The following is a 42,174-nucleotide window of genomic DNA, read 5'->3' as shown; positions in this document are numbered from 1 at the left end:
CCACGCAACCTGCACCGTCGATCCGGCCTCGGCTGTGGCAGGCGCGTCCAGTGTTGCACCGACGGCGGTGACCTGGATCGGCTGGCGGGCGATGATCGTGCGATCCTGGTTGACGTAATAGCGCAACTCATACTCGCCCGGTTCGGTCGGCATCTGCACCGCCGCCGGACTGCCATCGCGGGTGTAGGTGTAGTTCTCGTATCCGGTCGGATCGTCGGTGGCGGAGACGGCGACAAAGTCGTTCCGGTAATCCGGCCCGGTCCACGCAACCTGCACCGTCGATCCGGCCTCGGCTGTGGCAGGCGCGTCCAAGGTCGCGCCCAATTCTGTAACCTCGATCAGGCGCCGCCCGATGATGGTGCGATCCTGGTTGACGTAATAGCGGATCTCATAGGTGCCCGGTTCGGTCGGCATGGTCAGGCTGAGCGGCGTTCCCTCGCGCGTATAGGTGTAGTTCTCATAGCCGGTCGGATCGTCGCTGCCGGAGACAGCGATGAAGTCGTTCCGGTAGTCGGGTCCGGTCCAGCTGACCTGGATGTCCGACCCCGCGACGGCGCTGTCGGGGGCATCCAGAACCGCCTCGATATCGCTGATCTCGATGGGCCGCGTGGCGATGACGACACGGTCCTGCTGCATCACATAGCGCAGCTCGTAGCTGCCCGGATCGACCGGCATGGCGAGCCGTGCGGGGCTGCCCTCGCGGGTCAGCGCATAGGCGGTATAGGAGGTCTCGCCCGGCAGGCCCACGGCGATGAAGTCCGGCGCATAGCCGGGGCCGGTCCAGGCGATGTCGATGGTCTCACCGGCCAGGGCCGTTTCGGGCGCGTCCAGCGTGGCCGTTGCGGGCGTCACGGTCAGAGGATGCGTGGCCAGAACTTCGCGCCCGGTGCCGAGCGTGTAGCGCAGCTCGTAGCTTCCGGGCAGCGACGGCACGCGCAACTGGGCGGGATTGCCGTCTCGGGTCAGTGAATAGGTGGCGTAGGTTGCCTCCCCCACGGGCCCTGCGGCGATGAAGTCGCTTTGCGCGTCGGGGCCGGTCCAGCCCACCTCGATGGTCGAGCCTGCGACCGCGGTTTGCGGGGCCTCAAGCGTTGCGGGGATCGGCGTGACAGTGATCGGCTGTTCGGCCAGCACCTGCCGCAACCCGGCATGATAATACTGCACCAGGTAGTCGCCGGGGTCTGTCGGCAGGGTGATCTGTGTCGGATTGCCCTGCGAGGTGGCGATGCGCGCAGCGGTCGGCTGGCCGTCGGGACGGGCTATGACGATGGCGTCATTTGCCGCATCCGGCCCGGTCCAGTCGACCGGAATCGTGGTGCCGATCGGCGCGGTATCGGGGGCTGACACCGTTGCCTCGGGCACGATTTCGGGCAGCACGAGCGTGACCACCTGATCCTGGCCCGCGACGACGGTAAAGACGCCCTCATGCGTGGTTTCCTGCGCCATGCGGTAAAGCTGGATGCGGTAGTCCCCGGCGGGCAGGGGGGCGCTGATCGCGGGGGCCTGCACGGCCTCGATGATCTGCTGGCCGGCGGTGGTGAAAACCTCCCACATCAGAGGCGACACGGGCGCGGTGTTGTCGGGCGCGACAACGGCCTGCATGGTGATGGTGGCGGGCGGCGGCGGTGTCGGGGCCACGACCACCTGCTCCAGCGCATCGGCCAGTTCCGCCGCGTTCGAGGCGGTCAGGAATTGGCCTCCGGTGTTTTCCGCAAGGCACTGCAATTGCGCGCGATCTTCCTGTTCGGACACGTCAAATCCGATCACATGCGCGGTAAAGTCGATGCCTGCCTCCTCCAGCGCCAGACCGACGGCGCAGGGGTCGGCGTTGCAGGTCTCGCGCCCGTCCGAGACCAGGATCACGGTCGCGGGGTTCTCCGTGTAGCGCAGCTGTTCGGCGGCCTGGATGACCGCATCCGAGAGCGGTGTGCGCCCGCGCGGGTTCACCTCGTTCACGATCTGGGCGATCTGGTCGCGATTGCCGATACCGGGCTGCACCATGGTCTCGATATCCGAGCAATCGCCGCGGCGGTTATGGCCATACATCGTCAGTCCCAGCGCCATATCCGCGGGGATCCGCGTCAGCAAATCGCCGATCACCTCGCGCGCGATGACGATCTTGTTGACCCCGTCGATCTGGCCCCACATCGAGCCCGAGGCATCCAGCACGAGGATCGTGGCGGCCTGGTCGCGGTCCTGGGCCGAGACGGGCAGGGCGGCGAGGAATGGCAGAAGAAGGGCGGAGAGCAAGCGGCGCATCGGACTAAAACCTGTTTCAAAAAATGGAATGGACCCATGCTACGTCCGATTCGGGGTTTTTGTGAAGCGTTGTGACGCGGGGCCTTGACCTTCGGCGGGTGCAGGATCATCGCCCTGACCATGGATGATGAAACGCATTGGGGGCAGGTCTGGCTGCTGTTCGGGGTGGGCCTGGCCGCGGCGGCGCAGTTTGCCAAGCTGTCGCTGACCTTCGCAGCCCTGGCCGCGCTCTATGACCGATCCGCCCCGATGCTGGCCCTGTCGCTGACGGCGGTCAGCGGGGCGGGCATCGTGCTTGGCGCGCTGGCGGGGTTCGGCGTGGCGCGCTACGGCCCGCGAAAGGTGCTGATCGGGGCGCTGATCTTGGGCGGTATCCTGTCGCTTCTGCAATCGCTGGTGCTGCCTTTCCCGCTCTTCATCGTCAGCCGCATTGTTGAAGGCATGGCGCATCTCTCCATCGTGGTCGCGGCCCCCGTCCTGATGATCCGCGTCTCGGCGCGCAAGGATTACCCGATGGTCATGGCCCTCTGGGCGGGGTATTTCGGCGTCGGGTTTGCAATGGTCGGCGCGGCCCTGCCGCTGCTGTTGGACCGGATCGGCCTGCAAGGCATCTGGGCATTGCACGGCGTGCTGATGCTGGCGCTTGCGGGCGCGGTGGCCTCGCGGCTCTCCTCGGGGCCGCGCGGGCGCGAGGTCTGGCCGGGTTTCCTGACCTATCACCGCCGCCTCTACAGCCACCCCAACCGCGTGGCGCCGGGGCTTGGCTTCTTCGCGCATACGCTTGTCTTCATGGCGTTTCTCACCTTCCTGCCGCCCTTCATCGCGGGGCCGCTGCCGGTGGTGCTGGTGGCAGGCCTCCTGCCGCTGATCGCGCTTGTCGGGATTTTCCTCTCCGGCATCCTCGCCGCCCGCATCCCGCCCGTGTGCCTGATGATGCTGTCCTATGTCATGACGGTGGGAATGCTGGCGCTGCTGGCCCTCGCGCCCGCGGCTTTCGCGCCCTGGCTCGCGTTTCTCGCCTTCATCATCATCGGCATCGCGCCGGGGGCCGCCTTCGCCGCCATCCCCGCGTTGAACCACGACGCCACCGGCCAGGCCGAGGCCAACGGGGCCGTGGCGCAGCTTGGCAACCTGGGCACCGGCCTTGGCAGCCCGCTTTTTGCGCTGGCGCTCGGGGCGGGGGGCTTTCCCGGCCTTCTGGTCCTCGCGGCGCTGATCTCGATCGCGGGCATCGTGGCGCTTGGCTGGATATCGCACCGGATCGTGCGGCAATGAGGGGAAAGCCGGTTTGTTCTATCTCTGTTCCGCTTTTTCGGTTGGAGACTCGGCCCGCGTCCCCTATCTCTTAACCAAACCTATCCGGGGGCAGGCATGGCCGAGCTGAAAAACATCGAGGTGCGCGGCGCGCGCGAGCATAATCTCAAGAATATCGACGTGGACATTCCGCGCGATCAGCTTGTGGTCATCACCGGGCTCAGCGGCTCGGGCAAGTCCAGCCTGGCGTTTGACACGATCTATGCCGAGGGCCAGCGCCGTTATGTGGAATCGCTCAGCGCCTATGCGCGGCAGTTCCTCGACATGATGGAAAAGCCCGATGTCGACCACATCTCGGGCCTTTCGCCTGCGATCTCCATCGAGCAGAAGACCACGTCGAAGAATCCCCGCTCCACCGTCGGCACGGTGACCGAGATCTACGACTACATGCGGCTTCTCTTCGCCCGCGTCGGCACGCCCTATTCGCCCGCCACCGGCCAGCCGATCGAGGCGCAACAGGTGCAGGACATGGTCGATCGCGTCATGGCGATGGAGGAGGGGACGCGCGGCTACCTGCTGGCCCCGATCGTGCGCGACCGCAAGGGCGAATACCGCAAGGAAATGCTGGATCTGCGCAAACAGGGCTTCCAGCGGGTCAAGGTCGATGGCGCGTTCCACGAGCTGGACGAGCCGCCCACGCTGGACAAGAAATTCCGCCATGACATCGACGTTGTGGTCGACCGGATCGTAGTCCGTGAAGGCGTCGAGACGCGGCTGGCCGACAGCTTCCGCACCGCGCTGGACCTCGCTGATGGCATCACCATCCTTGAGACTGCCCCCAAGGAAGGCGACCCCGAACGCATCACCTTCTCGGAAAAATTCGCCTGTCCGGTCTCGGGCTTTACCATCCCCGAGATCGAGCCGCGGCTCTTTTCCTTCAACGCGCCCTTCGGGGCCTGCCCGGCCTGCGACGGCCTCGGCGTCGAGCTCTTTTTCGACGAGCGCCTCGTCGTCCCGGACATCACCCTGACGCTGGAAAACGGTGCGCTGGCCCCGTGGCGCAAGGGCAAATCGCCCTATTTCATCCAGACCATCGAGGCCATCGCGCGCCATTACGGGTTCGACCCGAAAACACCCTGGAAATCGCTGCCCGAGGATGTGCAGCAGGTCTTCCTGCGTGGCTCGGGCGAGGCCGAGATCCCGTTCCGCTATGACGATGGCGGCCGCGTCTACGAGGTCACGCGCAGCTTTGAAGGCGTGATCCCCAACATGCAGCGCCGCTACCGCGAGACCGATTCCGCCTGGATCCGCGAGGAATTCGAGCGCTACCAGAACAACCGCCCCTGCGGCGCCTGCGGCGGCTACCGCCTGCGCGAGGAGGCGCTTGCCGTGCGGATCGGGCCGCGCGACGATCTGCGCCATATCGGCCAGGTCGTGCAGATGAGCATACGTGAGGCCGCCGACTGGTGCGCCACCGTGCCCGACCACCTGACCGCGCAAAAGAACGAGATCGCCCGCGCCATCCTCAAGGAGATTCGCGAGAGGCTGGGATTCCTGAACAATGTCGGCCTGGAATACCTGACACTGTCCCGCAATGCCGGCACGCTTAGCGGTGGTGAAAGCCAGCGCATCCGGCTGGCGTCGCAAATCGGCTCGGGCCTGACCGGCGTGCTCTACGTGCTGGATGAGCCCTCCATCGGGCTGCACCAGCGCGACAATGACCGCTTGCTCACGACGCTGAAGAACCTGCGCGACCAGGGCAATACGGTGATCGTGGTGGAACATGACGAGGAGGCGATCCGCGAGGCCGATTACGTCTTCGATATCGGCCCCGGTGCGGGCGTACATGGCGGGCAGGTGGTGTCAAAGGGCACCCCCGCCGACATCATCGCCGACAGCGCCTCGATCACCGGGCAGTATCTGTCCGGCGCGCGCGAGATCAGCGTACCCGCCACCCGGCGCGAGGGCAACGGCAGGGCGGTCACCGTGGTGGGCGCGACCGGCAACAACCTTCAGGATGTCACCGCCGACTTTCCCCTGGGCAAATTCGTCTGCGTCACCGGCGTCTCGGGCGGTGGCAAATCCACCCTGACCATCGAGACCCTGTTCAAGACCGCCTCGATGAAGCTGAACGGCGCCCGCCAGACACCCGCGCCCTGCGAGACCATCAAGGGGCTGGAGCATCTCGACAAGGTCATCGACATCGACCAGCGCCCCATCGGCCGCACCCCGCGCAGTAACCCCGCCACCTATACCGGCGCCTTCACGCCCATCCGAGACTGGTTCGCGGGCCTGCCCGAATCCAAGGCGCGCGGCTACAAGCCGGGGCGGTTTTCGTTCAACGTCAAGGGCGGGCGCTGCGAGGCCTGCCAGGGCGATGGCGTGATCAAGATCGAGATGCACTTCCTGCCCGATGTCTACGTCACCTGCGAGACCTGCAAGGGCGCGCGGTACAACCGCGAGACATTGGAAATAAAATTCAAGAACAAGAGCATAGCCGACGTTCTTGACATGACGGTTGAAGAAGCGCGTGCCTTCTTCAAGGCGGTGCCGAGCATCCGCGACAAGATGGAGGCGCTGTCCCGCGTGGGCCTCGACTATATCAAGGTCGGCCAGCAGGCGACGACATTGTCAGGCGGCGAGGCGCAGCGGGTGAAGCTCTCCAAGGAGCTTGCCAAACGCTCCACGGGCCGCACACTCTATATCCTGGACGAACCCACCACCGGCCTGCATTTCGAGGATGTGCGCAAGCTGCTGGAGGTGCTGCACGAGTTGGTCGACCAGGGCAATTCGGTCGTGGTGATCGAGCATAATCTCGACGTGATCAAGACCGCCGATCACATCATAGATATCGGCCCCGAAGGCGGCGATGGCGGCGGTCGCATCGTGGCCACCGGCACGCCCGAGGAGGTCGCGCGCATCGCAGCCTCGCATACCGGGCACTACCTCGCGCCGATGCTGGAGCGCCAACTGGCCGCCGAATAGTCCGATTGCTTGCGGAGTGGCGGAGCGCGCCAGGTGCGGTTCTCAGAGGCCCCGCGCCTTGGCCCGGTCCCAGAGCGCGTCCATCTCCTCCAGGTCGCTCTCGTCGCAGGAGCGGCCCTGCCGCGCCAGTTCCGCCTCGATAGACGCGAAGCGGCGGCTGAACTTGGCGTTCGCACCGCGCAGGGCTACCTCCGGATCGACCTTCAGGTGCCGCGCAAGGTTGGCCATGACGAAAAGCAGATCGCCCATTTCCTCGGCGATCCTGTCTTGCGGCAGGGTGTCCCGCGCCTCGGCCAGTTCGCCCGCTTCCTCGGCGATCTTGGCCAGGACCTGGCCGATCTCGGGCCAGTCGAAGCCGACCCTTGCGGCGCGCTTTTGCAGTTTCTCGGCCCGCATCAGGGCTGGCAGGTTCAACGCCACATCCTCCAACACACCGGTCTGTGCACGGCCCGCGCGTTCGGCGGCCTTCACAGCCTCCCAATCGCGGCTCTGCTGTTCGGCGGATTTCTCGCGGCTCTCATCGCCGAACACATGCGGGTGGCGGGCGACCATCTTGTCGGCGACGCCGCGCACGATATCGTCGAAGCTGAACGCGCCCGCCTCCTCGGCCATCGCGCCGTGATAGACCACCTGCAACAGCAGGTCGCCCAACTCGCCGCGCAAATCCTCCATCGAGCCGCGCTCGATCGCGTCGGCGACCTCGTAGGCTTCCTCGATCGTGTAGGGCGCGATGGTCTCGAAGCTCTGTTCGATATCCCAGGGGCAGCCCGTTTCGGGATCGCGCAAGCGGCGCATGATTTCCAGAAGGCGCGGCATGCCGCCTGCGGTGTCGTGAATCAGGGCGTCTTTCATAACCCCTTTCATAGGCCGGATGCGCGCAATGAAAAAGGCCCGGCGGGGGGCCGGACCTTTCCATGTCAGCAGGTCTCGCGGGATCAGAACCGGAACGCGGCGCGCAGCGAGACCGAGTTGTGGTTCATGTCGATCTCCTGACCGGCCACGGCGGGGTTGTCGCCCTCCAGCTCGCGGCCCGTGTATTGCAGGCCGACCGAGAACTGGTCCGAGACCAGGTATTCGACGCCGAGGCCATAGTTCCAGCCATCGAGGTCTTCATCGGCCCCGCCTTGCGAGAACTCGCCCATCGAATACCCGGCCAGTGCGTAGAATTGCACGTTGTCGATGGCATAGCCGACACGGCCGCTCAGATCGAGGACGTTGTCCATGCTTGCGCCCGCGACGCCTTCCACGTTCTGGTCGCCGGTGTCGTAATAGGCCAGCTCACCGCCGTAGACGATATTGCCGGACTGGAAGAGGTAGCCGCCGAAGATGTTGGCGCCATTGCTGTCATCCAGGTCGAACGACCCGCCACCGGGGTTCGAGTAGTCGAGATCGCCGGAATACATGGAATAGCCGAGGCCGACATAGCCGCCGGTCCAGTCGGTGAACTGGGGCGTGGGCGCGGTGTAGACGGGGGCGGGCTCCTGCACGGTCTCACCTGCGCCGCCTGCGAATGCGGTCGCGCCGGTCAGGGCCAGGATCGAGGTAGAGAGAATAAGGGTCTTCATCGGATTTCTCCTGTGTTTGCTTGCGTGCTCGATGCGCTCGATAACCAAGCGCTCGGTGCCACAACCCGACAGGTGGGCGGTTGGGTCCGTGATTGAAGAAATCCCGCCCGGATCGGGCGTGAGGCTGTTGCATTCCTGCACTTGGGACAATCTGGCGCGGTAGCGGCGGTGCAGCGATTCCTGCTGGAAAATCAGTGCTTTTCGGCCCTGAGATAGCTGCGCATCCCGTAAAGCAGGGGCGATCCCTGGCTGACCGTCACATCTTCCACCGCGCCGATGCAAATATGATGCGTTCCGATCTTGTCAGCGGAGACCAGCCGACAATCGAAACTGACCAAGGCGCCTTTCAGCCGAGGCGCGCCGGTCGGGCCCGCATCGAAGCCCGCGGCGTTGAACTTGTCGCCATCGGGCGCGGGGCGGCGGCTTGAGAAGACGTCCGAAATATCGACCTGCTCGCGCGCCAGCACGTTGACGCAGAAACAGCTGTTCTCCAGCAGCACGGGCAGGGTGGTGGCGCTGGCATTGAGGCAGACCAGCAGGGTCGGCGCCTCGCCATCGGCGGAGACGGGCGTCATCGCGCTGACCGTCACACCCTGGCGTCCTGCCGGTCCATCGGTGGTCACGATGCTGACCGAGGCGGCGGCGAGGCTCATCCCGTCGATGAAAGCCTGTCTCACGTCGTCATCGGTCATGCTAATCCTGCCTTTTTGCGCGCGTCCCGTCCTTCACTTGATGCACCGGGGGGCCTCTGCGATGCAAGACGCGGTTGCCTTTGGCGTGAAACGGCGCTTTGGATTGGGCAGATCGAACGGGGAGGCCGCGCAATGGCATTGGAAGATGCGAAACACGATGTGGATGGGGCATTCACGCGGCGCGATCTGCGCGGCTTGTCGTCGGAGAACACCTTTGGCGGGGCCACCAGCTTCCTGCGCCGCCGCTACACCAAGGATCTGGCGGGCGTCGACATCGCCATCACCGGCGCGCCCTTCGACCAGGCGGTGACGAACCGGCCCGGCACAAGGCTTGGCCCCCGCGCGATTCGGGCCGCCAGCGCGCTTCAGGTCAACGATCCGCCCTATGGCTGGGACGGGTTCGATCCGCTGAGCGAATTGGCGATTGCCGATTACGGCGACCTCGCCTTCGACTACGCGCGCATGGCCGATTTTCCCGCTGCGTTGGAGGCGCATGCGTCCGGCATCCTGTCCCAAGGCGCCGCGATGATCGCGCTTGGCGGGGATCATTCGATCACGCTGCCCCTGCTGCGCGCACATGTGAAGAAACATGGGAAACTGGCGCTCATTCAATGCGACGCCCATACCGATACTTGGCCCGACGATGAGCCCGCCCGCGTCGATCACGGCACCTTCACCTACAAGGCGGTGCAGGAGGGGCTGATCGACGTCGCACGCTCGGTCCATATCGGCATCCGCACGGTGGTCGAGGATAACCTTGGCATCGAGGTGCTGGACGCGCGCAAGGTGCATGAGCAGGGGCCAGCCGCGATAGCCAGACATGCGCGTGAGATCGTGAGCGATGCGCCCTGTTACCTCAGCTTCGATATCGACTGCCTCGACCCTGCCTTTGCCCCCGGCACCGGAACGCCGGTCTGGGGCGGGCTCAGCTCGGGCCAGGCGGCGATCCTGATGCGGGACCTGGCGGGCATCAACCTGGTCGGCGGCGATGTGGTCGAGGTCTCGCCGCCTTTCGATGCTGCCGAGATCACCGCCGTCGCGGGCGCGCATGTCGCGATGGAATTGATCTGTCTTTGGGGCTGGACGCGACGATGAACGGATGGATTTCCGCATCCGGCCAGATTAGGGTTTCGCCAAGGCAGAAGAACGGGGCAGGCAGATGGCGGTAGGGATCTTCGACAGCGGATTGGGCGGGCTGACGGTGCTGGAGGCGGTGACCAAGCGCCTGCCGGACGTGCCCATTGTCTATTACGGCGACAACGCGCATACGCCTTACGGGGTGCGCGATGCCGAGGATATCTACGCGCTGACCACGGCGGGCGTGGATCGCCTGTTCCAGGCCGGGTGTGACCTAGTGATTCTCGCCTGCAACACCGCCTCGGCCGCGGCGCTCCGCCGGATGCAGGAGGGGTGGGTGCCCGAGGGCAAGCGCGTCCTCGGCGTTTTTGTTCCGCTGATCGAGGCGCTGACCGAACGCAACTGGGGTGACAATTCCCCGCCGCGCGAGGTGGCCGTGCAACATGTCGCGCTTTTCGCCACGCCGACAACGGTCAGCAGCCGCGCGTTCCAGCGCGAACTGGCCTTCCGCGCCATCGGGGTCGACGTGGAGGCACAGCCCTGCGGCGGTGTCGTCGACGCGATCGAGGAGGGTGACATGATCCTTGCCGAGGCGCTCGTCCGCTCCCATGTCGAGGCGCTGCAACGCCGGATGCCGAAACCGCAAGCCGCGATCCTGGGCTGCACGCATTACCCGTTGGTGCAGGAGGTGTTCCAGGCCGCCCTCGGTCCGGACGTGGCGGTCTATTCGCAGCCCGACCTGGTCGCGGCAAGCCTGGCTGATTATCTGGAGCGTCGCCCCGAAATGATCGGGCCGGGCACCGAGGCGGCCTTCCTGACCTCGGGCGATCCGGCCCGCGTCTCGAACAAGGCGGTGCAATTCCTGCGCCGCAAGATCGAATTCATATCTGCCTGAAATAATGTTCTGAATCAGTATACTGTCAGGCGATGTTAAAGCTGATCCGCGCCAAATGGCCGCGTGGTCTTTGCCACGGTCGCAAAGAGGTTTATCTTTGCGCTGCGTAGAAGAGGAATTGCAACGATGCGCGGGCTCAAGAAAAAACGCCGGATCCAGATCATCATCATCGCCGCCGTGCTGCTGGCCGGGGCATCGGTGCTGATCGGCTACGGGCTGCGGGATGGTATCAATTTCTTCCGCACACCCACGGAAGTGGCCGAAACCGCGCCGCCGTCGGATGAGGTGTTCCGCATCGGCGGGCTGGTCCTGGACGGCTCGTTGCAGCCGGGCGAGGGCGCGGAGTTCAGCTTTGTCGTCACCGATGGCGGCGCCGACATCCCGGTGCGCTATATCGGCAGAGATGCGGCCCCGGACCTCTTTGGCGAGGGGCAGGGCACGATCGCGACCGGCACCTATCAGGACGGCGTGTTCCTGGCCACCGACCTGCTTGCGCGCCACGATGAGACCTACATGCCCGCCGAGGTGATCGACGCGCTTGAGGAACAGGGCGTCTACCGCACCTCCGAAGGCAGCTGAATAAACCGCGCGGCGTTTTAGCACAATTTTAACGGATTTGCCCTCAATCTCATGGCAGTTGCCCCCGGGAATCGGGGGGAGCAGCCCTAGAACGGGGCATGACCTGGAACCTTGAGCATGGAGGGCTGAGCCATGCTGTCGGTTCGCCAAATTGCATCTGAGATTGTCGCCCGCGAGGGGGGCTTCGTGAACGATCCGAACGACCCCGGCGGGGCCACGAATTTCGGCGTCACCATCCACACGATGCGCGGCCTCGGCCTCGATCTGGATGGCGATGGCGATGTCGATGTGGCCGATGTGCGCCTGATGACGGCGGATCGTGCCACCGAGATCTTCATCGAGCATTACTACACCCGGCCCGGCATCGACCGATTGCCCGAGGCGCTGCAATCTTCCGTCTTCGACATGCAGGTCAATGCCGGCGCGGGGGCGGTGCGCATCCTGCAACGCCTCTTGCGCGACATGGGGTTCGACATCGTTGTCGACGGCACCATCGGGCCGCAGACCATCGCGGCGTCCCAGGCGGCCTATGCCCAGGCCCCCGATCACCTGGTCGATGCCTATGGCATTGCGCGGCGCAATTTCTACTACCGTCTGGCCGACCGCCGCCCGGCCTCGCGCCGCTATGCGACACGGCGCGATGGCGGCAAGGGCGGCTGGATCCTGCGGGCGGAGGAGTTCATCTCGCCGCGCTACCACCTGACGGATGCGGAACACCGGGCGCGGGTGGCGGCATGGGGCTGATCTCGCGCGCGCTTGGAAATGCCCGCACGGTGCAGGCGGTGGGAGAGGCGGCGTCAGGCGTGGCCGAGGTCTTTCGCGCCAATGAAACCCGCCGGATGGAATTGTCGGCGCAAGCACAGCGCGCCGCGTTGGATGCGCATGGCGATGAGTTTCAATACGGTCGCGGCGGCTGGTTCGACCGGCTGGTCAATGGAATCAATCGCTTGCCGCGCCCGATGCTGGCGCTTGGCACGCTTGGCCTCTTCGTCTTCGCGATGGCCGATCCCGGTGCCTTCGCCGCCCGCATGGTGGGCCTGCGCGAAGTGCCCGAGCCGCTGTGGTGGCTTCTGGGCGCGATTGTCAGCTTCTATTTCGGCGCGCGGGAGATGTATTATTTCCGCAGCCCGCGTGGTGCGCCGATGCCCAGGATGCCGCGCCCTGAGGCGGAAGGCGACCCGGCAGACCCCGAGCGATCCGCCGAGAACCCGGCCCTGAGCGCTTGGCGCGCGGACCGCGACAGCTAATCCCCTAGCCCAAGCTCGGCCCGCGATGTCGCACCGATATCGGCGAAAACCTCGGTCATCAGGGCGATGGCGCTGGCGAAGACCGCTTCGGGCACATGTTCATTGGCGGCGTGCTGGCTGCATCCGGGGTAGGAATGTGGCACCCAGACAGAGGGCAGGCCGAGCGTCTCGGTAAAGACGTGATTGGGCAGCGACCCGCCGAGCGAGGGCAGGAGGGCTGGGGCCGTGCCGGTGCTGCGGGTGATGGAACCGGTGACAACCGATACGAACGGATGTGACAGCGGCGTGGCCGAGGCCGGAAACCGCGCCTCATGTTCCCCGATCGAAACGTAATCGAAGCCAGACGCGTCCAGATGCGCCCGGAGGTTGGGCAGCAGCGCGTCCTCGTCCAGGCCGGTCACATAGCGCAGCTGGATATGCGCCGTGGCTTCGGGCGGAATGGCGTTGACGGGCGGGATCCGGCCCGCGGTCAGGGAAAGCACCTCGACCGCCGACCAGCCATGGACCCGTTCGGCGGGGGTCAGGCCGGGTGCGCCCCAACCCGCGTCGATCTCGCCCCCTGCCGGTGTGATCCCCTTGAGGGCATCGCGGGTTTCCTCGGGCAGGGCGTCCGGAACCCAACCCGGCACCCTGCAGGCTCCGTCCGGCCCGATGATCGCGGCCAGGACATGCGCCATTTCCGTTGCGGGGTTGCGCAGGAGGCCGCCGAAATTGCCCGAATGCCGCCCGTCCTCGCGGTGGCGGATGGTCAGCTCCACCCCCAACCCGCCCCGCGCGCCAAGGAACACGGTCGGCTGATCCGCGCGCAGGCGCGGCCCGTCCGAGGCCAGCAACAGGTCGGCGTTCAGGCGCGGTTTCAGGGCCGCGCAAACCGCCTCCAGCCCCGGTGAGCCAACCTCCTCGCCCATCTCGATCAGCCAGTGCAGGTTGAAGCCGAGCCGCCCCTGGCGGTCGAGAACCCGTCGGATCGCAGTGAAATTGACCAGGAACTGGCCCTTGTTGTCGGCCACCCCGCGCCCGAAGAGCGCGCCGTCGCGCGGGGTCAGCGTCCAGGGGTCCAGCCCGTCCTGCCACTGGCCCTCCATCCCCGGAACCGTGTCGGCATGCGAATAGCTGAGCAGCGTCGGCAGGCCGCCATCCTCGATCCGCGAGGCCAGCAGGATCGGCGGATGCGGGCCGGTGATCACCTCGGTGTCGAACCCCGCCGGTGTCATCAGTGCCGCGATATGGGCAAGGCAGGCGTCATGCGCGGCCCCGGCGCCCGGTTCGGTCGGGAAGGCGACCAGCGCGGCAAGTTCCGCGCGGAAATGATCCATATCGGCTTGGGTCACGGCGTGGCGCAGGTCAGGGGGCGGCTGGCGGTATCGCCGATGTGGTATTCGACCTCACCGTCGATACCGGCAATCGGGATCGGAGCCTCGCCCGGAGCGGGGCGGTATTCGGGGCCGGTTGCGTAGGGCAGGAGGGTCGTTTCGCCCTCCCGGCAGACAGTGCTGCCCGCGCGCGCCAGGCTCAGGTCGAAGGCGCAGGCCTGTTCGGCCAGGGCGGTGCCGGGATCGGGCGGGTGGCTCCAGAAGATGTCGAGGTCGCACCCGACCGGGCAATGCCCCGGCGCGGTGGCGACAAGGCGCACGCGGCCCTCGAAATAGAGCGCGCGACCGGTGGTGTCGCGGGGCGGTTCGATGCTGGCCATGCCGCCTGCGAAGACGGGGCGCTGTGCCTCGATCATGGCGCGCGCGGCGCTGGCCTCGCCGGGGGCCTGCATGACGAGGGCGCAAAGCCGTGCCCCGGCAGGGGCGTTGGCGATGGTCACCTCTATCATGTCGGCGGCGGCAGGCGAGGCGGCGAGGATCGTGGCGAACAGGGCAGGGCGAATGGGCATCGGGCCTCCTGGTGTCTGCGGCAGGGCGGGGCAGTCAAGGCGCCTTTGACTGTAGCGCCGCGCGGGGCCTGTGCCAATTGTTCTGATCAAGCGGGCGGCGCCCGGTCGACCGAGCGCTCTTGCGGCCCGTCGATGGGCCGCATCCCCATTCCGCGCTCGGAGAGCTTGACTTCGCCGCAGCCGCAAGGCTTTAGCGACAGGCCGATCCCCACCAGCCCGGAGCCGCCCATGCCCGTTCTCGACATCCTCATCCTGCTTGCCGCCGCCTTCGGGGCAGGTGTCCTGAACACCATCGCGGGCGGCGGCACCTTCCTGACCTTTCCGGCGCTGGTCCTGACCGGGGTGCCGCCGGTTGCCGCCAATGCGACCAGCGCGGTGGCGGTGTTTCCGGGCTACCTGGGCGGGGCGCTCGGGTTCCGGGCGGAACTGGCCGCGTTCGACCGCGCCCGCCTGATCCGCCTCACGCTGATCACGCTGGCGGGGGGCATTGTCGGCTCGGGCCTTCTGCTGGTCTCCTCGAACGAGGCGTTCTCGCTTGTCGTGCCCTTCCTGCTGCTGGCCGCAACGCTGGCCTTCCTCTTCGGCGACCGCATCCGCATCTGGGCCGCCGCCCGCGCCCGCAGCCTGACGCCCGAGGGCGCGGCGGGCCTCTTCGCGGTCAGCATCTATGGCGGCTATTTCAATGGCGGGCTCGGCATCGTCCTGCTGGCCCTCTTCGCGCTGTGGGGGATGGTGGACCTGCACCGGATGAACGGGCTGAAAACCGGGCTCAGCTTCGCGCTGTCGGCGATCTCGGTGGCGGTCTTCGCCGTCGCCGGGCTGGTCGTGTGGCCACAGGCGGTGATGATGATGGTCGCGGCGACCCTGGGCGGCTATCTGGGGGCGCCCATTGCCCGCGCCCTGCCGCGCGAGGCCGTCCGCTGGCTGATCGCGCTGATCGGGTTTGGCATGAGCGCGATTTTCTTCGCGCGGCTCATGGGGTAGGCGGTCATATCACCTGCGGCACAAGCATCCAGATGCCCATCCCCAACATCACCAGATTCTCGGTCAGCGAGATCATCCCGAGCGGCACATTGGACTCGCCGCCGACACAGGCGCAGGTGATCTCGCGCTTGTCGATATAGACCGCCTTGATCACGCTGATCGACCCGACCAGGCCGATGAACATGCTGACGGGCGCCACCAGCCAGATCAGCGCGCTGCCGGTGCCAAAAAGGGCCATCATGCCGACGGCGGCATAAAGCTCGGCCACGGGGTAGACATAGGCGTAGGGCACGAAGCGCCGCGCCAGCAGGTCATAGCCCAGAAACCCGTTCACGAAACCGCCGATGTCGCGCAGCTTCTGGATCGCAAGGCCGGCCATGGCGGTGGCGAAGAACCATTTGAGCCAGGTGAAGATCGGGAACCCGTCATAGAGGTTGGCCACCACCGCCAGCGCGATCAGGGCGGCGGCCCCGAAAATGGCGATCACCGGCTGGTAGGTGGTGTCGCCTTCCTCCAGCACGTGGTGACCGAAATGCGCCTTGAGATCGTCGAACCCGCCGATGCGCTTGCCGTCGATATAGGTCTGCGGCGTGGTCTTGACGCCCTCCTTTTCCATGAAGGCATCGGTTTTCTCGCGGGTTTCCAGCCGGTGATCCTCGACCTTGTAGCCATGCCATTTCAGCAGCCAGAGCGATTTCAGCCCGAACGGGCAGAGATGGCCCGGCATGGCCATGCGATAGAGTTCTGCGGTCTTCGTGTCGGTGGCGCTATGGGATGCGGTTGCGTCGGTCATGGGGGCCCTCCCGGTCATGGGTCGGTTTCCCGACAAACGCACGCGCGCGGCGCCAGGTTCCCCCAGGGGCGGAGGACCGGATCAGACTCCTCCAATAGTCTTGATGTGCCTTGCGATCTGCTCGATCCCCTTGCGGTGCCTCAGTGCCGCGAATTCGGTCGGCAGATCGCCCCGCATTCGTGCCGCATCGCGCTCCATCACGCCCAGATCGGCGCCGACATGGGGGGCGAGGTCCGTCTTGTTGATCACCAGAATATCGGAGCGGGTGATCGCAGGCCCGCCCTTGCGCGGGATCTCTTCGCCGGCGGCCACGTCGATGACGTAGATCGTGAGGTCGGCAAGCTCGGGGCTGAAGGTCGCGGACAGGTTGTCGCCGCCGCTTTCGATCAGCACGATATCGAGGTCTGCGTGGCGGGCGTTCATCCGTGCGATGGCGGCGAGGTTGATCGAGGCGTCCTCGCGGATGGCGGTGTGCGGACAGCCCCCGGTCTCGACCCCGATGATCCGGTCCGAGGGCAGGATCTGCATCCGCGTCAACGCCTCGGCATCCTCCTGGGTGTAGATGTCATTGGTAATCACGCCGATCGAATGGGTCTCGCGGAAGATCTCGGCCAGGGCGGCGGTGAGCGTGGTCTTGCCCGCGCCGACCGGGCCGCCGATGCCGATGCGAAGGGGTCCATGGGGGCTGGTCATGTGCGGAATATCCTCGTGGTCTGGGTTTCGTGATGCATCGCGGCGATGTCGGTGAGGAAGGCGGTGCCGGAAAGCCGGGCCAGGTCGCCCTTCGCCGTTGCCTCGGCCAGCGCCGGGATCCGGGCCGTTAGGCGGCGAAGCATGGCCTGGCCCTCGGTCTGGCCGACCGGCAGGAGGCGCTGGCCCGCCGCCACGAGATTGGACAAGAAGGCGTGCAGGTACATCGCCTGGGTCAATGGCAGCGGCAGGGCCTCGCGCGCGGCGGCGGCGCCAATGGCCACCGGATAGGTGTAATCCGCGAACCCGCCATCCCAGATCGCACCGGTCACAATACAGAAGGCCGTGCCTTGCTGCGCGCTTTCCAGCAGCCGCTCGCGCGAGGCCGCAAAGGCGCGCGCCGAGGCGTCGATCCGGTCCAGCTCCGCTCTGGTCTCGGCATGCCAGGCGGCCGCGAGCAGGAGCGCGTCATTATGGCCGGCCCCGTGCCACAGCACCGTTGCCAACCAGTCCTTCAACGTCGCACCGTCGCGCACCCCGCCCGCCTCGACCGCCGCTTCCAGACCGTGGCTATAGGCGAACGCCCCGACCGGATAGGCGGGCGACAGCCACTGGGCCAGGGTCAGGACCGGATCAATGTGCATGGGAATGCGTGCGCCCGTGGCCATAGGCACCGCCCTCGGGCGTAAAGGCTTCCTCGACCTCGGCCAGCGTGGCCCCGAGCGTTTCGAGCATGGCGCGGATCACGTGGTCGCGCTGGATCAGCAGCCGGTTCGCTTCGATCTGGCAGGGCATGTGGCGATTGCCGATATGCCAGGCAAGCCGCGTGAGATCGCCGCGCACGTCAAGCAGGGCCTCGGCGGCGGGCACGACCTCGATCCGCCGCCCGTCATCAAGCGCGAAGGCGTCGCCGCGATCCAGCGACGTCGTCTGTTCGAGATCGACGAGGAACCGCGCGCCGCTATCGGTGGTCAGCACCTTGCGGCGCAGGAACCGCGCGTCATAGCTCAGCGTTACCCGGTCTTCGCCGTGATGGGTATGGATGATGCTGCGGCTTACGGGAAGATCCATCTTCGCCTCCTCAGAACAGAAAATAGCGCTGCGCCATGGGCAGTTCCTGCGCGGGCGCGCAGGTCAGCAACTCGCCATCGGCGCGCACTTCGTAGGTTTCGGGATGAACTTCCATCACCGGGGTTGCGTCGTTGAGCTTGAGGTCCGATTTGCCGATCTTTCGCGTACCGGCCACCGCCAGCGTGTGCTTGGCCAACCCCAGGCTTTCCCGGATCCCTGCGTCTTGCGCCGCCGCGCTGACGAAGGTTACGGCGGCGTTTTCGACCGCCCGCCCATAGGCCCCGAACATCGGCCGGGAATAGACCGGCTGCGGCGTCGGGATCGAGGCGTTGGGATCGCCCATCTGCGCCATGGCGATGGTGCCACCGATCAGCACCATGGCCGGTTTCACCCCGAAAAACGCCGGATCCCACAGCACGAGGTCGGCGCGTTTGCCGGGCTCGACCGACCCGATCTCATGCGCGATGCCATGGGCGATGGCCGGGTTGATCGTGTATTTCGCGATATAGCGGCGCACGCGGAAATTGTCGTTCTCGCCGGTCTCTTCCGCCAGCCGCCCGCGCTGCTTCTTCATCTTGTCGGCGGTCTGCCAGGTGCGGATGATCACCTCGCCGACGCGGCCCATGGCCTGGCTGTCCGATGCGATGATCGAGAACGCGCCCATGTCGTGCAGGATGTCCTCGGCGGCGATGGTCTCGCGCCGGATGCGGCTTTCGGCGAAGGCGACGTCCTCGGGGATCGACTTGTCGAGATGGTGACAGACCATCAGCATGTCGAGATGTTCTTCCAGCGTGTTCACGGTGAAGGGCCGGGTCGGATTGGTCGAGGCGGGCAGCACATGCGCCTCGCCGCAGATCTTGATGATATCCGGGGCATGGCCACCGCCCGCGCCCTCGGTATGGAAGGCGTGGATGGTGCGGCCTTTCATCGCCTTGAGGGTGGTTTCGACGAAGCCGGATTCGTTCAGCGTGTCGGTGTGGATCATCACCTGCACATCCATGGCATCGGCCACCGACAGGCAGCAGTCGATGGCGGCGGGCGTGGTGCCCCAATCCTCGTGCAGCTTCAGCGCGCAGGCGCCGGCCTTGACCTGCTCCTCCAGCGCGGCGGGCAGCGAGGCGTTGCCCTTGCCCGCGAAGGCCAGGTTCATTGGGAAGGCATCCGCCGCCTGCAACATCCGTCCGATATGCCAGGGACCGGGCGTGCAGGTCGTGGCCAGCGTGCCATGCGCGGGCCCGGTCCCGCCGCCGAGCATGGTGGTCAGGCCCGAATGCAGTGCATCCTCGATCTGTTGCGGGCAGATGAAGTGGATATGGCTGTCGAAGCCGCCGGCGGTCAGGATGCGGCCCTCGCCCGCGATGGCCTCGGTGCCCGGTCCGATGACGATATCGACACCGGGCTGCGTGTCCGGGTTGCCCGCCTTGCCGATCGCGGCGATGCGCCCGTCGCGCAGGCCGATATCGGCCTTGACGATGCCGGTATGGTCGACGATCAGCGCATTGGTGATGACGGTATCGACGGCACCCTCCGCGCGTGTGGTCTGGGACTGGCCCATGCCGTCCCGGATCACCTTGCCGCCGCCGAACTTGACCTCCTCGCCATAGGTGGTGAGGTCGCGCTCGACCTCGATGATCAGATCGGTGTCGGCCAGCCGCAGACGGTCGCCGGTGGTGGGGCCGAACATCGCGGCATAATCGGACCGGGAAAGCGTCGCGGGCATCAGAGCGGTCCCATCACGGCTTGATTGAACCCGAAGACCCGCCGCGCGCCGCCGATATCGATCAGGCTCACCTCGCGGCGTTGGCCGGGTTCGAAACGCACGGCGGTTCCCGCCGCGATGTCCAGCCGCATCCCGCGCGCCGCATCGCGGTCGAACTCCAGGGCGTGGTTGGCCTCGGCGAAATGGAAATGCGAGCCGACCTGCACCGGGCGGTCGCCGGTATTGGCGACCATCAGCGTGATTGCCGCGCGGCCCTCATTGAGGGTCAGCGTGCCATCGGCGGGGAGAAGCTCACCGGGGATCATGCGCGCCCTCTCGTGATCACGCGCCGCGTCACCGGCGCGAGTGTCACGGCTGCCACGAGCAAAAGCACGGACCCGGTCCAGTCGGGGGCTTGCATGTGGCTATGGGCGAGCGTCGAGACATCGGCACTGGCAGGCGTCGCGGCAAGCGCAAGAAGGGGCAGAAGGGCTTTCATCCGGGGTCTCCTCAGCGGATCGGTTCATGAACGGTGACAAGCTTGGTGCCGTCGGGAAAGGTGGCCTCGACCTGGACCTCGCGGATCATCTCGGGCACGCCTTGCATGCACATCGCGCGGGTCACGACCTGCGCGCCGTCTTCCATCATGTCGGCGACCGAGCGGCCATCGCGCGCGCCCTCGACCACAGCATCGGTGATCAAGGCAATCGCTTCGGGGTGGTTCAGCAGCACACCGCGCGCAAGGCGCTTTCGCGCCACCTCGGCGGCCATGGAGATCAGCAGCTTGTCTTTTTCTCGCGGGGTCAGGTTCATCTCAGGTCATCCAGCATCGGGGCAGGGGGTTCCCGGTCAGCAACGTGAGCGCCGGGATCAGGACCTGGCGCAGCGCGTGGCTGTCAGGGGCCAGCAGGCGCAGAGCCAGAACATCGTCACCGATCAGGCTGACACCGCCGCTGCGGGGCAACATCGCGCGCAGGGGCGCAAGGCGGGCCTCGGCATCGGGGCCGACATGGACAAGCGACACCAGCGCCCGCGCGCCCGCCGCGACATGGGGGCGGTCAAGCTGCGCCGCGATATCGCCGCAAAGCCGCATCGCATCGAGGTAGAGCGGTTTGCCGGCGCGACGGATCTCGATCCGGTCATCGAGACTTGCGGCGCGCAACTCCTCACCCATGGCCCTGCGCCCGAAGACCAGCGGTTCGACCACCAGCGCCGTTGCATCCGGCGCCAGCGTGACGGTCAAGCGCCGCTTGAGGGCGCAGCCCTCGAACAGGATCGTCTCCTGTGGCAGCCAGGTCATCCGCGCGCCGGACGCGACGTCGAGCCGCGTCACGATCCGCGCGGTTTCACCGGACCGTGCGGCATAGGCGCGCTCGGCCGCCTGGGTCGTCAGTGTCAGCGCGCTGCCCGCCCCGGCGCGCGCCGCGATCGAGAAGGCGTCCCCGCCGGTAAGCCCCCCTGCCGTGTTCACCAGCACCGCGTCGAGCGTTGGCCCGTCACGGCGCGGGAACAGGCATTTGAGCGATCCCTGCTGGCGCAACCCGTCGATCCGGCTGCCGCCTGTCCCCGCTTTCGCGGATAGCCGAACCGCGCCGCGGGCACGCGGCTGCAAGGGCAGCGCAGCATCGCAGGGGATGGGGGCAGCGAGGGTGATGGCGGGCTCCGGTTGACGGTCTCGTGATCGGTCCGGTTCTTCGACACCGTGCCGCGATGCGCCATGAAAAACGCTGGCGCGGCGCGCGCGAAACATCGATTGCCCAATTTGCGGCGCAAGGATTGGGGGCGATGCCCAAGGTTTGGGCAGCTTGCGCCGAAGACGGGCAGGGGATCACCCGCAGGGCCGCTGCGTCGCTGCAAGGCATGCCCGCTTGTCCCGTCCGGTGTGGGCTTTGCTGAACGCCTCGCGGAAAGCCGGGCCAACGGACAGGGCATCCGCCGAGCCCTGACGGGGAGACTGACGCGCCGTCGGCGGATGTCAGGCGACCGGACCAGGAATAACCGGTATGGGATCTGCGTCCACGAGGAAGATGGGCCGCACGGGCGCGACCGACACACTCCGATGCCGCGGCGCAGGATAGTGGCGGAGAGACAGGGATTCGAACCCTGGGTAGGCTTGCACCCACAACGGTTTTCGAGACCGCCCCGTTCGACCACTCCGGCACCTCTCCGCGCTTTTTCCGGGTCGTGGGCCGCGATTTAGAGGCTTGGGGCGGGACGTGCAAGGGCGAAGTGACGCTTTCCCGCCGATCCGGGGCGGCTTGCGGAAAATGGGGTGGATTTGTCGCGCGCGCCTGCCCATCTTGCGCGGCAGACACCTGACCCCGAAAGAGGACCGCCGCCATGCTTCGTGCCGCCCTGACATCCCTGATCTTCGTGCTGGCCAGCGGGCCGGGTGTGGCGCAGACCGCGCCGGAGATCTCGCCCGAGCTTCAGGCGCTCTTTGCCGCCGTCGAGATGGAGGAGAATTTCGAGATCCTGGCCGAGATCGGGCTGGAGGATGCCGTCGACCTGGAGGAGACGCTCTTTCCCGGTCGCGGCGGCGCGGCGTGGCGCGGGATCCTCAGCGGCTATTACCGCGCGGCCCCCCTGCAACAGGTCTTCGTGGAGAGCTTTCCGCAAGACCGGATGAGCGCGGCCGAGATCTCGGCCGCCACCCGGTTCTTCGCCTCCGACCTGGGCCAGCGCATCATCGCGGGCGAATTGGAGGCCTGGCGCGCGATTTCCGATGAGGAGACCGAGACCGTCGCCAACGATGTCTATTTCCGGATGCTGGAGGAGAACGCGCCGCGGATCGAACAGCTGACCCGCTTCAACGAGGTGAACGGGTTCGTCGACCTCAATGTCTCGGGCGCGCTGAACTCGAACTACGCCTTCTATCGCGGCATGTCGGATGCGGGCGCCTATGAGCAGGCGCTGCCGCCGGCGATGATGCTGAACGAGGTCTGGGGCCAGGAGCCAGAGATCCGCCGCAACACGGTTCTGTGGCTCTACTCGTTCCAGGTCATGGCCTATGAAGACCTCACCGATGCCGAGATGGAGGCCTATATCGCCTTTTCCGAGACGCCCGCCGCGCAGGCCTATAATGCCGCGCTTTTCGCCGGGTTCGACGCGGTGTTCGAGACCATGAGCTACCGCCTGGGCACGACCGCCGCGCTGTTCATGTCGGGCGATACGCTGTGATCTGACGGGGCGCGCGTCCGGCGGCAGGCGCCGCTGGCGCCCTTCTTCAGACGCATTGCCATGGGCCGGTGGCGGGGGCGGTGACCACGGGTCTGCGGATGGTGCGCGCGTCAATCGACGGGTTTGAGTATTTGGACCAAGAAGATGGGCAGGTTGTGCGGGATTTTCACGGTTTGAGACTTGACTTGGCCGCGGGGCTGCGGCACATGCAGGCCTCTAACGGACCGCGGGCTTTCTGACGGTCCACATGATCTATTCAACGGATGTCCCGAAACGGGGCACGCAGCCCGAGGCGCGGAACGGTTCCGCGACAACACCTTGATAGGGGCCGCAGGGCGCGGGAAAAGAAGGAAGACGACGATGTTTGCGGTCCTCAAGACCGGTGGCAAGCAGTACAAGGTGCAGTCCGGTGACGTTCTGCGCGTTGAGAAACTGGCCGCCGATGCAGGTGAAACCATCCAGTTCAACGAGATCTTGATGCTTGGCGGGGACACCACCACGCTCGGGACGCCCTCGATCGCCGGTGCCGCCGTGCAGGCCACCGTGATCGACCAGATCAAGGGCGACAAGGTGATCAATTTCGTCAAGCGCCGCCGCAAGCATGGCTCGCAGCGCACGCGCGGGCATCGCCAGAAACTGACCCTGGTGCGGATCACCGACATCCTTGCATCGGGCGGCGACAAGACCGGCGTCAAGGCAGCCATTGGCGGCACCGCCGCCGAGGCCGCGGCCCCCGCGCCCAAGCCCGCCGCGAAGAAAGCCGCCCCGAAAAAGGCCGAGGCGCCCAAGGCGGCGGCCGCCGCTGGTGGCGACGACCTGAAGGCGCTGACCGGTGTCGGCCCGGCGCTGGAGAAGAAGCTGCATGAGGCGGGTGTCACCACCTTCGCCCAGATCGCGGCGTTCACGCCCGAGCAGATCGAAGAGATCGAGGAAAAGCTGTCCTTCAAGGGCCGTATCGAACGCGATGGCTGGGTCGAACAGGCCCAGGCCAAGCTCGCAGAATAAGGAGACCAACCCATGGCACATAAAAAAGCAGGCGGTAGCTCCCGGAACGGCCGCGATTCAGCGGGTCGTCGTCTTGGCGTCAAGAAATACGGCGGCGAGAGCGTGATCCCCGGCAACATCATCATGCGTCAGCGCGGCACCAAGATGTGGCCGGGCGAGGGCGTCGGCATGGGCAAGGATCACACGATCTTCGCCACCGCCGAGGGGTCGGTGAAGTTCCACAAGGGCCTCAAGGGCCGCACCTTCATTTCCGTGCTGCCGGTGGCCGAGGCCGCTGAATAAGCCGCTCCTTTCTGACAAGTTACAAAGGGGGATCGGCGCAACATCCGGTCCCCCTTGATCGTTCAAGGTCTTGCGATCGGATCTTGCCGCCCCCAGATTTACGTAAGGGCAATCGGGGCTCCGACCCCACACTGTTCTGGGAGGGACAGAATGAAACAGGAAACTATCGTTCAGCAGCCCATCATCGAAACCCCCCGCTTCGTCCTGCGCCCGCTGCGCATGTCCGATGTCGGCCTGTTGGAGCTTTATGCCGCCGACCGGCGCGTGGCCGAGATGACCACCACAATCCCCCATCCGCTGCCCCCCGGTGTGGCCGAGGCCTTCGTGGCGCGGGCGCAAAAGCCGACCCGCACGGAACATGTCTGGGCGATGGACGCCTCGGAACAGGGCGGCGCGGAGCTGATGGGCGTGATCAGCCTGGAACAGATGAGCCGCAACCAGGCCGAGATCGGCTATTGGGTGGCGCCCGCGATGTGGAACACCGGGCTTGCCTCCGAGGCCGTCAAAGCGATGGTCCGGGCCAATCCGCTGACCAATGACACGATGTTCGCCAGCGTCTTCCAGGACAATCCCGGTTCGGCCCGCGTGCTGACCAATGCGCGCTTCGACTATCTCGGCGATGCCGAGGCATTCTGTGTTGCGCGCGGCGCGAAAGTGCCGACCTGGACCTATCTGCGCAAGTTCGCCTGAGGCCAAATCCCCATGCCGGATGACGCGACCTTTTCGGCGGCGTCTTTGACGGTGCGCGGTTCCCTCTCCTCCGATTGGCGGCGGGCGCCGGCGATCGGCGGGCGGGCGGAGGGTCCGCACGGGGCTTGAGCCTGCGCGCGATTGCCTCTATCGCCTCAACCCGACCCGATCCGAAAGCGTAAGCGCCATGAAATTCCTCGACCTTGCCAAAGTCCATATCCGCTCCGGCGCGGGGGGCGGCGGCTGCGTCTCCTTCCGGCGCGAGAAATTCATCGAATATGGCGGCCCCGATGGCGGCGATGGCGGGCGCGGCGGCGACGTGATCGTCGAGGTGGTGGACGGGCTGAACACGCTGATCGACTTTCGCTACCAGCAGCATTTCTTCGCCAGGAACGGCCAGCCCGGCATGGGCAACCAGCGCACCGGCAAGGATGGCGCCGATATCGTGCTGCGCGTGCCGGTGGGGACCGAGATCCTCGAGGAAGACCAGGACACCGTCATCGCCGACCTGACCGAGTTGGGCGAAACCTACCTGTTGGCGCGCGGCGGCAATGGCGGCTTCGGCAACCTGCACTTCAAGACCTCCACCAACCAGGCCCCGCGCCGCGCCAATCCCGGCCAACCGGGGGTTGAGCGCACGATCTGGCTGCGGCTGAAGTTGATTGCCGATGTCGGGCTGCTCGGCCTGCCCAATGCGGGCAAATCGACCTTCCTGGCCGCGACGTCCAACGCGCGGCCCAAGATCGCGGATTACCCGTTTACGACGCTGCACCCGAACCTGGGCGTGGTTGGCGTCGACAATGCCGAATTTGTCGTGGCCGATATTCCGGGCCTGATCGAGGGCGCGCATGAGGGCAGGGGGCTTGGCGACCTCTTCCTGGGCCATGTCGAACGGTGCGCGGTCCTGCTGCACCTCATTGACGGCACGGCCGAGGATGTGGTCGAGGATTACCGAACCATTATTCACGAGGTCGAAGCCTATGGCCCGGCGCTGTCGGACAAGCCCCGCCTGACCGTGCTGAACAAGATCGACGCCCTGAGCGAGGAAGAGCTGGCCGAGAAGACCGCCGCGCTGGAGACCGTGGCGGGCCCCGTCATGGCGATGTCTGGCGCAGCACATACCGGCCTCATCGAGGTTCTGCGCGCCCTGCGCTCGCGCATCGACGCCGACCGGTTGCGCCTGCGCGAGGACAAGGAAGAGCCCGAGACATGGCAGCCCTGAACCTGAGCGATGCGCGCCGGCTGGTGATCAAGATCGGCTCGGCCCTTCTGGTGGATCGCCAGACCGGGGCGCTCAGGGCCGATTGGCTGCACGGCCTGGCCCGCGACGTGGCCCGGATCAAGGCACGCGGCACCGATGTCGTCCTGGTCTCGTCGGGCTCCATCGCGCTTGGCCGCTCGGTCCTGACCCTCGGCAATGGCCAGCTCTCGCTCGAACAGAGCCAGGCCGCCGCCGCCGTCGGCCAGATCCGCCTGGCGCGCGCCTATGAAGAGGCGCTGGACCCGCATGACATCCGCACCGCGCAGGTGCTCCTGACGCTGGAGGACAGCGCCGATCGCCGCCGCTACCTCAACACGCGCAACACGCTGGCGATGCTGCTCAATCTCGGCGTGGTGCCCATCGTCAACGAGAACGACACCGTGGCGACGGATGAGATCCGTTATGGCGACAATGACCGGCTGGCGGCGAATGTGGCGGCGATGGCGGGGGCGGATCAGCTGGTCCTCCTGTCGGATGTGGACGGGTTCTATTCCGCCAACCCGACGACTGACCCAGGCGCAAGTTTCTTCCCCGTCATCGACATGATTACCCCCGAGATCGAGGCGATGGCGGGCGACGCGGGATCGGGCCTCAGCAAGGGCGGCATGAAGACCAAGCTGATGGCCGCGCGCACCGCGACGGCGGCGGGCTGCGCCATGGCGATCGCCGAGGGCTCGGTGATGGAGCCGCTTCGCGCGATGGAAACCGGTGCCCGCGCCACCTGGTTCACCGCGACGCAGGACCCGCAGACCGCGCGCAAGCACTGGATCGCCGCGATGAAACCGCGCGGCACCGTGACGCTGGATGCAGGTGCCGTGGCGGCCCTAGCCCGTGGCAAGTCGCTCTTGCCCGCGGGCGTCACCACCGTCACCGGCAGCTTCCGGCGCGGTGACCCCGTGACTCTGGCAGGCCCCGACGGGCTCCGCCTCGGCCTCGGCCTGACCCGTTACACCGCCCAGGAGGCCGCCGCCATCGCCGGTCACAGGTCGTCCGAGATCGAGGAGATCCTCGGCTATCCCGGCCGCGCCGCCCTCATTCACCGCGATGACATGGCCCTCTGATCCCCCTATCTTCTTGGTCCCAAATACTCATAATCCGCCCGCAACACGTCCCGGAGCCTCACTCATGAAAGACCATGCCGACATCCCCGCCCTGATGGACGAGATGGGCGCGCGCGCGAATGCCGCCGCTGCCACGCTGGCCTTCGCCCCGTCAGAGGCCAAGGCCAAGGCGCTGAACGCTGCCGCCGATACGGTCTGGAAGCGCCGCGCCGAGATCATCGCGGCCAATGCCAAGGACCTGGAGTTTGGTCGCGACAAGGGGCTGTCGGAGGCGATGATGGACCGGCTGCTGCTGGATGAAGCGCGGGTGAAATCCATCGCCGACGGTCTGCGCGCCGTGGCGGGGCAGGATGATCCCGTCGGCGCGGTGATCGCGGAATGGGACAGGCCCTCGGGCCTGCATATCAGCCGCGTCCGCACGCCGCTCGGCGTCATCGGCGTGATCTATGAAAGCCGCCCCAACGTGACGGCGGATGCCGGCGCGCTCTGCCTGAAATCGGGCAATGCCGTGATCCTGCGCGGCGGCTCGGAGAGCCTCAACAGCTCCGCCCTGCTGGCCGACTGCCTGCGCGAGGGGTTGCGCGCCGCCGACCTGCCCGAGGATGCGATCCAGCTTGTGCCGACCCGCGACCGGGCGGCGGTGTCGGCGCTGCTGACCTTGACTGAGTATGTCGATGTCATCGTGCCGCGCGGCGGCAAGGGGCTGGTGGGGCTGGTCCAGCGCGAGGCGCGGGTGCCGGTCTTTGCCCATCTCGAAGGCATCTGCCATGTCTATGTCGACGCCGCCGCTGACCCGGTCAAGGCGCTGGACGTCGTGCTGAACGCCAAGACGCGGCGCACCGGCATTTGCGGCTCGGCGGAATGCCTGCTGATCCACCGGCAGGTGTTGGACACGATCGGGCAGGGCGTGATCCGCGCATTGATCAGCGCCGGTGTCGATGTGCGCGGCGACGCGACCCTGCAGGCCATCGACGGAGTCTCCGCGGCTGCTCCGGAGGATTTCGGACAGGAATTCCTGGACATGATCATCGCCGCCCGCGTGGTCGATGATATCGACGCGGCCATCGCCCATATCCGAACCTACGGCTCGAACCACACCGATGCCATCATCACCGAGGATGACGAGGCCGCCGCGCGCTTCTTCCAGCGGCTCGACAGCGCGATCCTGATGCGCAACGCCTCGACCCAGTTCGCCGACGGGGCCGAGTTCGGGATGGGGGCCGAGATCGGCATCGCCACCGGCAAGCTGCACGCGCGCGGGCCGGTCGGGGCGGAACAGCTGACCTCGTTCAAATATCTCGTCACGGGCGACGGCACCGTGCGCCCGTAAGACGTATCGGGCCGAAATTCTTCGCAAGAATTTGGCCCAATTTTTCCGAAAAATTGCCCCTCTCCGAAAGTGCAGTGATGACCCGACGCAACACCCCCCAGACCCTGATCCGCCGCTTGGCCTTCCCCGATAGTGTCAGCCGCGCCGTGGTGACGCCGATCCAGCAATCGGTGGTCTACGCCTCGCCCTCGCCCGACATGCTGGACGCGCAATATGAAGGCCGCGAGGCGGGCTATACCTATGCCCGCGAAGGCCATCCCAACGCCGATGTCCTCGCTGCCAAGATCGACATGCTGGAAGGCGGGACGGGCGGCATCGTCACCGGATCGGGCATGGCCGCCGTTACCGCGGCGCTCATGGGGCTTCTGAAGGCAGGCGACCACGTCATCGGCGGCGATCAGCTCTATGGCCGCTCGCTGCGGATGATGCGTGAAGACCTGCCGCGCTTCGGGATCGAGACCAGCCTGACAGACCCCACCGATGCCGCCGCCATCGAGGCCGCGATCCGGCCCGAGACAAAGATGATCCTGGTCGAGGTCGTCTCCAACCCGACCCTGCGCGTGGCCGACATGGCCGCGATTGCCAAGATCGCAAAGCGTCACGGCGTGTGGCTGGCCGTCGACAACACCTTCACCACGCCGCGCGCCTACCGGCCCTTTGACCACGGTGCCGATATCGTCATCCATTCCGTCACCAAGCTGCTTGCAGGCCATTCCGACGTGACGCTTGGCTATGTCGTCGCCCGCGACCCCGAACTGACGCAGGCGATGCGGGTCTTTGCCGTCACCACCGGCCTGACGCCGAGCCCGAATGAATGCTGGCTGGCCGAACGTGGCCTCTTCACCTTCGATCTGCGCTTTGACCGGGCGCAGGCAAACGCGGCGGCGCTGGCCGATTTCCTGGCCGAACAGCCGGGTGTGGCCCGCGTGCTCTATCCGGGCCGGTCGGACCACCCCGACCACGCCCGCGCCAAGGCGCTTCTCGGCGGGAATTTCGGCAACATGGTCAGCTTCGAGATCGAAGGCGGGCGGGCGCAGACCAACGCGTTGGTCGAGGCCATGCCCGAGGTCGCCTTTGCCCCCACGCTCGGCGATGTCGGCACTACGCTCAGCCATCCCGCGACCTCCTCGCACCGGGTCATGACCCCGGAACAGCGCGCGGAACTGGGCATGTCGGAAGGCTTCTTCCGCATCTCAGTGGGCATCGAGGAGATCGAGATCCTCAAGGCCGATTTCGGCGCCGGCTGTGCTGCGGCGGCGGCGGTCTAGGACAATATGCCCGACCTGCCCCTGATCCTGCGCGGCGTGCCCGACCCGATGATCGTGATCGGGGCGGATGGGTTGATCACCGATATGAACCCGGCGGCGCGCGGTCTCTTCGGGGATTGGGCGCTTGGCCGCGATCACGGTGCGGTGCTGCGCCAGCCCCCGGTTCTGGCCGCCATCGCGGCGGTTCTGGGCGGCGAGGGCGAGGGCCAGGCCGATTTCACCCGCACGCAACAGGGCCGCGACGTGCTCTACCGGGTCACAATCACGCGGCTGACCGAGGGCGCGGGCCTGCTGCATTTCGCCGATGTCACCCATATCGGCGAGGCCGAGGAGATGCGGCGCGGCTTCGTCGCCAATGTCAGCCATGAATTGCGCAGCCCGCTGACCGCGCTGATGGGGTTCATCGAGACCCTGCGCGGCCCGGCCCGCGACGATCCCGAGGCGCGGATGCGGTTTCTGGACATCATGGAGGAGGAGGCGCAGCGCATGAACCGGCTGGTCTCGGACCTTCTCAGCCTTGCGCGGGTCGAAGGCACCGAGCGCCAACGCCCCGCGCACCCCGTCGATCTGCGTGGCGTGCTGGAGGGCGTGGCCGCCACCCTCAAGGGCCAGGCCGAGGCCCAGGGGTCAAAGCTGGAGATCACGGGCGAGACGGGCGGGCCGATCCCCGGCGACCGCGATCAGCTGACCCAGGTTTTCGTGAACCTGACCGAGAACGCGCTGAAATACGGCGGCCCGAATCGGCCCGTGACGCTGGCGCTGAGCGAGGCCGCCGCCGGTCCGGGCTTTCGCCACCCGCATCTGCGCGTCGACGTGATCGACCGGGGGGCAGGGATCGAGCCCGCCCATCTGCCGCGCCTGACCGAACGTTTCTACCGCGTCGACAGCCACCGCAGCCGCGCGATGGGGGGGACGGGCCTGGGGCTGGCGATCGTGAAACACATCCTCAACCGGCATCAGGGCAAGCTGACGATCAGGAGCCGGACGGGCGAGGGCAGCGTGTTCAGCGTCTTCCTTCCGAAAGGCAGCGCCGATTAAGGGCCCGCAGGTGGTTTTTTCGGCCAGCCGCCCAATTCGATCCGCCTTGTCATGAAACTGTTACATCGCCGTCACAAAACCTCAGCGCGACGTCTTTAGTGGCGGGGCAGGGACCGCGAACTGTATCGCGGGGCCCGTCTGACAAAAACCTGAGGGAACTCTGAGCCATGTCTATCGCCTATTCCACCGCTTCCGCCCTGGCCATCCTGGCCGTGACCGCCACCGCCGCCGCCGCGCAAAGCCGCGACAACGTGCAGATCGCGGGGTCGTCCACGGTTCTGCCTTATGCCACCATCGTTGCCGAGGCCTTCGGCGAGAACTTCGATTTCCCGACCCCGGTGGTCGAATCGGGCGGTTCCTCGACCGGTCTGCGCCGCTTCTGCGAAGGCGTGGGCGAGACCACCACCGACATCGCCAACTCCTCGCGCCCGATCCGCGAAAGCGAGATCGCGACCTGCGCCGAAAACGGCGTGACCGAGATCATCGAAGTGCGCATCGGCTATGACGGCATCGTCTTCGCCTCGGACATCAACGGCCCGTCGTTCGAATTCACCCCCGCCGACTGGTACCAGGCGCTGGCCGCCGAATTGCCCATGGATGGTGCGATGATCGCCAACCCGAACACGGCCTGGAACGAAGTGAACCCCGACCTGCCCGCGCAGGAGATCGCCGCCTTCATCCCCGGCACCCGCCACGGCACCCGCGAGGTCTTCGACGAGAAGGTGATCTTGCAGGGCTGCGAGGACAGCGGCGCCTATGAGGCCATCCTGGACATCAACGGCGGCGATGAAGACGCGGCCGAGGAAACCTGCATGTCCATCCGCGGCGACGGTGTCTCGGTCGATATCGACGGCGACTACACCGAAACGCTGGCCCGCATCTCGGCCAACCCCGAAGGCATCGGCGTGTTCGGCCTGTCCTTCTACCAGAACAACACGGCCTCCCTGCAGGTTGCCACGATGAACGATGTCGTGCCCTCGACCGAGACCATCGCCAGCGGCGAATACCCGGTCTCGCGGCCCTTGTTTTTCTACATCAAGGCCGACCATCTGGACGTGATCCCCGGCCTGCGCGAATATGCCGAGTTCTTCGTTTCCGATGAGATCGCCGGCCCCTGGGGCCCGCTGGCCGCCTATGGGCTGGTCTCCGACCCCGAGCTTGCCGCGACGCAGGCGGTGGTCGCGAACGGCACCACCATGGACGCGATGTAAGCCGGCCCGAACCGGGTCAATGGGGGGCAGGGCGCGTGTCCTGCCCCCCCACAGTTTTTGACGGATCCCCGATATGCCGCTTCTCTGGATCATCGCCGCCACTCTCGCCCTTGGCGCCGCGGGCTACTGGCTTGGCCGCGCGCGCGCCCTGCACCTGACGGGGGGCAGTCCCGCCGCGCTGCATTCCCTGCCGCATGCCTATGGCGCGATCACCGCGCTGGCGGCCCTGATCCCCGGGTTTGCCCTGCTGGTCCTGGCGCTCATGGCCTGGCCCGGCGGCACGATCCTGGCCCCGGTCCTGGCCGTGATCGGCCTTGGCCTCGCGCTGATCCGGATCACACCCGAGTTCCGCGCCCGCACGGCGTTGGAGCGCTGCATCCTCGCGGGCCTCATCACCGCCTCCTCCATCGCGATCCTGACGACCTTCGGTATCGTCGCCTCGATGCTGGTGGAAACGGCGGATTTCTTCAGCCTCTACCCCTGGCAGCAGTTCTTCTTTGGTCTGGAATGGATCCCCAGTTTCGAGGGCGGCTCCGAGCTTGGCCTGATCCCGTTGCTTTGGGGCACGCTCTACATCACCTTCATCGCGCTGCTGGTGGCCGTTCCCGTCGGGCTTTTCGCGGCGATCTACATGGCCGAATATGCGGGCCCGCGCTTTCGCGCCATCGCCAAGCCGCTGATCGAGGTGCTGGCGGGCATTCCCACCATCGTCTACGGCCTTTTCGCGCTGGTCACGGTCGGGCCGCTCCTGCGCGACTGGTTCGCAGCACCGATGGGGCTTGGCACCTCGTCCTCCTCGGTGATGACGGCGGGGCTGGTCATGGGCATCATGCTCATTCCCTTCGTCTCGTCCCTGTCGGACGACATCATCAACGCGGTCCCGCAATCTCTACGTGATGGGGCCTACGGGCTTGGGGCCACGCAATCCGAGACCGTGCGCCAGGTGATTCTGCCCGCGGCCCTTCCGGGCATTGTCGGCGCGGTCCTTCTGGCGACCTCGCGCGCCATCGGCGAGACCATGATCGTGGTGATGGGGGCAGGGGCGGCGGCGCGTCTCAGCCTCAACCCGTTCGAGGCGATGACCACCGTGACCGTCAAGATTGTGGGCCAGTTAACGGGGGATACCGATTTTTCCAGCCCCGAGGCACTGGTCGCCTTCGCGCTTGGCCTGACCCTCTTCGCGATCACGCTCTGCCTCAACATCCTCGCGCTTTACATCGTGCGCCGCTACCGGGAGCAGTATGAATGACCCAGTCCAGTTCCCTTCTGACCGCCGATCCGCGCACCAGGGCCCGCAATCGCGCCGAGGCCCGGTTCCGCGCCTTCGGCCTTGCCGCCGTGATCACCGGGCTGGCGGCGCTGGCGCTTCTGGTGATCTCGGTCATCGGCAACGGCGCGGGCGCGTTCCGCCAGACCTACCTGACCATCCCCGTGACGCTGAGTGCCGACCGGCTGGACCCCGAGGGCAACCGCGACCCCGCCGAAATGGCCCGCGTGACGACCTTCGGCTACGCGCCCCTGCTGGCGCAATCCTTGCAGATGCACCTGCAAGCCGAGGGGATCGACCTGACCGGAGTCAGCCCGCAGGCCCTGATGGGCATGATCAGCCAGGAGGCCCCGGCGCAGGTCCGCGCCATGGTGCTGGCCAACCCCGACATCCTGGGCGAGACGCTGGAGCTTGAGATGCTGGCAAGTGGCCGGATCGACGGCTATTTCAAGGGCCGCGTGACGCTGGAAAGCGCCGAGCGCGACGCCAATGTCAGCCCCGCACAGATCCGGCTGGCGCAGGCGATGGCGGATGCCGGCATGATGGAGACGCGATGGAACTGGGCCTTCCTGACCGGCCCCGATGCCTCGGACCAGCGGCCCGAGGCGGCGGGGCTTGGCGTGGCGATCCTGGGCTCGCTCTACATGATCGGGGTGGTTCTTGTGCTGGCGCTGCCGATCGGCGTCGCGGCCTCGATCTATCTTGAGGAATTCGCCCCCAAGAACCGCCTGACCGATATCATCGAGGTCAATATCTCGAACCTCGCCGCCGTGCCCTCGATCGTCTTCGGCATCCTCGGCCTTGCGATCTTCATCAACCTCGCGGGGCTGCCGCAATCGGCCCCCATCGTCGGCGGTCTCGTCCTGACCCTGATGACGCTGCCGACCATCATCATCGCGACCCGCGCCGCCCTGCGCGCCGTGCCGCCCTCGATCCGCTCCGCGGCGCTTGGTCTTGGCGCGTCGAAAATGCAGGCAGTGTTCCACCATGTGCTGCCGCTGGCGGCACCCGGTATCCTGACCGGCACCATCCTGGGCCTTGCGCAGGCGCTTGGCGAAACCGCGCCCTTGTTGCTTATTGGCATGGTGGCTTTCGTGCGCGAATATCCCGACATGCCGCCCGAGGGGCTGTTCGATCCCGCCTCGGCGCTGCCGGTGCAGGTCTATAACTGGACACAGCGCGCCGATCCGGCTTTCGTCGAACGCGCGGCGGGGGCGACCATCGTGCTTCTGGTCTTCCTGGTCGCCATGAACCTGATCGCGGTGCTGTTGCGCCGCCGCTTTGAACGCCGCTGGTAAGAGGGGCATGAGATGAGAGATATGACCGTGACAGATGCCACCGTGACCGCCTCCAAATTCTCGGCGCAGGGCGTCGATGTCTTCTATGGCGACACCCACGCCATCAAGGGCGTCGATGTCGAGATCCCCGACAAGACCGTGACCGCCTTCATCGGGCCGTCGGGCTGTGGCAAATCCACCTTTCTGCGCTGCCTGAACCGGATGAACGACACTATCGACACCGCCCGCGTGACCGGCACGATCCTGCTGGATAACGAGGATATCCACGCCCCCGGCGTAGACCCCGTTCAACTGCGCGCCAAGGTCGGCATGGTGTTCCAGAAGCCCAACCCGTTCCCCAAGTCGATCTATGACAACGTGGCCTATGGCCCGCGCATCCACGGGTTGGCACGCAACAAGGCGGAACTGGACGAGATCGTCGAGACATCCCTGCGCCGCGCCGCGCTGTGGGAGGAGGTCAAGGACCGGCTGGCGGCCCCCGGCACCGGCCTTTCCGGCGGCCAGCAACAGCGCCTGTGCATCGCGCGCGCGATTGCCACGGGGCCCGAGGTTCTGCTGATGGATGAGCCCTGCTCGGCGCTCGATCCCATCGCCACGGCACAGGTGGAGCAACTGATCGACGAATTGCGCAGCCGGTTTTCCGTGGTGATCGTGACCCATTCCATGGCCCAGGCCAGCCGCGTCAGCCAGAGGACGGCGTTCTTTCACCTCGGCGAACTGGTCGAGATCGGCGATACCGAACATATCTTCACCACGCCCAGTGACCCGCGCACGGAATCCTACATCACAGGCCGCATCGGCTGAGCCACCCCGGAGAGACGAGATGGAAAACCAGACACATATCCTGCGCGCCTTCGACCGCGACCTGGAGGGGATTCAGGCCAGCATCATGAAGATGGGCGGGCTGGTCGAGGCGGCAATATCGGATGCAGCGAAGGCGCTGGAAACCCGCGACGCGGAGCTTGCCCAGAAGGTCAGGGCAGGTGACAAACCCATCGACGCGCTGGAACATGCCGTCAACGAGGACGCGGCCCGTATTCTCGCGCTGCGCCAACCCATCGCGGGCGATTTGCGCACCGTGCTGACCGTCTTCCGCCTTTCCGGCGCGCTGGAGCGGATGGGCGATTACGCCAAGAACATCGCCAAGCGCACCGGCGTGTTGATGGAGATGGACGAGATCGAGGGCACCACGAAATCGCTGCGCCGTATGGCCCGGCTGGTGGAACTGATGCTGAAGGACGCACTGGACGCCTATATCCAGCGTGACGTCGATCTTGCCCACGACGTGCGCGACCGCGACCTGGAGGTCGACCAGATGTATTCGGGCCTGTTCCGCGAATACCTGACCTTCATGATGGAGGATCCGCGCAACATCACGCCCTGCATGCACCTGCATTTCATCGCCAAGAACATCGAGCGCATGGGCGATCACGTCACCTCGATCTGCGAGCAGGTAATCTACCTTGTCGATGGCGCCTACCCGGATGAGGACCGCGAGAAGGGCGATGCCACCGCGACGGGGGCGCCGGATGCCGGGTGAGCCACTGATCCTCGTGGTCGAGGATGAGGCGGCGCAGCGCGAGGTGCTGGCCTACAATCTGCGCGCCGAAGGGTATGAGGTGGCAACAGCGGATGCGGGCGATATCGCGCTGGACCTGGTGCGCGAGACTCCGCCCGACCTGATCGTGCTGGACTGGATGTTGCCGCATGTCTCGGGCCTGGAAATCTGCCGCCAGTTGAAGACCGGCAAGGACACCCGCGCCATCCCCGTCATCATGCTGAGCGCCCGCTCGGAGGAGGTCGACAAGGTGCGCGGGCTGGAAACCGGGGCCGATGATTACATGATCAAGCCCTATTCGGTGGCCGAGCTGCTGGCGCGCATCCGCACCCAGTTACGCCGCACCCGCCCCGCCGCCGTGGGCGAGGTGCTGAGCTATGGCGACATCGCCATGGACATGACCGAACACCGGGTCAGCCGGAACGGGCGGGAGGTCTCGCTCGGGCCGACCGAATACCGGCTGCTGGCCGTGTTCCTGGAGCGCCCCGGCAGGGTCTGGAGCCGCGATCAGTTGCTCGACCGGGTCTGGGGCCGCGATGTCTATGTCGATACCCGCACCGTCGATGTCCATATCGGGCGGCTGCGCAAGGCGCTTGGCGCGGCGGGCGGCGAAGACCCCATCCGCACGGTGCGCGGCGCGGGTTATGCACTAGGTTAAGTTTAGACTGTAAATACTTGTTACTGTGTGAAAAAAAAACACTTTTTCGGTCGTGATCCGGCACTTGATCCGCGACCACCTTCAGGCAAGTTTCATAGTGCGCGGCCAGCTTTTCCACCGGGTAATTGCTGCCCCACATGACCCGTCCCGCGCCGAACTCCGCCAGAATATGCCCGATATGCGGGGCGAAGGCGCCGGTCTCGGCCCAATCGGGCCGGAACATGCCGAAGCCCGACAGCTTGATACAGGTCCGGGGCCGCGCGGCCATCATCGCCACGGCCTCTTTCCAGCGCGCGAACCCGGCGGGGCTGGCATCATGCGGGCTGAGCGCATGGTCGATGATCACGGTGAGGTCGGGCGTGGCGGCAAGTGCCTCGCACGCCGCCCCGGCCTGTTCGGGGTAGAGTTGCAGGTCGAAACACAGCCCGAGGCCCTCGATCCGCTTCAGCCCCTCGCGCCACTTCGCATCCGCCAGGAAATCCCGTGGCGCGAAGCTCAGCCCCGGATTGCCCTCCAACCGCGCCACGATCTGCCGCACGCCGCGAAAGCCGGGATAGCTGCCATGCCGCGCCAGCAGATCGCCCAGATCGGGGGCGCTGAGATCGGCGAGCCCGATAATGGCCACCGCATGGCCCGCCGCATCCGCCTCGGCCTGCACAAAGGCGGTTTCCGCCACCGGATCGGGCAGGGCGCCATCGGTCTGGACATGAACCGAGGCGCGGGGGCGTGTCTTGGCCTCGTTCAGGAACTCCGCCATCAGGTAATCGCGCTGGATCGGGGTCGGGTCGCCAAAGGGCTTCGCCGCACCGATATCGCGCAGCCAGCCATAGCCGATCTCGGCCCCGCGCGTCTCGGGCGCCCAGATGTGATGATGGGCGTCGATATAGCCCGAGGGCAGGGCGAAAACGGATGCGGACATGGAACTTCTCCGGCGTGGGGCTATTCTCTCTCTATTGCGTAGCGCCTGATTTCAAAAGGGACCAGTATGGCCGATACCAGTTTTGAGGAAACCCTGTTCGAGGCGCTGACGGAGGACAGCGACAGCCCCGGCGACCTCACGGACGCGGCGCGGGCGCATGAGGCGGGCAGTTTCCTGCGCCATGCCGGGTCGCTCTCGATGACCAAGATCGCCGACGGGCTGATCGACCCGAAACTGGTGCTGTCCTGGCTCCTGACGCATCTGGGGGCCTCCAGCCTCTTCGTGGGCCTGCTTGTTCCGATCCGCGAGGCGGGTGCGCTGCTGCCACAACTGTTCGCGGCCCCGCGTGTTCATGCGATGGCGCGGCGCAAATGGGCCTGGGTGGCGGGCTCGGTCGGGCAGGGGGCGGCGGCGGCGGGGATCGTGCTTGCGGCGCTGACCCTCTCGGGCGCGGCGGCGGGGGCCGCGATCTGTGCGCTTCTGGCGGTGCTGGCGGTCAGCCGCAGCATCTGTTCGGTCAGCTACAAGGACATCCTCGGCAAGACCGTCGGCAAGGGTCGGCGCGGCTCGGCCAAGGGGCTGGCCAGTTCGGTGGGTGCGGGGGCGGTCGTGCTCTTTGCGCTTCTGCTCATGTCGGGCTGGATCTCGCGGGTCGGTCTGGTGATCGGCGCGGTGTCTTTGGCCGCAATACTGTGGGGCTGTGCGGCGCTGCTTTTTTCAACCCTGCATGAGGACCCCGCACCGGGCGAGGCCGGGGAGGGCGCACCGCTTGGGCAATTGTCGCTATTGCGTGAAGATCCGCAGCTGACCCGCTTCATCCTCGCGCGCGGGCTCTTGACCGCCACGGCGCTGGCCCCGCCATACCTTGTGCTTCTGGGGGCGCAAGCCGGGCAGGGCACGTTCGACCGGCTTGGCGCGCTGGTGCTGGCCTCGTCCATCGCGGCCTTCCTCAGCTCCTATATCTGGGGCCGGATCGCGGATCGCTCCAGCCGCAAGGTGCTGATCCTGTCGGGCCTTGTCGGCGGCGTGGCGCTGGCGGGGGCTGTGGCGCTGGATCTCGCCGGGCTTTCCAGCACGATCTGGGCGCTGCCGCTGGTCCTCTTCACCCTGATGCTCGCCTATCACGGCGTGCGGCAGGGGCGCTCAACCTACCTGGTCGACATGGCCCCCGAGGACAGACGCGCGGCCTATACGGCGGTGTCCAACACCGTGATCGGGATCGTGCTGCTTGGCTCGGGCCTGTTCGGGGCGCTTGCCTCCATCGCCGGAGCGGTCGTGACGCTGACGGCCTTTGCCGCGATGTCGCTGGCCGCCGTCTGGGTCGCCTACGGGCTGGACGAGGTCGAGGGGTAGGCGCGCGCTCAGCCGATCCGCGTCAGCAGCGCCAGAACGTCCGAGCGGCGCAGCAGGCCGACCACCCGCGCGCCATCGAGGACCGGAAACACCCGATGCGGCTGGTCGAGGAACATCTCGGCCACGCGGATCACTTCGTCGCCGGCCTCGACCGAGACCACCTCGCGCGACATGTGATCGGCCACGCGCCCCGTCCATTCCCGGTGATAGCTGGCATGCAGCGCGGGCCGAAAGCAGTCCTTCTGCGTCAAGATGCCGATCAGCCGCCCGTCATCGCCAAGCACCGGCGCGGCGGGGGTTTTCGCATCGACCAGCGCCGCCACCGCGCGCCGGATCGGCGTCTCGGCGGTCAGGGTGGGGGGGTCTGCGCGCATGATCGAACGCACCAGGTATTGCGTCATTTCCGGCCCTCCCGTGCCGCGCGGCGCAGCGGGCAATCCTCGCAGCGGTCCTTGGCGAGGCGGTCGGTTGCGCCGCAGCTTGAGCGCACGGGTCCGCGCCCGAAGGCCAGCCCAAGCCCGATGCCGCCCGCCGCCAGGGCGGTGATCGCGATGGCGAAGATCAGTTCCATTGGTGGGTTCCCTCCGTCACAGGATCAAGTCCCGGATCGCGCCGCTGCGATGCTGGCGCAGCCCGTCATCCGTTTCAAACAGGAACAGCGCCGCGATGTCTCGGGTCGCGGCCAGGTCCGGCCCGCCCTCATCGCCCGCCGCGAAAAGCGCCGTGGCCCAGGCATCCGCCGTCATCGCGTCGCCTGCCGCCACCGTCACGGACCGCAACCGCCCCGACGCGGGCGCGCGGGTCTCCGGGTCGATGATATGGCTGTAGAGGCGCCCGTTCAGAACATAGCTCTGTGCCCGCACGCCCGAGGTCGCGACCGCCATGCCGGGGGGCAGGCGCAGGGCCTGCGTGGGGGGCTGCGCGGGCAGGGGGGATTCCACCGCGATGCGCCAGTCGCGCCCCTCGGGATGGGTGCCGAGCGCCACGAACTCGCCGCCAAGGTCAAGCAGCATGTCGGTGACGCCCTCCGCCCGCGCCAGATCCGCCGCGCGGTCCAGCGCCCAACCCTTGGCAATACCGCAAAGGTCCAGCGTCAGGTCGCCGCGCGCCTTGGTCAGCCCCTCGGGTGCGATGGCGATGCCGCGCCAGCCGGGTGCGCCGGTGCCGCCGATCGGGCCAAACCCCCATTGCGCCACCAGCGGCCCGACGGTCGGGTCAAAGGCCCCCTCGCTCTGCCGCGCGATGTCCAGCGCCGCTGCCGTCACCTGAGCGATCTCGGGCTCCACCGCCTGCGCGCCCGCGGGCGCGGCGTTGATCCGGCTGATCCCGCTATCCCTGCGCCAGGGCGAGAACTGCGCGTCGATCCGGGCGAAAAGCACCTCGATTGCGGGGCCGAGACGGGTGGGGGTGTCCCTCCCGGCAATCCGCCAGCCGGTCCCGAAGGCGTTGCCGCCGAGCGTATCGAGGTCCGACGCCAGCCCCGCGCGCGGCAAGGCAAGTGCGGCCCCGATCAGCCCGAGGGCGGCGCGGCGCGTGATCATGTTGGCGCGTGTCATCATCGGTCAGGCTCCGAAATCGTCGTAGAAGATCAAGGCGGGCTCAACCCCGAGCCGCGCCAGCGTGGACAGGACCGCCGAGATCATCACCGGCGGGCCGCAGAGGTAGTATTCGCATTCCTCGGGGGCAGGGTGGCCCGCCATCTCGGCGCGCAGGATCTCGTGCACGAAGCCGGTGGCCCCGGTCCAGCGGTCGCCCGGCGCGGGGTCGGACAGCGCCGGTGTCCAGCTGAAATGGTCGTGGCGCGCCGCCAGCGTGCTGAATTCCTCGGTATAGAACAGGTCGGCCGCGGTGCGCGCGCCGTAGAAATAGCGGATGCGCCGGTCGCTGCCGCGCCCCAGTTCCTGGTGGATCATCGCGCGCAGGGGGGCCATGCCGACACCGCCGCCGACATAGACCATCTCGCGCCCCGTGGGCTGGACGTGGAAATCCCCGAAGGGGCCGGAAAGGGTGATCTGATCCCCCGGCGCGACCGAGAACAGCCAGGACGAGACCACGCCCGGCGGGATCTCCTCCTCCTGGCCTGCGGGCGGCACCGCGAGGCGGATGTTGAACACCGCGCGTCCGGCATCCTCGGGGCGGCTGGCCAGCGAATAGGCCCGCGTCACGACCGCGCTTGAGCGACTGCGCAGGGCCCGCCACCCCGCGATCTCCCAGGCGTCCCGAAAGGCGGGCGGCACGTCGAGATCGGCGAAATCCAGCCTGTAGGGCGGGGCGGTGATCTGCATGAAGTCGCCCGCGCGGAACTCGGTCGGGTGATCCTCGGGCAGCTCGACCACGATCTCGCGGATGAGCGGCGCCAGCATCCGGGTCGAGGCCACCGTGCAGACCGTCCCGCCCCCCGCGGTCAGCGCGTTTTCGGGCACCTGCACCGCGCAGTCGCCATGCAGGCTGGTCTGGCAGGCCAGGCGGACCCGCGCCCGCCGTTCCTGCGGCGACAGCAGCGCACGCTCGGTCGCCTGCGTTTCGCCGGCCCCCTCGCCGGTGACCGTCACCCGGCACTGCCCGCAGGTTCCGACACCGCCGCAGGCCGCCGGGATCCGGATGTCGGCATTGTGCAGAACCGCCAGCAGCTTGGCACCGCGCCGCGCCACCAGGTGCAGCGCCTCGTTGACCGTGATGTCGATGCCGCCATCGGGGATCAGGCGCCGCCGCGCCGCCAGAAGCCCTGCGGCCAGTCCGACGACAAGCGCCACGATGATCAGGCTTCCCAGCAGAACCTCGGTCATTGCGCCGCCGCCATCTGTGTGAAGGAAGCAAAGCCGAGCGACATCAGGCCGGTGAGGACGAAGGCGATGCCGAGCCCGCGCAACCCGGCCGGCAGATCGGCATAGGCCAGCCGCACCCGGATCGCGCTCAGCATCACCACGGCCACGAAGAACCCGACGCCGCTACCGAACCCGAAAACGGCGGACTGGGCGAAATTGTAGCTGCGCTCGACCATGAACAGGCTGCCGCCCAGGATGACGCATTGCACGGTCAAGAGCGGCAGGAAGACACCAAAGGCCGCGTGGATGCGCGGAAAGTAGCGATCCAGCACCATCTCCAGCAGCTGCACGATCGCCG

Annotated in this window: 45 protein-coding genes, 1 tRNA gene and 1 pseudogene (1 of these 47 cut by a window edge); 24 read left to right on the top strand and 23 right to left on the bottom strand. The window is 66.8% G+C overall.

Annotated features, from left to right (window positions below; translation table 11 throughout):
• Positions 1-2,259 (bottom strand): VWA domain-containing protein (locus HNS34_RS06455; RefSeq protein WP_172319233.1); only part of this gene is annotated, 2,259 nt, incomplete at its 3' end.
• A gap of 120 nt (positions 2,260-2,379) precedes the next feature.
• On the opposite strand from HNS34_RS06455, the gene HNS34_RS06450 reads away from it, so the two are divergent.
• On the top strand, positions 2,380-3,534 hold the full coding sequence (locus tag HNS34_RS06450; protein ID WP_172319232.1) for an MFS transporter: 1,155 nt from the start codon (positions 2,380-2,382) through the stop codon (positions 3,532-3,534).
• A 96-nt stretch (positions 3,535-3,630) separates the two neighbouring features.
• Entirely contained in the window at positions 3,631-6,498 is a 2,868-nt protein-coding gene (gene uvrA / locus HNS34_RS06445) for an excinuclease ABC subunit UvrA (RefSeq protein WP_172319231.1), read from the top strand.
• Between the two features lie 42 nt (positions 6,499-6,540).
• Here uvrA and mazG read toward each other — a convergent pair whose 3' ends face one another.
• From mazG to HNS34_RS06430, 3 genes are all read right to left on the bottom strand, one after another.
• Entirely contained in the window at positions 6,541-7,350 is an 810-nt protein-coding gene (gene mazG / locus HNS34_RS06440; RefSeq protein ID WP_172319230.1) for a nucleoside triphosphate pyrophosphohydrolase, read from the bottom strand.
• Between the two features lie 83 nt (positions 7,351-7,433).
• Positions 7,434-8,063: an outer membrane protein gene (locus HNS34_RS06435; RefSeq protein ID WP_172319229.1), complete on the bottom strand. Its 630-nt coding sequence runs from the start codon at positions 8,061-8,063 to the stop codon at positions 7,434-7,436.
• Between the two features lie 191 nt (positions 8,064-8,254).
• Positions 8,255-8,755 (bottom strand): flavin reductase, encoded by a 501-nt coding sequence (locus HNS34_RS06430; protein ID WP_172319228.1) that lies wholly within the window; start codon positions 8,753-8,755, stop codon positions 8,255-8,257.
• 132 nt (positions 8,756-8,887) lie between these two features.
• Between HNS34_RS06430 and speB the strand changes: the two genes are divergently transcribed.
• The 5 genes from speB to HNS34_RS06405 all read left to right on the top strand — a co-directional run bounded on the left by speB (position 8,888) and on the right by HNS34_RS06405 (position 12,553).
• Positions 8,888-9,850, top strand: a complete 963-nt coding sequence (gene speB, locus HNS34_RS06425) for an agmatinase (protein ID WP_172319227.1) — start codon at positions 8,888-8,890, stop codon at positions 9,848-9,850.
• A gap of 64 nt (positions 9,851-9,914) precedes the next feature.
• Positions 9,915-10,727, top strand: coding sequence for a glutamate racemase (locus HNS34_RS06420; RefSeq protein WP_172319226.1), 813 nt, complete (start codon positions 9,915-9,917; stop codon positions 10,725-10,727).
• Between the two features lie 126 nt (positions 10,728-10,853).
• The gene (gene ccmE / locus HNS34_RS06415) at positions 10,854-11,306 is read left to right on the top strand and encodes a cytochrome c maturation protein CcmE (RefSeq protein WP_172319225.1); all 453 of its coding nucleotides are present in this window, start codon (positions 10,854-10,856) and stop codon (positions 11,304-11,306) included.
• Between the two features lie 132 nt (positions 11,307-11,438).
• Positions 11,439-12,050, top strand: a complete 612-nt coding sequence (locus HNS34_RS06410; RefSeq protein WP_172319224.1) for a holin-associated N-acetylmuramidase — start codon at positions 11,439-11,441, stop codon at positions 12,048-12,050.
• Positions 12,041-12,553, top strand: coding sequence for a holin family protein (locus HNS34_RS06405; protein WP_172319223.1), 513 nt, complete (start codon positions 12,041-12,043; stop codon positions 12,551-12,553). Before HNS34_RS06410 ends, HNS34_RS06405 begins: the two co-directional genes overlap by 10 nt.
• Here HNS34_RS06405 and HNS34_RS06400 read toward each other — a convergent pair.
• From HNS34_RS06400 to HNS34_RS06390, 3 genes are all read right to left on the bottom strand, one after another.
• Positions 12,550-13,884, bottom strand: coding sequence for a M20/M25/M40 family metallo-hydrolase (locus HNS34_RS06400; protein ID WP_328700477.1), 1,335 nt, complete (start codon positions 13,882-13,884; stop codon positions 12,550-12,552). The two genes, HNS34_RS06405 and HNS34_RS06400, sit on opposite strands and share 4 nt — an antisense overlap.
• A complete protein-coding gene (locus tag HNS34_RS06395) occupies positions 13,881-14,435 on the bottom strand; it encodes a hypothetical protein (protein WP_172319222.1) in 555 nt (184 codons plus the stop codon). The genes HNS34_RS06400 and HNS34_RS06395 overlap by 4 nt, the downstream gene beginning before the upstream one ends.
• Positions 14,436-14,521: 86 nt before the next feature.
• Positions 14,522-14,680, bottom strand: a complete 159-nt coding sequence (locus tag HNS34_RS06390) for a hypothetical protein (RefSeq protein ID WP_172319220.1) — start codon at positions 14,678-14,680, stop codon at positions 14,522-14,524.
• Between HNS34_RS06390 and HNS34_RS06385 the strand changes: the two genes are divergently transcribed.
• Positions 14,664-15,419: a sulfite exporter TauE/SafE family protein gene (locus HNS34_RS06385; protein WP_172319218.1), complete on the top strand. Its 756-nt coding sequence runs from the start codon at positions 14,664-14,666 to the stop codon at positions 15,417-15,419. The genes HNS34_RS06390 and HNS34_RS06385 overlap by 17 nt on opposite strands.
• 4 nt (positions 15,420-15,423) lie before the next feature.
• Here HNS34_RS06385 and HNS34_RS06380 read toward each other — a convergent pair whose 3' ends face one another.
• From HNS34_RS06380 to HNS34_RS06335, 10 genes are all read right to left on the bottom strand, one after another.
• A complete protein-coding gene (locus tag HNS34_RS06380) occupies positions 15,424-16,212 on the bottom strand; it encodes a MauE/DoxX family redox-associated membrane protein (RefSeq protein WP_172319216.1) in 789 nt (262 codons plus the stop codon).
• Between the two features lie 81 nt (positions 16,213-16,293).
• Complete coding sequence (gene ureG / locus HNS34_RS06375) at positions 16,294-16,905, bottom strand: urease accessory protein UreG (protein ID WP_172319214.1); 612 nt, start codon at positions 16,903-16,905, stop codon at positions 16,294-16,296.
• On the bottom strand, positions 16,902-17,546 hold the full coding sequence (locus HNS34_RS06370; RefSeq protein WP_172319212.1) for an urease accessory protein UreF: 645 nt from the start codon (positions 17,544-17,546) through the stop codon (positions 16,902-16,904). The genes ureG and HNS34_RS06370 overlap by 4 nt, the downstream gene beginning before the upstream one ends.
• On the bottom strand, positions 17,536-17,973 hold the full coding sequence (locus HNS34_RS06365; RefSeq protein WP_172319210.1) for an urease accessory protein UreE: 438 nt from the start codon (positions 17,971-17,973) through the stop codon (positions 17,536-17,538). Before HNS34_RS06365 ends, HNS34_RS06370 begins: the two co-directional genes overlap by 11 nt.
• 10 nt (positions 17,974-17,983) lie before the next feature.
• Positions 17,984-19,693, bottom strand: coding sequence for an urease subunit alpha (ureC, locus tag HNS34_RS06360; RefSeq protein WP_172319208.1), 1,710 nt, complete (start codon positions 19,691-19,693; stop codon positions 17,984-17,986).
• Complete coding sequence (locus tag HNS34_RS06355; RefSeq protein WP_172319206.1) at positions 19,693-19,998, bottom strand: urease subunit beta; 306 nt, start codon at positions 19,996-19,998, stop codon at positions 19,693-19,695. The genes ureC and HNS34_RS06355 overlap by 1 nt, the downstream gene beginning before the upstream one ends.
• Positions 19,995-20,171 carry a hypothetical protein gene (locus HNS34_RS06350; protein ID WP_172319195.1) on the bottom strand — a complete coding sequence of 59 codons (177 nt, stop codon included), beginning with the start codon at positions 20,169-20,171 and terminating at the stop codon, positions 19,995-19,997. The genes HNS34_RS06355 and HNS34_RS06350 overlap by 4 nt, the downstream gene beginning before the upstream one ends.
• 11 nt (positions 20,172-20,182) lie before the next feature.
• On the bottom strand, positions 20,183-20,485 hold the full coding sequence (locus HNS34_RS06345) for an urease subunit gamma (RefSeq protein ID WP_172319193.1): 303 nt from the start codon (positions 20,483-20,485) through the stop codon (positions 20,183-20,185).
• Between the two features lies 1 nt (position 20,486).
• The gene (locus tag HNS34_RS06340; protein WP_235952639.1) at positions 20,487-21,284 is read right to left on the bottom strand and encodes an urease accessory protein UreD; all 798 of its coding nucleotides are present in this window, start codon (positions 21,282-21,284) and stop codon (positions 20,487-20,489) included.
• 466 nt (positions 21,285-21,750) lie between these two features.
• Positions 21,751-21,840: transfer RNA gene (locus HNS34_RS06335), tRNA-Ser, on the bottom strand.
• Positions 21,841-22,012: 172 nt separating this feature from the next.
• On the opposite strand from HNS34_RS06335, the gene HNS34_RS06330 reads away from it, so the two are divergent.
• The 15 genes from HNS34_RS06330 to phoB all read left to right on the top strand — a co-directional run bounded on the left by HNS34_RS06330 (position 22,013) and on the right by phoB (position 36,779).
• Positions 22,013-22,852 carry a DUF2059 domain-containing protein gene (locus HNS34_RS06330; protein WP_172319189.1) on the top strand — a complete coding sequence of 280 codons (840 nt, stop codon included), beginning with the start codon at positions 22,013-22,015 and terminating at the stop codon, positions 22,850-22,852.
• Positions 22,853-23,212: 360 nt separating this feature from the next.
• On the top strand, positions 23,213-23,857 hold the full coding sequence (locus tag HNS34_RS06325) for a 50S ribosomal protein L21 (RefSeq protein WP_172319187.1): 645 nt from the start codon (positions 23,213-23,215) through the stop codon (positions 23,855-23,857).
• Between the two features lie 12 nt (positions 23,858-23,869).
• On the top strand, positions 23,870-24,139 hold the full coding sequence (gene rpmA / locus HNS34_RS06320; protein ID WP_172319185.1) for a 50S ribosomal protein L27: 270 nt from the start codon (positions 23,870-23,872) through the stop codon (positions 24,137-24,139).
• A gap of 150 nt (positions 24,140-24,289) precedes the next feature.
• Positions 24,290-24,829: a GNAT family N-acetyltransferase gene (locus tag HNS34_RS06315; protein WP_172319183.1), complete on the top strand. Its 540-nt coding sequence runs from the start codon at positions 24,290-24,292 to the stop codon at positions 24,827-24,829.
• A gap of 187 nt (positions 24,830-25,016) precedes the next feature.
• A complete protein-coding gene (gene obgE, locus HNS34_RS06310; RefSeq protein WP_172319181.1) occupies positions 25,017-26,051 on the top strand; it encodes a GTPase ObgE in 1,035 nt (344 codons plus the stop codon).
• Positions 26,039-27,151, top strand: a complete 1,113-nt coding sequence (gene proB, locus HNS34_RS06305) for a glutamate 5-kinase (protein ID WP_172319179.1) — start codon at positions 26,039-26,041, stop codon at positions 27,149-27,151. Before obgE ends, proB begins: the two co-directional genes overlap by 13 nt.
• A gap of 64 nt (positions 27,152-27,215) precedes the next feature.
• Complete coding sequence (locus HNS34_RS06300) at positions 27,216-28,481, top strand: glutamate-5-semialdehyde dehydrogenase (RefSeq protein ID WP_172319177.1); 1,266 nt, start codon at positions 27,216-27,218, stop codon at positions 28,479-28,481.
• Between the two features lie 77 nt (positions 28,482-28,558).
• Positions 28,559-29,749: a trans-sulfuration enzyme family protein gene (locus tag HNS34_RS06295; RefSeq protein WP_172319175.1), complete on the top strand. Its 1,191-nt coding sequence runs from the start codon at positions 28,559-28,561 to the stop codon at positions 29,747-29,749.
• A 6-nt stretch (positions 29,750-29,755) separates the two neighbouring features.
• A complete protein-coding gene (locus tag HNS34_RS06290) occupies positions 29,756-30,787 on the top strand; it encodes an ATP-binding protein (protein WP_172319173.1) in 1,032 nt (343 codons plus the stop codon).
• Between the two features lie 167 nt (positions 30,788-30,954).
• Complete coding sequence (locus HNS34_RS06285; RefSeq protein WP_172319171.1) at positions 30,955-31,998, top strand: substrate-binding domain-containing protein; 1,044 nt, start codon at positions 30,955-30,957, stop codon at positions 31,996-31,998.
• A 73-nt stretch (positions 31,999-32,071) separates the two neighbouring features.
• Positions 32,072-33,247 (top strand): phosphate ABC transporter permease subunit PstC, encoded by a 1,176-nt coding sequence (gene pstC, locus HNS34_RS06280; protein WP_172319169.1) that lies wholly within the window; start codon positions 32,072-32,074, stop codon positions 33,245-33,247.
• Entirely contained in the window at positions 33,244-34,563 is a 1,320-nt protein-coding gene (pstA, locus tag HNS34_RS06275; protein WP_172319167.1) for a phosphate ABC transporter permease PstA, read from the top strand. The genes pstC and pstA overlap by 4 nt, the downstream gene beginning before the upstream one ends.
• Before the next feature lie 12 nt (positions 34,564-34,575).
• Positions 34,576-35,367: a phosphate ABC transporter ATP-binding protein PstB gene (gene pstB, locus HNS34_RS06270; RefSeq protein ID WP_172319165.1), complete on the top strand. Its 792-nt coding sequence runs from the start codon at positions 34,576-34,578 to the stop codon at positions 35,365-35,367.
• Between the two features lie 19 nt (positions 35,368-35,386).
• Positions 35,387-36,103 carry a phosphate signaling complex protein PhoU gene (gene phoU / locus HNS34_RS06265; RefSeq protein WP_172319163.1) on the top strand — a complete coding sequence of 239 codons (717 nt, stop codon included), beginning with the start codon at positions 35,387-35,389 and terminating at the stop codon, positions 36,101-36,103.
• Complete coding sequence (gene phoB / locus HNS34_RS06260) at positions 36,093-36,779, top strand: phosphate regulon transcriptional regulator PhoB (RefSeq protein WP_172319161.1); 687 nt, start codon at positions 36,093-36,095, stop codon at positions 36,777-36,779. Before phoU ends, phoB begins: the two co-directional genes overlap by 11 nt.
• A 55-nt stretch (positions 36,780-36,834) precedes the next feature.
• Here phoB and HNS34_RS20680 read toward each other — a convergent pair.
• Positions 36,835-37,698, bottom strand: a pseudogene (locus HNS34_RS20680) (amidohydrolase family protein); the annotation flags it as partial.
• A gap of 66 nt (positions 37,699-37,764) precedes the next feature.
• On the opposite strand from HNS34_RS20680, the gene HNS34_RS06255 reads away from it, so the two are divergent.
• Positions 37,765-39,051: an MFS transporter gene (locus HNS34_RS06255; protein WP_172319159.1), complete on the top strand. Its 1,287-nt coding sequence runs from the start codon at positions 37,765-37,767 to the stop codon at positions 39,049-39,051.
• An 8-nt stretch (positions 39,052-39,059) separates the two neighbouring features.
• Here HNS34_RS06255 and HNS34_RS06250 read toward each other — a convergent pair whose 3' ends face one another.
• The 5 genes in view from HNS34_RS06250 to nqrE are tightly spaced (at most 16 nt apart) and all read right to left on the bottom strand, a layout consistent with a single transcriptional unit that may run on beyond the window.
• Positions 39,060-39,452: a CBS domain-containing protein gene (locus tag HNS34_RS06250; RefSeq protein WP_172319157.1), complete on the bottom strand. Its 393-nt coding sequence runs from the start codon at positions 39,450-39,452 to the stop codon at positions 39,060-39,062.
• A complete protein-coding gene (locus tag HNS34_RS06245) occupies positions 39,449-39,622 on the bottom strand; it encodes a hypothetical protein (RefSeq protein ID WP_172319155.1) in 174 nt (57 codons plus the stop codon). The genes HNS34_RS06250 and HNS34_RS06245 overlap by 4 nt, the downstream gene beginning before the upstream one ends.
• 16 nt (positions 39,623-39,638) lie before the next feature.
• Positions 39,639-40,610, bottom strand: a complete 972-nt coding sequence (locus tag HNS34_RS06240) for an FAD:protein FMN transferase (RefSeq protein WP_172319153.1) — start codon at positions 40,608-40,610, stop codon at positions 39,639-39,641.
• 3 nt (positions 40,611-40,613) lie between these two features.
• Positions 40,614-41,837 (bottom strand): NADH:ubiquinone reductase (Na(+)-transporting) subunit F, encoded by a 1,224-nt coding sequence (gene nqrF, locus HNS34_RS06235; protein ID WP_172319151.1) that lies wholly within the window; start codon positions 41,835-41,837, stop codon positions 40,614-40,616.
• Positions 41,834-42,174, bottom strand: partial view of an NADH:ubiquinone reductase (Na(+)-transporting) subunit E gene (gene nqrE, locus HNS34_RS06230; RefSeq protein ID WP_172319148.1) — the 3' portion only. It continues 274 nt past the right edge of the window; the window shows 341 of its 615 coding nt (coding positions 275-615); its start codon lies beyond the right edge, outside the window; the stop codon is at positions 41,834-41,836. The genes nqrF and nqrE overlap by 4 nt, the downstream gene beginning before the upstream one ends.

This window comes from Alterinioella nitratireducens, from assembly GCF_013155465.1.
Classification (GTDB): domain Bacteria; phylum Pseudomonadota; class Alphaproteobacteria; order Rhodobacterales; family Rhodobacteraceae; genus Alterinioella; species Alterinioella nitratireducens.
Note: the sequence above shows the minus strand (reverse complement) of the source record. Positions and strands in the feature narration are given on the sequence as shown.

Bases quoted from the DNA above. Each gene is read 5' to 3' on its own strand.
- HNS34_RS06450 (WP_172319232.1), top strand. From the start codon at position 2,380: ATGGATGATGAAACGCATTGGGGGCAGGTCTGGCTGCTGTTCGGGGTG.
- uvrA (WP_172319231.1), top strand. From the start codon at position 3,631: ATGGCCGAGCTGAAAAACATCGAGGTGCGCGGCGCGCGCGAGCATAAT.
- mazG (WP_172319230.1), bottom strand. From the start codon at position 7,350: ATGAAAGACGCCCTGATTCACGACACCGCAGGCGGCATGCCGCGCCTT.
- HNS34_RS06435 (WP_172319229.1), bottom strand. From the start codon at position 8,063: ATGAAGACCCTTATTCTCTCTACCTCGATCCTGGCCCTGACCGGCGCG.
- HNS34_RS06430 (WP_172319228.1), bottom strand. From the start codon at position 8,755: ATGACCGATGACGACGTGAGACAGGCTTTCATCGACGGGATGAGCCTC.
- speB (WP_172319227.1), top strand. From the start codon at position 8,888: ATGGCATTGGAAGATGCGAAACACGATGTGGATGGGGCATTCACGCGG.
- HNS34_RS06420 (WP_172319226.1), top strand. From the start codon at position 9,915: ATGGCGGTAGGGATCTTCGACAGCGGATTGGGCGGGCTGACGGTGCTG.
- ccmE (WP_172319225.1), top strand. From the start codon at position 10,854: ATGCGCGGGCTCAAGAAAAAACGCCGGATCCAGATCATCATCATCGCC.
- HNS34_RS06410 (WP_172319224.1), top strand. From the start codon at position 11,439: ATGCTGTCGGTTCGCCAAATTGCATCTGAGATTGTCGCCCGCGAGGGG.
- HNS34_RS06405 (WP_172319223.1), top strand. From the start codon at position 12,041: ATGGGGCTGATCTCGCGCGCGCTTGGAAATGCCCGCACGGTGCAGGCG.
- HNS34_RS06395 (WP_172319222.1), bottom strand. From the start codon at position 14,435: ATGCCCATTCGCCCTGCCCTGTTCGCCACGATCCTCGCCGCCTCGCCT.
- HNS34_RS06385 (WP_172319218.1), top strand. From the start codon at position 14,664: ATGCCCGTTCTCGACATCCTCATCCTGCTTGCCGCCGCCTTCGGGGCA.
- HNS34_RS06390 (WP_172319220.1), bottom strand. From the start codon at position 14,680: ATGTCGAGAACGGGCATGGGCGGCTCCGGGCTGGTGGGGATCGGCCTG.
- HNS34_RS06380 (WP_172319216.1), bottom strand. From the start codon at position 16,212: ATGACCGACGCAACCGCATCCCATAGCGCCACCGACACGAAGACCGCA.
- ureG (WP_172319214.1), bottom strand. From the start codon at position 16,905: ATGACCAGCCCCCATGGACCCCTTCGCATCGGCATCGGCGGCCCGGTC.
- HNS34_RS06370 (WP_172319212.1), bottom strand. From the start codon at position 17,546: ATGCACATTGATCCGGTCCTGACCCTGGCCCAGTGGCTGTCGCCCGCC.
- HNS34_RS06365 (WP_172319210.1), bottom strand. From the start codon at position 17,973: ATGGATCTTCCCGTAAGCCGCAGCATCATCCATACCCATCACGGCGAA.
- ureC (WP_172319208.1), bottom strand. From the start codon at position 19,693: ATGCCCGCGACGCTTTCCCGGTCCGATTATGCCGCGATGTTCGGCCCC.
- HNS34_RS06355 (WP_172319206.1), bottom strand. From the start codon at position 19,998: ATGATCCCCGGTGAGCTTCTCCCCGCCGATGGCACGCTGACCCTCAAT.
- HNS34_RS06350 (WP_172319195.1), bottom strand. From the start codon at position 20,171: ATGAAAGCCCTTCTGCCCCTTCTTGCGCTTGCCGCGACGCCTGCCAGT.
- HNS34_RS06345 (WP_172319193.1), bottom strand. From the start codon at position 20,485: ATGAACCTGACCCCGCGAGAAAAAGACAAGCTGCTGATCTCCATGGCC.
- HNS34_RS06330 (WP_172319189.1), top strand. From the start codon at position 22,013: ATGCTTCGTGCCGCCCTGACATCCCTGATCTTCGTGCTGGCCAGCGGG.
- HNS34_RS06325 (WP_172319187.1), top strand. From the start codon at position 23,213: ATGTTTGCGGTCCTCAAGACCGGTGGCAAGCAGTACAAGGTGCAGTCC.
- rpmA (WP_172319185.1), top strand. From the start codon at position 23,870: ATGGCACATAAAAAAGCAGGCGGTAGCTCCCGGAACGGCCGCGATTCA.
- HNS34_RS06315 (WP_172319183.1), top strand. From the start codon at position 24,290: ATGAAACAGGAAACTATCGTTCAGCAGCCCATCATCGAAACCCCCCGC.
- obgE (WP_172319181.1), top strand. From the start codon at position 25,017: ATGAAATTCCTCGACCTTGCCAAAGTCCATATCCGCTCCGGCGCGGGG.
- proB (WP_172319179.1), top strand. From the start codon at position 26,039: ATGGCAGCCCTGAACCTGAGCGATGCGCGCCGGCTGGTGATCAAGATC.
- HNS34_RS06300 (WP_172319177.1), top strand. From the start codon at position 27,216: ATGAAAGACCATGCCGACATCCCCGCCCTGATGGACGAGATGGGCGCG.
- HNS34_RS06295 (WP_172319175.1), top strand. From the start codon at position 28,559: ATGACCCGACGCAACACCCCCCAGACCCTGATCCGCCGCTTGGCCTTC.
- HNS34_RS06290 (WP_172319173.1), top strand. From the start codon at position 29,756: ATGCCCGACCTGCCCCTGATCCTGCGCGGCGTGCCCGACCCGATGATC.
- HNS34_RS06285 (WP_172319171.1), top strand. From the start codon at position 30,955: ATGTCTATCGCCTATTCCACCGCTTCCGCCCTGGCCATCCTGGCCGTG.
- pstC (WP_172319169.1), top strand. From the start codon at position 32,072: ATGCCGCTTCTCTGGATCATCGCCGCCACTCTCGCCCTTGGCGCCGCG.
- pstA (WP_172319167.1), top strand. From the start codon at position 33,244: ATGACCCAGTCCAGTTCCCTTCTGACCGCCGATCCGCGCACCAGGGCC.
- pstB (WP_172319165.1), top strand. From the start codon at position 34,576: ATGAGAGATATGACCGTGACAGATGCCACCGTGACCGCCTCCAAATTC.
- phoU (WP_172319163.1), top strand. From the start codon at position 35,387: ATGGAAAACCAGACACATATCCTGCGCGCCTTCGACCGCGACCTGGAG.
- phoB (WP_172319161.1), top strand. From the start codon at position 36,093: ATGCCGGGTGAGCCACTGATCCTCGTGGTCGAGGATGAGGCGGCGCAG.
- HNS34_RS06255 (WP_172319159.1), top strand. From the start codon at position 37,765: ATGGCCGATACCAGTTTTGAGGAAACCCTGTTCGAGGCGCTGACGGAG.
- HNS34_RS06250 (WP_172319157.1), bottom strand. From the start codon at position 39,452: ATGACGCAATACCTGGTGCGTTCGATCATGCGCGCAGACCCCCCCACC.
- HNS34_RS06245 (WP_172319155.1), bottom strand. From the start codon at position 39,622: ATGGAACTGATCTTCGCCATCGCGATCACCGCCCTGGCGGCGGGCGGC.
- HNS34_RS06240 (WP_172319153.1), bottom strand. From the start codon at position 40,610: ATGATGACACGCGCCAACATGATCACGCGCCGCGCCGCCCTCGGGCTG.
- nqrF (WP_172319151.1), bottom strand. From the start codon at position 41,837: ATGACCGAGGTTCTGCTGGGAAGCCTGATCATCGTGGCGCTTGTCGTC.